Genomic DNA, 57,160 nt, shown 5'->3' on the forward strand with positions numbered 1-57,160 from the left:
AGCTGCGCTTCCGGGCTGGTGTCAACGGTCATCGGTCGAGCTCTCCTTCATCAGCTTCCTCAGCGGGGAAAGGAAGGCAAACGTCTGGGCGTCCGTCCAGATCCGGGGGAACCGTAGCGCCGGTGATCACCGGCCGGCCATGAAGAAACGTTGCCGTTGCCTCGTTCTGATGATCTTGTCCCGAATGAGGTTTGTTTGGCGGAGCGCCGATATTCAGCCGGGGCCGCGCGGCCTTGAGGCGTTCGCCGGCTGGGACACCCGTCGCCTGCGCCACCCCGCCGCCGGCCCCCGGTGACCGGCCCGGTTCGGCCCGGTTCGGCCCGGTTCGGCCCGGTAGCCTGCGGACCTGCGTCTGGTGTCGCGTACGAATGCGCGTCCCGCGACCTCTCCAGCCTTCATGGAATCAACCGAGATGTGCTTGACCGATCAATCTTCGGCACGTAACTTCGACCGCACCAACTCGAGAGCCACTGGAAGGAGGCGAAGCCGGATGTCGACCATCTCCGTATCGCTTCGCCTCGCACACCAGACCGCCTGGGCTCCGGGTCGGGTAGCACACGGCTGCTGAATAGCCCCTTTCCCGGCGTGCCCGATCGCGGCCCCGGAGATTTTCCAGCACTCTTTTCATCCCTCTGTCACCACTTGCGGCGCCTCCTTGCGTGCCGATCTGCCGCGCTCCGGGTTGTCGAGCCGCGGCCACTGAACGAGAAAGCTCCTGCCATGGCAACTACGACAGTCCGATCGACCTCGCTCCGAAACGAGGACGTGCCGTGGTAGCGGCGCGGATCACGGTCAACGGGAAAGAAGCACCGATCTCACCGGCCGCAGCCCACACCACGGTGCTGGACTTCCTGCGCGACCGCGGCCTCACCGGCACCAAGGAGGGCTGCGCCGAGGGCGAATGCGGCGCCTGTTCGGTGCTCGTGGCCCGGCCGGGGGTGAACAAGCCCACCGACTGGGTGGCGGTCAACGCCTGCCTGGTTCCGGCCCTGGCGCTCGATGGTCAGGAGGTCGTCACCTCCGAGGGCCTCGCCACCGTCGACGCAGCCGGCGTACCCACCGCACTGCACCCCGTACAGGAGGAGATGGCCGTCCGCGGCGGCTCCCAATGCGGTTACTGCACACCGGGGTTCATCTGCAGCATGGCCTCCGAGTACTACCGGCCCGACCGCTGCGCCCACGCGGACCCGACCGCGGACCCGGCCGGCCACACCGACTCCGAGCACGGCCCGAACGGTTTCGACCTGCACGCGCTGAGCGGAAACCTGTGCCGCTGCACCGGCTACCGCCCGATCCGCGATGCCGCCTTCGCCGTCGGTTCGCCCGCCGAGGACGACGTCCTGGCGCAGCGCCGCGAGCAGGCCCCGCCCGAGGCCGCGGCCACCGAATACACCCAGGACGACAGCGCGTTCCTGCGGCCGGCCACCCTCGCGGAGACGGTGCGGCTGCTGCGCGAGCGGCCCGAGGCGGTGGTGGTCGCCGGCAGCACCGACTGGGGCGTGGAGGTGAACATCCGTTCCCGCCGGGCCGCTTGTGTGGTCGCGGTCGACCGGCTGCCCGAACTGCGGGAGCTGCGCGTCGAATCCGGTCACATCGAGATCGGAGCGGCGCAGACGCTCACTGAGATCGAACGCCGGCTCGACGGCAGCGTCCCGCTCCTGGCGGAACTGTTCCCGCAGTTCGCGTCCCGGCTCATCCGCAACAGCGCGACCCTCGGCGGCAACCTGGGTACCGGCTCCCCCATCGGTGACAGCCCGCCGGTGCTGCTCGCGCTGGAGGCCTCGCTGCTGCTGGCCGGCGCCGACGGCGAGCGCGAAGTCCCCCTGGCCGAGTACTTCACCGGGTACCGGCAGAGCGTGCGCCGTCCCGGCGAGCTCATCCGCGCGGTGCGCATCCCGCTGCCGCTGTCGCCCGTCACGGCATTCCACAAGATCGCCAAGCGGCGCTTCGACGACATCTCCAGCGTCGCGGTCGCCTTCGCCCTCGACATCGAGGACGGGATCGTCCGCAAGGCGCGCATCGGCCTGGGCGGCGTGGCCGCCACCCCGATCCGCGCGCTCGCCACCGAGGCCGCCCTGGAGGGCAACGCCTGGACGGCGCGGACCGTCGAGGCCGCGGCCCGGATCCTGCGGGCCGAGGGCACCCCGATGGACGATCACCGCGCCAGCGCCCTCTACCGCTCCGCGATGCTCGGCCAGAGCCTGAACAAGCTGTACGCGCAAACCACCGAGGCGGTGTCGTCATGAGCCAGTTGTCCCAGCGTCCCGAAAAGCCCGTCGTCGGGGTTTCGATGCCGCACGAGAGCGCGAACCTGCACGTCACCGGTGCCGCGCTCTACACCGACGACCTGGTCCACCGCACCAAGGACGTCCTGCACGCCTACCCGGTCCAGGTCATGAAGGCCCACGGCAGGATCACGGCGCTGCGCACCGAACCGGCGCTCGCCGTGCCCGGTGTGGTCCGCGTACTGACCGGCGCCGACGTGCCCGGCGTCAACGACGCCGGAATGAAGCACGACGAACCGCTGTTCCCGGACTCCGTCATGTTCCACGGCCACGCGGTCGCCTGGGTGCTGGCCGAGACCGTGGAGGCGGCCCGGCTCGGTGCGGCGGCCGTCGAGGTGGAACTCGACGAGGAACCCTCCGTGATCACCCTGCGGGAAGCGATCGAGACCGGAAGCTTCCACGGCGCCCGGCCCCTGATGCGAGCCGGTGACGTGGACGCCGGCTTCGAGGACTCCGCGCACGTGTTCACCGGGGAGTTCCAGTTCTCCGACCAGGAGCACTTCTATCTGGAAACGCACGCGGCGCTCGCTCTCCTCGACGAGAACGGGCAGATGTTCATCCAGAGCAGCACCCAGCACCCCTCGGAGACCCAGGAGATCGTCGCCCACGTACTCGGCCTGCACAGCCACGAGGTGACCGTGCAGTGCCTGCGGATGGGTGGCGGCTTCGGCGGCAAGGAGATGCAGCCGCACGGGTTCGCGGCCATCGCCGCGCTCGGCGCCAAGCTCACCGGCCGGCCGGTCCGGGTACGGCTCAACCGGACGCAGGACCTGACCATGTCGGGCAAGCGCCACGGGTTCCACGCCGCGTGGAAGATCGGCTTCGACGCCGAGGGCCGCATCCAGGCCCTGGACGCCACCTTGACCGCCGACGGCGGCTGGAGCCTGGACCTGTCCGAGCCCGTGGTCGCCCGCGCGCTGTGCCACATCGACAACACCTACTGGATTCCCAACGCGCGCATCGCCGGCCGCATCGCCAAGACCAACAAGGTCTCCAACACGGCCTTCCGCGGTTTCGGCGGACCCCAGGGCATGCTGGTGATCGAGGACATCATGGGCCGGTGCGCGCCGCTGCTCGGCCTGGATCCGATGGAGCTGCGCGAGCGCAACTTCTACCGGCAGGGACAGTCGACGCCTTACGGGCAGCCCGTCCCCCACCCCGAGCGGATCTCCGTCATCTGGCAGCAGGTCCGGGACGACGCGTCCCTGGCGGAGCGCAAGCGCGAGATCGCGGCCTTCAACGCCGCGCACCCGAACACCAAGCGGGCGCTCGCGATGACCGGGATCAAGTTCGGCATCTCCTTCAACCTCACCGCCTTCAACCAGGCCGGCGCCCTGGTGCTGGTCTACAAGGACGGCTCCGTCCTGATCAACCACGGCGGCACGGAGATGGGCCAGGGCCTGCACACCAAGATGCTGCAGGTGGCCGCGACCACGCTGGGCATCCCGCTGCACAAGGTCCGGCTGGCCCCGACGCGCACCGACAAGGTGCCCAACACCTCGGCGACCGCCGCCAGTGCGGGAGCGGACCTCAACGGCGCGGCGGTCAAGAACGCCTGCGAGCAGATCCGCGAGCGGCTGCTCCAGGTGGCCGGCACGCAGCTGGGTACGAACGCCTCGGACGTGCGCATCGTCGAAGGCGTCGCGCGCGCCCTCGGCAACGACCGGGAACTGGCCTGGGACGACCTGGTGCGCACCGCGTACTTCCAGCGGGTCCAGCTCTCCGCGGCCGGTTTCTACCGGACCGAGGGCCTGCACTGGGACGCGAAGGCGTTCCACGGCTCGCCGTTCAAGTACTTCTCCTACGGGGCGGCCGCGACCGAGGTGGAAGTGGACGGCTTCACCGGCGCGTACCGGATCCGGCGGGTGGACATCGTCCACGATGTCGGCGACAGCCTCTCCCCGATGATCGACATCGGTCAGGTCGAGGGCGGTTTCGTCCAGGGCGCGGGCTGGCTGACGCTGGAGGACATGCGCTGGGACTCCGGCGACGGTCCGAACCGCGGCCGCCTGCTGACCCAGGCCGCGAGCACCTACAAGCTGCCGAGCTTCTCGGAGATGCCCGAGGAGTTCAACGTCAGGCTGATGGAGAACGCCACCGAGGAGGGCGCGGTCTACGGATCCAAGGCGGTCGGTGAGCCCCCGCTGATGCTGGCCTTCTCGGTCCGCGAGGCCCTGCGGCAGGCGGCCGCGGAGTTCGGGCCCGCCGGGATCAGCGTGGAGCTGGCCTCGCCGGCCACGCCCGAGGCGGTGTACTGGGCGATCGAAGGAGCCCGCCAGGGCGGTGCGCTCCGCGACGGGCAGGCGGCCGACGGCGGCCGGGTCCTCGCCGATGCAAGCGCTTCGAGCAATGTCTGACATGAGCTGGGTCGCCGCGGTCGCGCGGTTGCGGGCACGCCGGGAAGCCGGTGTGCTCGTGACCGTCGCGGCCGTGCGCGGCCACGCGCCCCGGCGGGCCGGTGCCAAGCTCGTGGTGGGGCGGACCGGGACCTGGGGTTCGATCGGCGGCGGCAACATCGAGGCCGTTGCCATCGACCGGGCGCGCGAGCTGACCGGCGCGGCCGATCCGGAGCCGGAGCTGATGGAGTTCGCCCTGAACGACAAGGTCACCAGCCGGCACGGCGTGCAGTGCTGCGGCGGAGCCGTCACCGTGCTGCTCGAACCGCTGCCGGTGGTCCAGGCGGTGGCCGTCTTCGGCGTCGGGCACGTCGGGCTGGAACTGGCGCGCATCCTGGCCCGCCAGGACCTCGACCTGCACCTCGTCGACAGCCGTCCCGACATGCTCACCGATGAACGGCTGGGTGTGCTTGGCGACGCGGTGGCGCAGGTCCACGTGCACCACACCCCGCTGCTTCCGGAGACGGTGCTCGGGGAGCTGCCGCCCGGCACCCACGTCCTGATCATGACGCACGATCACGCCGAGGACGCCGCGCTGTGCGACGCCGCCCTGCGCACCCCCGGTCTCGGCTCGATCGGTCTGATCGGCTCGTCCGCGAAGTGGGCGCGGTTCCGGCAGCGCCTGGCCACCGAGGGCGGTCACGACGCCGGCACCATCGACCGGATCACGACCCCGATCGGGCTGACCGAGATCACGGGCAAGGAACCCGCCACGATCGCGGTGAGCGTCGCGGCGGACCTGCTCCGCGCGTTCGAGCGGGACCGCCATTGGGCGGTCCCGGTCCCCGCCCCCGTCCCCGTCCCCGTCCCGGACCCCGTCCCCGTCCCGGACACGATTGCCGAGGTGGCGTACCCCACGGCCGCCGGCGGCGCCTGAGGCCCTCGCGGGACCACGCGCCGGCGGCGGCCGGGGCCCGGCCGCGCCGGGCCGGGCGGTCGCGCGCTCAGTTCGCGGCGGCCCGCGCCGGGCGCCTGAGCAGGTAGCCGAGCGCGGTCAGGACCAGCACCCCCATGCAGCCGATGAACACCAGTCCCGCACCCTCCAGCCCGAGGGGGCCTTCGAGTACGCCCACACCGATCACGGGCAGCGAGATGCCCGTGTAGGCCACCAGGAACAGGGTGGAGATCACGGCTGCCCGCTGGTCCGCGGGCGAGGCCCCGGCCACGGCGGACAGTGCCCCGCGGAAGGCCAGCCCCTGCCCGAGTCCGCCGACGAGGGCGCTCAGCACCACCAGCGCCAGCAGGTCCCACCACAGCGCGCCCGCGAGCAGCGCCAGTCCGGCGAGGAGCGCGGCGCACCCGAGCGGCAGCGAGCGCTCCACGCCGACGCGGCCGACCGCCAGCTGCCCGGCGGTCGAGGCGAAGAAGGCCAGCGCCACCACGAGCCCGCTCAAGGCCTTGTTGTGCACGTCCAGGGACTGCGCGAGGAACGCCGGGCTGACGGACGTGAACACCCCGAACAGGGCGAACCCGACGAACGCGGCGATCGCGGCCGGCCCGAACACCGCCCGCACCTGCGGGGGCAGAGCGGGCCGCTGCGGCCGTACGGTGCTCAGCGGCCGCCGCTCACGGACCGTCTCCGGAAGCCGCAGCAAGGCCACGGCCGCGCCCGCCACGAGTGCGAGGTGCACCACGAACGGCAGGTACAGCGGCCAGGAGGCATACTGCGCGAGGACTCCGGCGAGCAGCGGACCGCAGCCCAGTCCGCCCATGTTGGCGGCCGTCGCGACGAACGTGGCCCGCGAGGCGCCGCCGGGCGGTGCCAGCTCCATCACGTACGCCGTGGCGGCCCCGGTGAACAGTCCGGCGGACAGGCCCGACAGCAGCCGTCCCGCGTACAGCCAGGGCATCGAGTCCGCGCACAGGAAGCAGACGGCGCTCGCCGCGGCGAACGCCAGCCCCGCCAGCAGGACCGGCCGCCGGCCCACGGCGTCCGAGGCATTGCCCGCCAGTAGCAGTACGCCGATGACCCCGAAGGCGTACACGGCGTACACCACGGTCACCATCAGCGCCGAGAAGCCGAACTTCTCCTGGTAGAGCCCGTAGAGGGGGGTCGGCAGGGTGGTGCCGGCCATGCACACGGCGAACACCGCCCCGCTCAGCAGACACCGGCGCCACCCCTGTCGATCAAGGTCCATGCCGCCGACCGTAACCCGTGAGCCCGGAATGCGCGTCAGTACACCAACTTGTAGGTCACGTCCTTGGGAACCGGGTCCGGTGCGGTGTCGGTGTAGAGGAGCCGGATCGTGGTGAACCGCCGGAGATCGGGGTGCTCGGGCCAGGCCTGCGGATCGCTCAGGATCACCGTGACCGGGTAGGCGTGGAAGCGGCCGGCCGCGCAGTACGGGCGGCAGTCGTTCACCATGTCGATGCCGGTGGCCGTGGCGCTGGCCGGTCCCCAGGTGTCCCACTGGAGCCCGACGAGCCGGTTGTTCCCGTCGCCGCAGGCCAGGAGGTACTCCTTGGGGCGCATCTGGGCCTGCGCGAAGCAGTCGACGACCACGACCGGATCCTGTGAGACCAGGGTCCGGGCCGAGGAGGCTGCGCCGGTGTGGGCGGAAGCCGGGAGCACGGCGGCCGGGAGCAGGGCGGCCGTCATCGCCGCCACCGCGCACAGCAGGGTGGCGGTCCGCGCCTTGCGCCGGGATGCGGGTGCGGGGCGGCCAGGTGCGGGGCGGCCGGCTGCGGATACGTTCACGGGAGACCTTCCTCGCCACTCTGCGCGCCACCGGCACCACCGGGCACCGGATATTCCCAGCTTCCCCCATGGGGGTGCAGCTCGCACCCGCGGGAACCGTGCGGGTGCGAGCGCCGGATCACTTGCGCAGCAGGGCGCAGACGAAGTCCTCCTGGACCTCCCGGACCTGTTCGAGCAGGTCGGGGTTGATGCTCAGGGACGTCTGCGTGGTGATCGAGAAGGTCAGCGAGCGCCGGCCGTCCGCCGTGGCCGCCACGAGCTGCGTGTAGCCGGCCGTGTTCCCGGTGTGGCCGTACACCGTTCCGCAGCGCGTGGTGTAGCGGAAGATCGCCAGACCCGCCGCGGTGCGGCCGGGGCCGGGAGGCTGGGACAGGGCGCCGGGGATGAACGTGAACTGCTGGCGCCGGGTGCGCTCCGAGACGAGGGCGCCGCCCGCGTAGCCCCGGATGAAGGCGGTCAGGTCCTTCGGCGTCGAGACGATGCCTCCGGCCGCCCAGGCCCCCGAGGCGCCCACGGCTTCGCTGACGTCGACGGGCCCCTCCTGCGGATCGATCTGGTAGCCGTGGAGGTAGGGCTCGGGCAGCCGGTATCCCTGGGGCAGGCTCGTGGACCGCAAGCCCAGCGGCTCGTAGACGAGCTCGCGCAGCAGCGTCTCGTACCGGCGTCCGGTGGCGGCCTCGGCCATGAGGGCGACGGCGATGTTGTCGGAGTTGGAGTACTCGTAGCGGCTGCCCGGCCGGAAGGCGAGGTCCTGGTCCGCGACGAAATCCAGCAGGCGGCGGGAGTCGAAGCGGTGACGGGGGTCCTGGGAGATGATGTCGATGAACCCCTGCGAGTTCGAGTAGTCCGGCAACCCACTGGTGTGGTTCAACAGTTGACGGAGCGTCACCTCATGCCACGCCGCGGGCTGTGCGGGCAGCACCTTTCCGATCGTGTCGTCGAGGTGCAGCCGGCCGCGGTCGACGAGCCCGAGGGCCACCGCTCCGGTGAACGCCTTGGCGACGCTGGCGATCCTCATGTGGTCCGTCGCCCGCGGCGGCCGTCCGCTTTCCACGTCGGCCACGCCGGCCCGGTAGACCTCCGTACGGTCGCCGTCGCGCAGGACGGCGATGACCCCGGGGGGCCCGTCGGGCCGCTCGACCAGCTCGCGCAGCTCCTGGTGGAGGGCGCCTGCGGGGGGCGGATTGCGGTCCGCTCCGGCCTGGGCGGGCTGCACGGAGACGGCGAGCAGGGCGCCGCACGCGGCGGTGGCGGCGGCCAGGCGCAGCGACGGACGGAGCCGGCCGGAGTGGCCGTGCGGGCGTCGGGACACGGAGGTACCTCCCGGGGAAGACGGACGCGGTCACCCACGATGGCAGGGGCCTCCCCGGCCCTGGCGCCGACGCGGCCGCCGGCCGGCGGGCCGTGGCCCGTCCGGCCCTGGCGGGCGGCACCGGCATCGACCCCGTCGCCTGCCTCCGCGGCACGGCGCCGGGCGGTGACCGCGCCGGGCCGTAAACGCTGGGGGCCGAGAGGGTGACGGCTCGTTCGGCACCGGGGGACGCGGCCTACCAGACGGGAATGGGCGCGGGCGCCTCCGTGCCGAGGTCCGGGGTGTCGCGGAGTTCGACGGTGGTCCCGGGCCGGTGGAGTTCGAGGATCACCAGGACGTTCTCGCCCGCGCGCCACAGGGGGCCCGGCGCGTACAGCGTCTTCTGCGGGCCGCGCTCCCAGAACCTGCCCAGGGCGAAGCCGTTCAGCCAGACCATGCCCTTGGTCCACCCCGGGAGGGCGATGAACGCGTCGGCCGCGGAGTCCAGTTCGACGGTGGCCCGGTGGAAGGACGGGCCGTCCGGGAGCGTGCCGTGGCCGAACTCGAGTCCGGACAGGTCGTCGAGGGGCAGCGGCCTGGTCTCCCAGCCGAACTGGTACTGGTTGTCCAGCCTGACTCCGTCGCGGATGCCCTTGCGATCGGCCAGCAGGGGCCCGTAGTTGATCCGTCCCTGGTTCTCCACCAGGATGTCCAGCTCCGCTCCCCCGTCGGGCACCGCGACGGTCAGGGCCGCGAGCGGCTCGTCCCGCTCCAGCAGTCCGATCTCCCGTCCGTCCAGGAAGACTTGGGCCCGGTCGGCCAGCCCGTCGATGCGCAGCGCCGCCTCGGGCAGGGGTCCCCGTAGGCGGGTCCGGTAGTGGATCAGGCCCAGGGACTGGCCGGCTTCCTCCATGGTCAGCGGCTCGACGTGGTGCACGGGCTTGGAGAGCGCGTCCAGGGAGTCGGCCAGCGAGACGCGTGCGTCCACGGAGAGCACCCGGGGAACCACGCGTGGGGGCAGAGCGGGGGGTTCGTGGGTGACGGGGCCGGTGTGGCGGCCGATGACCTCGCGGAAGAGGTGGAACTTCCGGGTGAGTTCGCCGGCCTCGCCGACGGGGGCGTCGTAGTCGTAGCTGGTCACGTCGGGCTGGTAGGAGGAGCCGTCGTGGTTGGCGCCGTTCCACCAGCCGAAGTTGGTGCCGCCGTGCCCCATGTAGATGTTCACCGAGGCGCCCGCGGCGAGCAGGCTGTCCAGGGTGGCGGCGGCGTCCTCGGCGTCGCGCGTGTGGTGCGGCTCGCCCCAGTGGTCGAACCAGCCGTGCCAGTACTCCACGCAGACCAGCGGCCCTTCCGGCTGGTACGTGCGCAGGGTCGCGAGCGAGCTCTCGGGGCGCGAGCCGAAGGTCCCGGTGGTCAGGACGCCGGGGATGCGCCCGCCGAGCTGGAAGCCGTGGTCGGCGCCGTCGGTGGTGAACAGCAGGCAGTCGATGCCCCGTCGGACCAGGCCGTCGCGGAGGTGTTCCAGATAGCCGGTGTCGTTGCCGAAGCTGCCGTACTCGTTCTCGACGCCCACCGCCACCACGGGCCCGCCCCGGCTGCCGAGCAGGGGGACCAGTACGGGGGCCAGGGTGTCGAACCACGCGTCGACCGCGGCCAGGTACGCGGGGTCGCGGCGGCGGATCCGGATGGTGCGGTCGGCCAGCAGCCAGCCGGGCAGTCCTCCGAAGTCCCATTCGGCGCAGATGTAGGGGCCCGGCCGGACGATGACGTCGAGGCCCAGATCGCCGGCGGTCCGGATGAAGGCCGCCACGTCGTTCGGCCCGTCGAAGGCGAACGAGCCGGGGCTGGGCTCGTGGACGTTCCAGGCCACATAGGTCTCGATGGTGTTCACGCCCATCGCGCGCAGGCGCAGCAGGCGGTCGGCCCAGAGGTCCGGGTGCACCCGGAAGTAGTGGATGGCCGCGGAGACGATCCGGTGCGGGCGGCCGTTCCGCAGGAAGCCGGTCTCGTCCGTGGCCAGCGTCGTGATCGGCGTCGCAGTCGGCGTCGCGATCGGTGTCGCGACCGGCGGGTGGGGTGGCTTCACGTGGGCGCTCTCTTTCGGTGACTTCCGGTGACTTCCGGTGGTGCTCGACTCGTCGGCCGACAGGGCTCCGGCAGAAGGAAAGCCCTGCACCCTGCATAGAAAGCGCTTTCTACGGGCCACGGATCACGCTAGGCCGAAGCAGCCCGGGGGGTCAAGGGAGATCGCATGCGGGAGACGGTCGACGAGCGGCAGCCGCCCACTACCGCTTGGCCCGCCGCGCCTGCCGGGCCCGCCGCGCCCGCCGCGATCCTCACCCGTCGAGGAAGAAGCCGGTCTTGCGCACCGCGAGGGACCGGGCCATCGCCCGCAGGTCACCGTCGGAAACGGTGGGTCCGCCTCCGGTGAGGACCACGATGGCGCCCTGTCGTCGCGCGATGTACCGGACGGAGTCGTACGTCTCCGAGCGCCAGGTGTCGGGGGCCACTTGTTCGCAGCGGCCCGTGCCGCTCTGCGTGCTGCCGGCCTTGACCTCACACGCGTCCGGAGGCGCGAAACCCGGCAGTTGCGGTCCGACGGTCACCCGGATGCCACGCCGCTCCCGGTCGTCGGCGCTGGGTGGGACCGACGACGGGAGGATCAGGTAGCCGAAGGTGCCGCTGAAATCGTCCACCTCCGCGAAGTACAGCCGGTGGCCGTCCAGCTCGGGGGCGATCAACGGGGCCTGGGAGGCTGCGAGTTGCCGCTCCCTGTACTCGGCCACCTGCTGATCGCCGAGCACACCCGTCACCGGCCACAGCAGTACGAGGACTCCGGCGAGCGCCCCCCAGCGCCACAGCGAGCCGACTCCGGGAAGCACGACGGCGGGAAGCACCACGGCGGCCGCGGCCGCGTACACCGCGGCCAGCAGGAGCGGAGCGGCGAGCGAACCCCACAGGCCCGAACCCCCCGCCCGGCAGGACAGGACCTCGGCCGGCACCGCGAGCAGCGCGCCCACTCCGGCCACCCCCCAGGCAGGACGGACCCCGGCCACCCGCAGCCCCACCCACCCGAGCAGGGCCGCGACGACGTGTACGGCCACCATCAGCACGAGGCCGAACCCCAGACACCCCCAGCCCTCGCTCCGGCAGAAGTCCCCCTCGATGGAGATCCATCCGGATGCCCCATCGTGGTACCGCCGCCGTGCTCACGCCATGAGTACGGGTACTCATTCGCCGAACGTCAGAGGAAGTGGCCGCTGGCCAGATACGGAGCCGGTTCGGCCATGCCCCGGAGCGCGAGGTATCCCTCCTGGCCGATGTCGAGCCGCGCGGCCAGACCGACGTCGACCGCCCAGTGGTTGGCGGTGGTGATGCAGTTGACGAGCGTGTCGCCCCGGGAGGCGGCCAGGGCTTCCCACAGTAGGTTCTGCGCGGTCCGCGGCTCGGCGGCGGCGAGGAGCACGGCCCGGTTCTCCTCGTCGTCGACGTACGCGTAGCCCGGCCGGAGCAGGTCCTCGGACACGACGAGCCTGAGGCGGTCGAGCATGTAGGCGTGGTCGGGGCCGTGGCCGGCCCCGCGGATCTCCTCGTCCAGCCGGTCCATCCATTCGAGGTCCTCCGGCCGGCCCTCCCGGAGCCCGCTGATCGCGGGAAGCGCGGACCGGTCGACGGTGCCGACCATGCGCATCTGCGGGTAGAGCAGGAAGCCCGCCTTCCGGTAGCGCCGGGTCGCCCCGGGGTGCACCGAGGAAGAGAACAGCCCGGGGCGGCCGTCGGCGTGCGCCAGCGCGGCATCCATCAGCCGCCGGCCGATGCCCTGGCCCTGACACCGGGTCAGTACGCCGTAGGTGGCGAGGTACCAGACCCGGCCGCGGTTCTGCGACATGGCGAACCCGACGACGCCGCCCCCGTCGACGCCGTCCCCGTCGATGCCGCCCGCACCGACGCCGCCCGCATCGACCGCGACCCAGCAGCCCGCGGGATCGGCCTCCAGGTAGAACCGCATCCGTTCGATCCACTGCTTCGACGCGGTTTCCGAACGGGGACGGATCTCCGGTTCGCCGACCCTTCTGCTGCTCTGGTCCGCCTCGAAGAACAGCACCGCCGAGGCTCGCTCCGCCGACGGGAGGTCTTCCTCTCGCGCCGGTCTCACCTGCACCGATTCCATTCCTGGCTCCTGTCCGGGAAAAGCCGTGCACGGATGGCGGGTTGTGTTCCCCGCGATTGCCCCATGCTGCGGCAATGGACCCGCCGCTGCGTCGGCAGGCTGTGGGTCCACCGATCGGTGGACAAGAAGTTCAGTCGGCCAGACGTCATGCCCGCCACGCCCCGCCGCGCATGATCCAAGCATGAACCGACTACCTGTCAGAATCGCCCGGTGGAGCGCCCGGCACGCAGGGCGAGCGATCGCCTGCTGGTTCGCCTTCGTCGTCCTGTGCCTGGGCACCGGCATCGCCGTCGGCACCCATCGGGCCACCTCCGCGGACTTCCGTGTCGGCGAGGCCGGCCGCGCCGAAACGATCGCCGCCGAAGGAGGGCTGGAGCGCAGGCCCACCGAACAGATACTCATCCGGTCCCGGTCCGGTCCGCTCGACGCGGCGGCGGCCGACGTGGCCGCTCGGGACGTCACCGAGCGAATGGGCCGACTGCCCGGGGTCGACAGTGTCGCCGCCCCCCTCCGCTCCCGAGACGGCGCGGCCCTGATGGTGGCGGTGGTCATGAAGGGCCCCGAGCTGGACGGGAAGAAGAATGTCGTTCCGCTCCTGGAGCAGACCGCTCAGGTGGCAGCCGCCCATCCCGGCCTGATCGTGGAGGAGACGGGCTCCCCGGCCATCAGCAAGGGGGTCAACGATCAGCGGGGCAAGGACCTGGCCCTGTCGGAGCGGCTCACGCTGCCCATCACCCTTGTCACCCTGCTGCTCGTGTTCGGCTCCGTCGTGATGGCGGGCGTCCCGTTGCTGCTCGCGCTCTCCTCGATCGCGGCCGCCCTCGGACTGTCCATGGTCGCCTCCCACGTCCTGCCCGACCCCGGCGTCGGCACCAACATGATTCTGCTCATCGGCCTCGCCGTCGGTGTGGACTACACCCTCTTCTACCTGGAGCGGGAGCGCGAGGAGCGGGCCCGCGCCCAGGGGCGGCTGAGCTCCGAAGCCCTGGTCGAGCTGGCGGCCGCGACCGCGGGACGGGCCATCGTGGTCTCCGGGCTCGCCGTGATCGTGTCCACCGCTTGCCTCTACCTCGCCACCGACGTCATCTTCTCCTCCCTCGCAACCGGAACCATCCTCGTCGTCGCGGTGGCCGTCGCGAGCTCGCTGACCGTACTGCCCGCCCTGCTGGTGAAGATCGGGCACCGCACCGAGCGCCGGGCGGCCCGTACCGCGGAACGCCGCGCCCGGCGCGGCGGCCAGGCCCCTGTCCGGCTGCCCTGGCCGCGCCGCCGTGGCGGCCTTACGGCCCACGCGAGGACCGGACGGCTGTCCGGGGCCCTGCTGAGGCCCGCCCACAAGCGTCCCGTGCTCACCCTGTGCGTGTCCGTGCTCGTCATGCTCGGCCTGGCCGTACCCGCGTTCGGCCTGAAGCTCGTCGATCCGGGCCGGGACACCTTCTCCCGGGACATCCCCGCCATGCAGGTCTACGACCGGCTCAACGCGGCCTTCCCCGAACTGACCACCCAGCACCGCGTCAGCGCCCGATCCACCCCTGAACGCGCCGGTGAGGTCCGCGAGGCCTTGACGGAGCTCGCCCGGCGTACCCGGAACGATCCGCTCTTCCACCAGACCGCAACCGCCGAGCCGAAGATCCTGACCTCGGCCGACGGGCGGATCAGCGTGCTGGAGCTGGCCGTTCCCTTCGCCGCCACCTCGGAAGAGGGTGTCGCGTCACTGACCAGGCTCCGCCAGGAACACCTGCCCGCGACGGCCGGCGCGCTGGCGGGAGTCGAGACGTCCGTCTCGGGAGACGTGGCCCGCGGCCGTGACTATGTGGATCACGAGAACGGCAAACTTCCCCTGGTCCTCGGGTTCCTGCTGCTGGTGACCTTCCTGATGACCCTCTGGGCCTTCCGGTCGGTGGTCATCGCCCTGATCGGGGTGCTTCTCAACCTGCTGTCGGCGGGGGCCGCCCTCGGCGCTCTCGTCGCCACCTTCCAGGGGACGTGGGCGGAAGGCCTGCTGGGCTTCGACTCCCTCGGTGCGATCGCTTCCAGGGTCCCGTTGTTCCTCTTCGTCATCCTCTTCGGACTCTCCATGGACTACCAGGTGTTCGTCGTCAGCCGGATCAAGGAAGCGATGGACAACGGGATGACCGCCCGCGAGGCGGTGCTCGACGGGATCAGCCGATCCGCCAAGGTGGTGACCAGCGCGGCCATCGTGATGGTGACGGTGTTCGGGGCCTTCGTGGCCCTGCACCTCACCGAGATGAAGCAGATGGGCTTCTGCCTGGCCCTCGCGGTTCTGCTGGACGCCGTGGTGGTCCGGCTCATGGTCCTTCCCGCGCTGCTCCTTCTCCTCGGTGACCGGGCTTGGCGGCCGCTGCGCCGCACGCGTCGCACGCCGGCTGCGAGCGACGGGAAAACCCACCTGCCCGACACCCGCCCGCGGCAGAACGTAGGCTGACGATCATGCTGCAACGGCCCCGGCAAGGCGACCCGTTCTGGGTGTGGATGCTCCACTGGTGGGACGTCCTGTCCTGGGCGGTCATCGGACTCCTGTTCCTCCTCACCGCACTCGCCGATCTCCCTGGTGCGGTGAAGTACGGGTCGCTCGCGCTGCTGGCCCTGCTCGCCTTCAGCTACGCCTTCGTCAGGCGGCTGCCCGGGAATCCCGTCCGCGGCGGCTACGCCCACCTGATCGTGCTGCTCGTCACCCTGGCGGCTCTCTCGTACCTGCGCGACGGATACGGAGTGCTCTACACCCTGGCCCTGCCGCAGTTCGTCATCTTCGTCGAGAACCTCCGGGCGGCGATCGTCCTCAGCGGCCTGGGTGCCGCGGCGATCACCCTCGGTGGCACCCTGCGGCAAGGCTGGGGCGCCGAGAACCTCACCACGAACACCATCTCCTCCCTCTCCGTCTACGCGGTGAGCGTCCTGATCGCGCTGCTCACCCCGAGGGCCCTCGCGGCCCGCGACGAACGGGCCCAACTGCGAGCGGAGTTGGACAGCGCCCAGCTCGACCTGGCCGCGGCCCACCGGGTCCAGGGCGCGGCGCAGGAACGCGAACGCCTCGCCCGGGAGATTCACGACACCCTGGCCCAGGGGTTCGCCTCCATCATCGTGCTGGCGGAGGCGGCCCGCTCCGGCCTGGAGAGCGATCCGGCCCGCAGCGCACAGCAGTTGCTCTCCATCGAGCAGACCGCGCGGGAGAACTTCGCCGAGGCCCGGGTCCTGGTCGGGGCCGCCCCGCAGAGCGGCCTCACACCGGGATCCGTCGCGGTGACCCTGCGCCGCACCCTGGACCGCTTCTCGCAGGACACCGGGCTCCACGTCATCTCCGACCTGGCGGAGGTCGAATGCGACCAGCCGACCCGGATCGCGCTGCTGCGCTGCACCCAGGAGTCCCTGGCCAATGTCCGCAAGCACGCGGCCGCTTCCACGGTGGACGTCGTCCTCGCGCAACGCCCGTACGGGGTGGAGCTGGAGATAACCGACGACGGCCAGGGCTTCGCCGTCGAGGACGCCCGCGGGTTCGGCCTCGGCGGCATGAGGAAGCGCCTCGCCGAACTCGGCGGGGACCTCACCGTCACCAGCTCTGTCGGCGACGGCACCCGCATCCTGGCCCTGATCCCCACGAATGATGAGGCATGACATGACGACCCCAGAACCGTCCTTGCGCGTCGTGGTGGTGGACGACCACACGGTCATGCGCGCCGGAGTCGTTGCCCTGCTGGCCTCGGAACCGACCGTCGACATCGTCGGCGAAGCCGGGGACGGCCGTGCCGCCGTGGAACTGGTCGAGCGCCTGCGGCCGGACGTCGCACTGATCGACCTGCGGATGCCCGTGCTGGACGGGGCGAGCGCCACGGCCGAGATCGTCGCCGGCCCGGCCGCTACCCGGGTACTGATCCTGACGACGTACGACACCGACGAGGAGATCGAGCGCGCGGTCGAGGCCGGGGCGATCGGTTACCTGCTCAAGGACACCACCCGCGAGCAGCTCGTCGAGGCCATCCACTCCGCGTCCCGGGGCGAGACCGTCCTGGCCCCCCGGGTCGCGGAGCGGCTGGTGGCCCGGATGCGCCGGCCCGCCGTCGTGCCGTTGACCGCCCGCGAGGTGGACGTGCTCAACGCGGTGGCGGACGGGCTGTCCAATGTGGAGATCGGCCGGCGGCTGGTCATCGCCGAGGCCACGGTCAAAACCCACCTGCTACGGGTCTTCGCCAAGCTGGACGTCAGCGACCGGACCCACGCGGTGGTCGTGGCCATGGAGCGAGGACTACTGGTCCGCCGCTGACGTCCCTCAACGAGAACGCGGTGGAACTGCGCCTTGACCTGCTTGCCCTCGGCCTCGGCGGGGCGGACCCAGTGAAACGGCCTTGCCCTTACGGTCGGCCGGGATGAGCGAGGTGGTCCGGGTGGTGAGCAGCCAGCTTCCGTCCACCTTGCGGAACGCGTCTTCGTAGTGACCCACTTGAGTCGGTGGCCGGGGTGGCACCAGCCCCCGGAGTAGCCGTCGACTCGGTAAGCCTGCCCGAGCGTCCGCAGAGCCACGGCCGGGGTAGTTCCGGATGGCGTAACGTCTCTGGCCCTCGTTCCGCGCATCGACCAGCATGGGGTCAGCGGGACCGGCGGACGAGATGGGCACGCATGCGCGCCACTGAGGGCAACCAGGATTATCCGTTCGCTGTCACGAACACGGCCGCGGCGCTGCTGGACGCTGCCGGGACGGTCGTCGCCTGGACGCCGGCGGCCGAGGCCCTCCTGGAGCTCCGGTCCGCAGACGTGTGCGGCCGGCCGGCACGGGAACTGCTGGCGGACGCGAGCGGCTGGGAAGCGGTTCTGGCTCAGGGGAGAGAGGGAGGGCAGGCGGGGTGGGAGGGCCGGGCCACGCTGCGGCACGGCTCAGGAGGCGAGCTGGAGATCGGCTTCCGTGTCGTTCCGCTGAACGACGGCGCGCGGGGGAACCCGGCCCGCTGTCTCGTACTCGGCGCACCCCTGGAGCTCGTCGCCCGATGGCGGCAGGACCACGCCTTCACGCACGAACTGTTCCTCCAGGGCCGAGTGGGGCTGGCCGTCTTCGATACGGACCTGCGCCTGCTTCGGACGAACACGCACCTGTTGCCGTACACAGGGGTGCCCCCCGAATTGAACGGCCTGCGCCTCGCCGACTTCCTGCGGGGCGAGGACGCGCGGATCATCGACGACCGGCTGCGGGAGGTGCTGCACGGCGGGAGCCCCCTGATCGGTTTCAACGCGACCGCGCGCACCTTGGAGGACGCGAGGGGCGGCCGGGTCGTGACCATCCAGGCGTTCCGGCTGCAGGAACCCGACGGACGTCCGATGGGAGTGGCGGCGGTGTTCACCGACGTCACCGACCACGAGCGGTCGCGCGGGCGCCTGGACCTGCTGTACCGCGCGACGGGAGCGCTGGGCGGTTCGCTGTCCGTCCTGCGCACCGTCGAGGACCTGGTCAAGATCCTGGCGCCCGCGTTCGGCGATTGTGCCGCGGTGGATCTCGCGGAGACCGTTCTGACCGGCGGTGAGCCGGCCACCGACGGGCTGCATCCCGCGCTGCCCCTGATCCGGATGGCCGTCGCCGGAGCGGAAGCGGACGTGCTGCGCACGGGTACGGCCCGCTTCGGCGCTCCTCTCGCGGCGAGCGGCCCCGGCCCGGCCCCGCCCGCGGCGCGTGAATGCCGGGGAGAGCTGGTCACCGGCCTCGGGACCCGGTCACCGGGGCCCGGAAGCGACGCTGCCCCGGAGTGGGCGACCGCCGTCCCGGGTGCGCATTCGGCGATGACGGCGCCGCTGTGCGCACGGGGCGTCGGGTTCGGGAGGCTCACGCTCTGGCGCACGGGGGACGCTCCCCCGCTGGACGAGGACGACCTGGCACTGCTGGAGGAGATCGCCGCGCGCGCGGCCGTCGCCGTGGACAACGCGCGGCGGTACACCAAGGAGCGCCGCACCGCCGTGGGCCTGCAGCGCAGCCTTCTGCCGCCGGAAACCTCGGAAACGCCCGCACTGGAAGCCGCCGGCCTCTACCTGCCGGCCGACGCGGACAGCGGAGTGGGCGGCGACTGGTTCGACGTCATCCCCCTGTCGTCGGCCCGTGTCGCCCTGGTGGTCGGGGACGTCGCCGGTCACGGGCTGCACGCCACGGCCATGATGGGGCGTCTGCGCAGCGCCGTACGCGCGATGGCGGACCTGGAGCTGGAACCCGAGGAACTGCTGGCGCACGTCGATGACATGGTCCTGCAGGTCGTCGCCGAGGCGGAGAGCGGCGATGCGCAAGACGGCGACGCGGGCGCGCTGCTGCCCAGCGGGCCGGCCGGTGCCACCTGCCTGTACGCCGTATACGACCCGGTCACCCGAAGGTGCGTCATGGCCAGCGCCGGACATCCGCCTCCGGCCGTGGTCAGCCCGGACGGAACCGTGGAGTACGTCGATCTGAGCCCCGGCCCGCCCCTGGGGGTCGGTGGCTGGCCCTTCGAGCCGGTCGAACGCGATCTGCCTCCCGGGAGCGTCCTCGCCCTGTACTCCGACGGCCTGATCGAACGCGGAGAGGGGGACATCGACCAGGGAATGAGCGACCTGGCGGACCGCCTGCTGCACGCGGACGTGCTCGGCCGGCCGCTGCGTCAGGCCCGGCACGACATCGTGGAAGGGCTGCCGGCGGGACGGCTGAGGGACGACGTCACCCTCCTGCTGGCCCGTACCCGGGTGGTGGACGACGGCTCCGTCGCCACCTGGCTGCTCGACGCCGACCCGGCGATCGTCGGCGGCGCGCGCCATCTCGTCCTGGACCAGCTGACCGCCTGGGACCTCGACGAGCTCGCCTTCAGCACAGAGCTGATCGTCAGCGAGCTGGTCACCAACTCCATCCGCCACGCCGGCGGCCCGGTCCGGCTCCGGCTGATCCGGGCGGACACCCTGACGTGCGAGGTCTCGGACTCCAGCAACACGCAGCCGAGGATGCGGCGTGCGAGGAGCCACGAGGAAGGCGGCCGCGGCCTGTACATCGTCGCCCAGCTCTCGCACCGCTGGGGCAGCCGCTACACGGCGGGAGGCAAGACCGTCTGGTCCGAACAGGCCCTGCCCCCCGCCTGACGGGCCGGTCGGCACCGCCCTGGTGTACACGTATCCGACCGCACCGAGGGGCTGTTGGCCCTCGCACCCCGGGTCGGCGGTCAGCAGCGAGTGGTTGGCCACCTTGCACTGAGCGGTGGTGATCGCGGCAGCGAGAGCGGCACGCTCCCCGAGCGGGGGGCGCTGGAGCGTGCCGCTCTCGGTGCCCGAAGGCCGACCTTAGGAGCAGCCCCCGGCGCCGTCATTCACTTCGGCGGCCAACCCGTTGACCCTCCGGACCGGCCCCCGGCGTCGTCCCGCGGACGGTTCCCGCGGGGGCGGTGCTGACGCGGACCGTTCCCACGGGGGCGGTGTTGACGCGGGCGGTGCGCCCGCATTGACTGACCGATGTGTCAGCCATCGTGCCGCCCTCCGTCACCGCGTGCTACGCCCTCGCCGTCCTGAGCGCCACGGCGGAGGGCACCGGCGGGTCGGCCTCATGGGCCGCCTTGCCCACGGACCGGCTGGAGTTCGGCGAGATGCGTGCCCTGTGGGACGAAGTGCTCGGCGCCGTGGGCGCCGGGCCGCACACCGGGCTCCTCGTGGGCGACCGCATCAGGCCCGAGGGGCTGCACATCCTGGGCCACCTCGTCCTCACCTGCGCCAGCCTCGCGGACGCCGCGCAGGCGGCCGAGCGCTACCACCCCTGGTGAGCCAGGCGGGCACGGTGACCCTGCACCGCCGCGACGGCGTCGGGCGGCCGTACGCCGAGGTCCTCGGCTGTCCCGTCGCCTTCGACGCCCCGGAGACGGCGATCACGGTCGCCGACGAGGACCTCGACCGGCGCCGCCCCCTCTACGACCCGGCGCTCAACGCCCTGCACCGGTCCTACGCCGACCGGCTCCTGCACCAGCTGTCCGCGGCCGTGACCGTCGCCGGGCGCGTACGGCAGTGGCTGGAGCACGCCGCGCTCGAGGACGCGGGCCCCGAGGGCCCCGCCAAGGAGCTCAGCCTCAGCGTCCGGACCCTGCGCAGGGCCCTGCACGCGGAGGGCACGTCGTGGCGGGCGCTCCTCGACACCGCCCGCCACGGCCGGGCCGGGCGGCTGCTGGAGACCACGGACCTGCCGCTGGACCGGATCGCGCCGCTCGTCGGCCTGAGCGGTGCGACGGCCCTGGTCCGTGCCTTCACCCGGTGGAAGGGCATGCCTCCGGGGGCGTACCGCAGCCGGCACCGGCCCGCGTCCGCGGATCGCGACGCGGCCGGCCGCGGGTGAGGAGGGTCACCGCCCCCCGGTGAACCGGCGCCCTCGCTCACAGCATGACGTGCTTGGCCTGCGTGTAGTCCAGGAGGCCGGCTAGGGAGAGGTCGCTGCCGTAGCCCGAGTGTTTGACTCCGCCGTGCGGCATCTCGGAGACGGTGGTGCCTTGGGTGTTCACCCAGACGATGCCGGTGTGCAGGGCGCGGGTGGCACGCATCGCGCGGTCGTGGTCGGTGGTCCACACGCTCGCGGCCAGGCCGAAGCGCACTCCGTTGGCGAGGTGCAGGGCCTCGGCCTCGTCCGCGAAGGACTGGACGGTCACGACGGGTCCGAAGATCTCCTCCTGCACGATCTCGTCGTCCTGGCGGACGCCGGCGACCAGGGTGGGCTCGTGGAAGAAGCCGGGGCGCGGGAGCCGACTGCCTCCGGTGACGATCCGCGCGTGGGGTGGCAGACGGTCCAGCAGTCCCTGTACGGAGGCGAGTTGGGCGGTGTTGTTGAGGGGGCGAAGTCGGCGCCGGCGCGGAGCCCGGCGGCCTCGGCGGCGAAGGCCGCGAGGAACGCGTCGTGGATCCGGCGGTGGACCAGGAGCCGGGTGGGCGCGGTGCAGTCCTGGCCGGCGTTGTAGTAGGCGACCGCGGCGAGGGCGGCGGCGGTGGCCTTCACGTCCGCGTCCTCGTGGACGATGACGGGTGCGTTGCCGCCGAGTTCCAGATGGACCCGCTTGAGGCCGGCTGCGGCGGCCGCCGCGATCTCCCGTCCGGCCCGGACGCTGCCGGTGACGGCGATCAGGGCGACCGCCGGATGGGCGGTGAGGGCGCGGCCGGTGTCGCGGTCTCCGCAGACGACGTTGAGCCCGCCCGGCGGCAGGTGTTCCGCGGCGATCCGGGCCAGGAGCACGGACGAGGACGGGGTGGTGTCGGCGGGCTTGAGCACGGTGGTGTTTCCGGCGGCGATGGCCGGAGCGATCTTCCATGCGGCCATCATCAGCGGGTAGTTCCAGGGGGTGATCTGGGCGCAGACGCCGACCGGTTCGCGGCGCAGCAGGGAGGTGCGGCCCTCGGTGTACTCGGCCGCGGCGGCGCCCGGGAGGTTCCGCGCGGCTCCGGCGAAGTAGCGGACGGCGTCGGCGATCGCGGGCAGCTCGTCGTTCCTGAACTGCTCGGCGGGCTTGCCGGTGTCCCCGGTCTCGGCGGCCGTGAAGGCCTCCGCATGTGCCTCGATGGCGTCGGCGACGGCGAGGAGGGCGCGCTGGCGGACTGCCGGCGTGGTGAGGGACCACTGTCCGTACGCGGCCGCCGCCGCGAGGCAGGCCGCGTCCGTGTCGGCGGGGCCCGAGCGCGGGGCGTGGCGGTGCACGCGGCCGGTGGCGGGGTCGGTGAGGGCCATGGTCTCGCCCGAGGCGGCGGGCCGGTCCACTCCCCCGATGTGGTTGTGCAGGAGCCCGATATCGGGGTCCACGGGCCCGATGTGGTGGTGCAGGGCATCAGCCACGGCGCAGGGCCTCCTCGGCGGCGGCGCGTCCGGTGCGGACGGCGCCTTCCATGTAGCCGGCCACCCACTGGTCGGACCCGCAGACGTAGAAGGGGGGTTCGTGAGTGCCGTGCCGGGGGCCGACGGCCATGACGTCGCCAGGAGTCCACTGGGTGACGTACCCCTGGGTCCACGGGTCGGTGCCCCACATGCGGATGAACGTGGCGAGCGGCTGGTACGCCTCGTCGCCGTAGAGGCGCGCTACGTCGGCCAGTAGTTCGGCGGTGCGCAGCGGGGCGGGCGTACCGAGGAGGACGCCGTAGCGTTCGGGCGGGACGAGGGCGGAGAGGATTCCTTCGCTCTGCGGCCAGGTGCTGCCGAGGACCCCTTCGCTTTCGGAGAGGCGGCTGAGGCCCTGGTCGCGCCAGAAGGGTCTGGCGTACGCGGCGGTGAACTTGGCGGCGAGGGCGTGGCGTTGGCGGTGCAGGGAGGAGAGGCGTTCATCGCAGACCCCGGTGACGGCGACCGCGCGGAGCGGGCCGGCCGGGAGGGCGCTGACCACGGCGGCGGCGGTGAGGGTTTCGCCGCCGGCCAGGCGTACGGAGCTGCGGCCGGGCCGTCGTATCGCGACCGCCTCGACGGGTGAGCCCGTACGGATCCGGCCGCCGAGGGCCTCGGCCATGCGCAGGGCCACGGTCGCCGAGCCCTCGGCCACGCGCAGGCCCTCCCACGCCTCGTACTCGTAGTGGCCGGTGCCGGGTACGGCGGCGTGTTTGCGGAGGGACGCGAGCAGGGAGGTCCGTTCGCAGGAGCCGTCGGCGAGGGCGAGTTGGCCGATCTCCCAGAGGCGTACGACGGCCTGTGTGGCGCCCTGGGCGCGGAGCCAGTCGCCGACGGACAGCCGGTCGAGGGGTGCGGCCTCGGGGTGGGACCAGGGGTCGGCCGGGTCGACGGTCGCGGCGAGCGCCGTGAACGCGGCGGTGACCTTGGCGTGGCAGGCGTCGTCGCCTGGGCCGAACCAGTGGGGCGGGTCCGTGGCGGAGACCCCTTCGGGGGTGGCGCGGGTGAGGGCGCCGGGCTCGGCGACGTAGCTGGGGACCAGGGTGAGGCCCAGTTCCGCGGCCAGGGTGGTGTAGGCGGTGTGGGCCCGGCCCGCCACCTCCCCGCCGAGCTGGACCAGCCGGCCGTCGGGGAGGGTGGTCTGTTCGACGCGTCCGCCGACGCGGTCGCGGGCCTCGACGACGAGGACGTCGGCCCCGCCCGCGGCCAGGTCGCGCGCGGCGGCGAGACCTGCCAGTCCGGCGCCGAGCACGATGACGTCGTGGTTCATGGGGTGTGCTTCCTTCGGTCGGTGCCGGATGGCAGCGGGGTGCCGGGAGGATCGGTCAGTCGAGGACCAGGCAGTGTTCGGGGTTCCAGCCGATCTCGACGCGTTCGCCGCCGCTCCAGCGGTCCTCCATGCGGGAGCGGACGGTGTTCTGCTCCAGGACGGACACCGTGACGCCGGGGGCCAGTTCGATGAGGTAGGTGGTGGTCGGGCCGGAGTAGACGGTCTCCCGGACGACTCCGCCGACCTGGGCCATGCCCGGTTCGAAGCCGGAGAGCCAGATCTTCTCGGGCCGGATCGAGAGGCTGACGCGGCTGCCGTCGGGGACGCCGGAGCGGGTGCCGACGGGCAGGGCGGGGCCCTGGTCGAGGAGGACGCGGCCGGAGCGGTAGGTCCCCGGGACCAGGTTGGATGTGCCCATGAAGGAGGCCGTGAAGCTGCTCGTGGGGCGTTCGTACACGTCTTCCGGCGTGCCGCACTGCTCGATGCGGCCCTCGTTCATGACGGCGAGGCGGTCCAACATGGTCAGGGCCTCGTCCTGGTCGTGGGTGACGAAGACGAAGGTGATGCCGACCTCGCGCTGGATCTGTTTGAGCTCGACCTGCATCCGGCGGCGCAGTTTCAAGTCGAGGGCGGCCAGCGGCTCGTCCAGGAGCAGGACTTGCGACCGGTTGACCAGGGCGCGGGCGAGGGCGACGCGCTGGCGCTGGCCGCCGGAGAGCGTGGGCGGTTTGCGGCCGGCCAGGTCCCCGAGCTGGACGAGGTCCAGCATGTCGCCGACCCGTCGGCGGATCTCGGCGCGGGGTACGCCACTGCGCTTGAGGCCGAAGGCCACGTTGTCGGCGAGCGAGAGGTGGTCGAAGAGGGCGTAGCTCTGGAAGACGGTGTTGACGTTGCGCTTGTTGGGCGGCAGGCCCGTGACGTCCTCGCCGTCGAGCAGGACGCTGCCCTCCGTGGGGTCGGTGAAGCCCCCGGTCATGCGCAGCAGGGTGGTCTTTCCGCAGCCGGAGGGGCCGAGGAGGGAGAAGAACTCGCCCGGGGCGATGTCGAGGGTGACGTCGTGGACGGCGTAGGTGTCCGTGGTGCGGTACTGCTTGGCGACCCCGTCGAGCCGGACGGCGGGGTGCGGGTTCGGGTGGTGCATCGGTGTCACTTCCCCGGGAGCAGGTCGAGGCCGCCTCGGCGGCCGAAGAGGCGCGGGATGGCGAGTGCGAACGCGATGAGCGCGATGGAGCCGACGAGCATCAGGGTGCCGACGGCGTTGATGGTGGGCTGGACGCCGAACCTGATGGCCGAATAGATGCGGACGGAGAGCGGCTGCGGGTCGACGCCCGTGGTGAAGTAGGCGAGGACGAAGTCGTCGAAGACCAGGGCGAAGATCAGTACCCCGGACGCGAGGATGCCGGGGAGCAGCGCGGGCAGGGTCACCAGGCGCAGGGCCTGTCCGCGGGTGGCTCCGAGGTCCATCGCCGCCTCCTCGACCTCCGGGTTGAGGGCGGCGATGCGGGAGCGCAGGATGACCGTGACGTAGGAGATGGAGAAGGTGATCTCGGCGAGCATCACGGTGGTGGTGGACAGGGTGATGCCGAGGCCCTTGAAGAGCATCATCGCGGCGACGCCGGTGACGATCTCCGGGGTGATCAGCGGTACGAGCATGACCAGGCCGGCGAAGGAGCCGAGGCGCCCGCGGCCGCGGACCAGGCCCAGGGCGAGGGCCACTCCGAGGACGAGCGAGACGGCCATCGCGACCAGGGACACCCGAAGGCTCATGCCGAGCGAGCCGATCAGTACGTCGTCGCGGAGGAACGCGTCGTACCAGCGCGGGCTCACCCCGTCGAAGACGGTGAGGGACTTCTGCGCGTTGAAGGAGAACAGGACGACGACGCCGACGGGGAGGTAGAGCAGCGCGAAGAAGACCGCGGTGACGGCGATGGCGAACCGGGGCCGGCGGTCGGCTCCGCGGCGGCGGCGCGGGGTCATCGGACCGCCTCCGCCTCGTCCTTGCGGGTGCGCCTGAGGTAGCCGAGCATCCCGAGCAGCAGGACCCCCATCAGCAGGATGGTCAGGGCCGAGCCGAGGGGCCAGTTCTGGCCCTGGAAGAACTTGTCCTGGATCAGGTTGCCGATCACGATCTGGTCGGGGCCTCCCATGAGCTGGGCGCTGACGAAGTCGCCCATGGCGGGCAGGAAGACGAGGACGCAGCCGGCTGCCGCGCCCTGGCGGGTGGCGGGCACGGTGACGAAGAGGAAGGTCCTCAAGGGGCCGCCGTAGAGGTCCCGTCCGGCCTCGATGAGCGAGGTGTCCATGCGCTCCATGGCCGCGTAGAGCGGGATGATCATGAAGACGACGAAGCCGTAGACGAGTCCGGCGATGACGACCCCCGGGGCGGTCTGGAGGATCTTGGTGTCGCCGTCGGGCGAGGCCGGTGGCGCGCAGGGCCTTGAGCAGCGGCCCGTCGTCGGAGAGCACCACGGACCAGCCGTACATCCGTACCAGGTAGTTGGCGAAGAACGGGACCACGATCGCGGCGATCAGCAGGTGCTTGAAGCAGCCGCCGCACAGGGCGATGGCGTAGGCACCGAGGTCGGCACGCTGGTGCTCGCCCTGTGCGACGGCCTCGGCAACCGTCTGATGCTGGAGGACCCCCGGATCGACCTCGCCACGGCCCAGTCGACGATCTGGCGGGCGATCGCGCCGGCCCTCGGGATCGCCCCCGTCTTCCCCGAGGTCGCGCCGGGGAGCGCCCCGGGAGTCGCCCCGGCGCTCTGACGGCGGGGGCCGCGCCGGGGGCGGGGGCCGCCCCGGGCCTTCACCGGGCGCGCGGCCATCCCGTACGCCTCCGGGAGGCGCGCGGCCCGCGCCCGGACGGCAGGGGTGCTGCCAGGCCGAAGACCACGGTGATCCGGGCGCCGCCGCGGGGTCCGCGGGCGATGCGCACCGAGCCGCCGGTGACGGACCCGGCCCTGCGGGCGATGTCGAGGCCGAGCCCCGAGGAGCCGGTGCTGCTTCCGCGGGAGAGGGCCTGGTCCGGTTCGGGGATGCCCGGACCGGCGTCCTCCACGACGAGCTCCACGGCCTGCGCGGTGCGGGCGACGCGCACGGCGAAGGGGGTACCGGGCGGGGTGTGCCGGAAGACGTTGCCGATGAGCGCGTCCACCACGGCGGCGACGTCGTCTTCGGGGAGGCCGACGACCGCGGGCTCCTGGGTGAGGTCGAGGGAACAGGGGCGGTTCTGCTGCTCCGCCAGCACCGACCAGAAGGCGGTCCGGCTGCGCACGACGTCCGCCGCCTCGCAGCGGGGTCCGGCCGGTCCCGGGCGCGCGGCCCGGTGCGGCGTGCCCGCTTCCGGGCCGAGCATGCCCTGCCCCATCGGGCCCACGGCGAGCGGGGTGCGGGCCGCGGTGATGATGGCCCGGAGTTCCGTTTCCAGTGCGCACACGGCGGCCTCGACCCTGGCCGACTCCGGTGAGCCGGCCATGCGTTCCGTTGCCAGGTGCAGGGCCGTCAGCGGGGTGCGCAGCCGGTGGGACAGGTCGGCGACCAGCTCGCGTTCGACGGCGAGCAGCTCGGTCATCCGGTGGGCCATGGTGTTGAAGGCGATGCCCGCCTCGCGCAGTTCCCTGGGGCCCATGGGGTCCACGCGAGCGTCCAGATTGCCTTGGCCCAGGGCCTGGGAGGCGTGGGCGAGCCTCTTGGAGGACCTGACGACCTTCGCGCCGAGGCGGTCGGCGACCAGGACGCAGCCGCCGACGAGTCCGACGGCGAGGAGGAGCATGACCGCCCAGGAGGCCGTGACCCCGCGGGTCAGCTCCTGTTCGGGGACGAAGTTCTCGATGACGGCGACCTGGTCGCCGGGCAGTACCACCGGCTGCAGGCAGATCCAGCCGCCGGGAATCCGCTCGGAGATGGACTCGCGGCCCTGCTGGGCGCGTTCGAGCAGCGCCCCGGGGGCCCGGGACGTGCCGAGGGCGGGCTCGTCCGGCAGGTGGACGACCACGTACTCGGCCGCGTCCAGACTGGCGGCGGATTCCCGCAGCGCGGACGGATCCGTCGTCAGTGTCAGTACGGGGGCCAGGGCGGCGGCCCGCTGCTCGGCGGCGGTGACGCTCTGCTCCTTGACGAGCGACATCACCAGGGCGGCCAGCGGTATGAGGAAGGAGAGGGCGACCATGGACGTGACGGCGAGCGCCACTCCGGCCAGGGAGCGTCTCACCGCGGCGCCACCAGCTTGATGCCGACGCCGCGGACGGTCAGCAGGTAGCGCGGGGCGGCCGCGCGTTCGCCGAGCTTGCGGCGCAGCGACGACAGGTGCACGTCGACGGTCTGGTCGTCCACGTACGGCTCGCGCCAGACCTCGGTCAGCAGCCGCCGTTTGGAGACGACCTGCCCGGTGTGGTGGGCGAGGAAGGCCAGGAGATCGAACTCGCGGCGGGTGAGCCGCAGCTCGCGGCCGGACAGGTGCGCGGTGCGCGCCCCGGGGTCCACCGCCAGCTCGCCCACGGTGGTGGGGCGCAGCGGTTCGGCCGCCGCTGACGGCATCGGACCCCGGCCGCCGTGCGCGGCACGGGCGGACGGCAGGTGGCTGGTGCGCCGCAGGACGGCGGACAGGCGTGCGATGAGCTGTCCCCCGGAGAAGGGTTTGACCAGGTAGTCGTCGGCGCCCGCGTTGAGGAGCCGGATGATTTCCGCTTCGTCGTCGCGGGCGGTGGCCACCAGGACGGGAACGGAGGAGATGCCCCGGATCATGCGCAGGGCGTCTCCTCCGTCCAGATCGGGCAGCCCCAGGTCGAGGACCACCGCGTCGACGGGCGACTGGGTGACCTCGCGCAGGGCGCCGAACCCGTCGCCGGCGCTGCGTACGGCATACCCGTGCTCCGCCAGGACTTCGATCAGTGACTGGCGGATGCTGGGGTCGTCTTCGACGACCAGGACGCTCGGCATGGGCACACCTTAGGTGAACGCTCGTTCCTATCGGTCGCCGAAGGCCGGACCCTCGTCGGTGACGCGCAGGTGGACGGGGCGGTCGGAGACCGGAATGGTGCAGCCTTCCTCGGAGCTGCAGCTCGCGTACCCGAACAGGACGGTCGCGTCCCCGTTGCCGTCCAGGCGGACGGGCAGTGTGGTGGTGACGGGCCCGTCCGGGTAGACGGGGAGCGGGGCGTCGACGCCGGGCACGCTGATCGTCCGTACCTCCGCCGCCGCCGTCAGCTTCCCGTCCGCCCGCAGGACTCCGGCGACGTCCATCGACGTCGGCCGGCCCACGCCATCGATTCCGGTGGCGGGCAGGTCGGTGCTGTAGAGGTGGAACCCCTTCTCCTCGGGGGTGAACACCGCGGTCAGGGTGGCCCGCGGCGGCTGCCAGTCCGAGACCGAGAGCGTGACGGTGACCCCGTTCTCGGTGAAGCTCGTCGTGGGCGCGGAGCCGGTCGTCGCGGGCTGCTCACCGCAGGCCGTGAGCGCGGCCAGGCAGAGCAGGGCGGCCGCGAGGCGGGCCTTGCGGAAGTGGTGCGCGTACGGGGACACGTTCATGGCTGTGCTTTCGTCAGGGGAGGGAGGCGAGGGAGGCGAGGGAGGGGAAGGCCTGCGGCTCAGACGGCCGTGGTGTACGCCGCGCTCCACAACTGGAGCCGGTACACGAGGTCGTTCCACACGCCGGTGGCCAGCAGGACGCCGACGAGGACGAGCATGCCGCCGCCGGTCCGCAGGACCCACCGGTAGTGCCGTTTGACCAGGCCGAAGGCGCCCAGGGCCCGGCGGAAGGCCAGGGCGGCCAGGATGAAGGGCAGGCCGAGCCCGAGGCAGTAGGCCGCCATCAGCAGGGCCCCGCGGGCCGCGCTCGCCTCGCTCCAGGCTAGCGCCTGTACGGCAGCCAGCGTCGGGCCGATGCACGGGGTCCAGCCGACCGCGAACACCGCCCCCAGCAGCGGCGCGCCCGCCAGACCGAGCACGGGCCGCCGGTGGCTGCGGAACTCCCGCTGTGTGAAACCCGGCAGGAATCCCATGAAGGACAGCCCCATCAGCACGGTGAAGACGCCGAGCACCCGGGTGACCGCCTCCTGGTGGGCCAGCAGGGTGCGGCCGGCGTACCCGAACAGGGCGCCTCCGGAGACCAGGACGGCCGTGAAGCCCAGGACGAACAGCAGCGCGCCGGCCGCCATGCGGCCGCGCTGCCCGCCGCGGGCGTCCGCCAGGTCGGATACCGACAGGCTGGTCACGTAGCTGAGGTAGCCCGGCACGAGCGGCAGTACGCACGGTGAGAGGAAGGAGACGAGTCCCGCGAAGAACGCCACGGGGGCGGCGACGGCCGGCGTCCCGTGGAGGAGGGAGGGGGCCGCGTCCGCGGGGGCAAGTGCCGCCAAGCCGGCGACCGTGGCCACGCCGGTGAGCGCCGTCATGCCGGTGAGCGCCTTCATGCCCGTGAGCGCCGTCATGCCCGTGAGCGCCGTCATGACGTCTCCTGCGCGACGCGGGTGAGCAGGGGGCTCAGTTCCTCCTCGGTGACCGCTCCCCCGATGCTGACGGCGATCCGGCCGCGGCGGTCGATCACCAGCGTCGAGGGGATGGTCTGCGGGTTGAGGAGCGCGGGCGGAAAGCGGAGCAGGAGCTCGCCGGTGGGGTCGTGGAGGCTGGGGAAGCCCAGGCCGTGCGCGCGTACGAAGGACCGCGCCGTCGCGCGGTCACGGTCGCGGGTGTTGATCCCGAGGAACCGGACGCCCTGCGCCCGGGTCTGCCCGCTGAGCCGCTCGAGGTCGTCGGCCTCCGCGCGGCAGGGCCCGCACCACGATCCCCAGACGTTGAGGACGACCACCTGGCCCCGGAACTCGGCGAGGCCGACCGGCTTCCCGTCCAGGTCTGCGCCCTCCAGCGCGGGCGCCTGCGGCCGGACGGCGGAGTCCACGACCGCGGCCGCGGACATGGTCCTGACCGTGGCGCTCCCCGGGCCGGGCGGCTCCCCACCGTCACCACCGCCACCGCCGTCCTCGCCGCCGCTGGAGGCGGCGCCCGCAGCGGCGTAGAGGCACCCGGCGAGCGCCACCGCGAGGCCGGCGCCGACCAGGGCGGTGGTGCGTGGGACCGCGCGTCTCATGACGCCCACTTACGGAGGAAGGCGCCGATGCCGTCCGAGGTCAGGGCGGGATTGCCGGTGACGTGCGTGTCGGTGCGCACCGTGCCGGACGGCGAGACCACGACCAGGACGGGCATCTTGTACGTCCCGCCCGAGGGGCTGTACGTGCGCAGGAGGGCGGAGTTGGCGGAGCTGTTGCCACCGATGTCCACCTTGACCAGGTGGTACGAGGCTCCGAGGACCGCTGCCGTCTGCGGCTGGGCGAACACCTTGTCGGCGGCCTTGCAGTTGCCGCACCAGTTGGCGCCGAAGTCGAGCAGCACCATCCGCCCGTCGGCCTTGGCCGCGCGCAGCGCCGCGTCGATCAGCTTCCGCGCGTCGGCCGAACTGTCGTAGCCGGGGCCGGGGATCCGGGCCGCCGGGGCAGGTGCGGCGGAGGTGCGGGACGGCTTGGGGGCGGGCTCGGCGGGCTGGGCGCGCGAGGGGGTGGGCGAGGCGCCGGCCGGAGCCCTGACCGAGGCGGAGGCCGATGCCGATGGCGGCGGCGTGACGGACGCCGACCGGGACGCCTCGGCGGACGCGGACGCGGACTCCGTCCCGGCCGGGAGGGCCTGCGACGGCTGTCCGGCCGTCGCCGGCGCGGCGGCGCCGGTGGCGCCGGTGGGCTGGCTGGACGGGCCGCACGCTGCGGTCAGCCCGGCGGCGATCACGGCCGCCGCCACCAGGGGCACCCGCACGCCCAGGGCCGCGGCGGAGCGCGGGCGCGTCGTGCGGCGGGCTGCACGGACGGGTCGGAGTATGCGAGAAGTCATGGCGAAGACACCCCAAGGCACGGTTCGGAGTACGGGAAGCGCGAGACGCTTTCCGGATCGGTGGAGCCGATGGCGCGACGGCTCGATGATGCGCCGGGGCAGTCCTGCCCGGGCGCCGAAGGCCACTCGGCTGACGCGAGCATAGGACCGCGGGGGGCCGCCGGAACCGGGTGAGCGTGATCTTGAGGTTCCCCTAAGGAACAGCTCACCTTCCGCTTCGCTGCAGCTCGGGGGATGAGCGTGCACAAGGGCGTGAAACCCGTAAAGGGGACGAGAGGGTCGAGGGGGACGAGGGGGACGAGGGGCGCGGACCGGTCAGAAGGACGTCTCGCGCACGCTGGCCCTCGCCGACGGGTTGATCGTCGCCGTGATGACCGAGCGGTGGTCCGCGCTGGTGAACGTGACGGTCAGGGTGTCGTCCGCGGTCTGCGAGGTGCCGGCCTTGTAGCCCCGGCTGGGCACCGCGGAGATCAGGCAGACGCCGCGGCTGCCGTAGCGCACGGTGACCTTGCCGCCCTCCGAGGGGACGGTGTGCAGGCCCGGTCCGCCCTCCTCGCAGTCGACGCGCGGTGAGGGTGCTGTCGTCCGAGGCGTTCCCGTTGGGGCCTTCATGGAAGGGGGCGTCGAAGCCGGGGGTGAGGGCCGCCCGGTCGCGGTGGGCGAAACACGGGGGGTGGCGCTCGGGACGTGCGGGCTCGGGGACTGGCTCTGCACCGCCTGCCAGGCCGGCGGCGTGTCGACGACCATGGGGGCGGACCGCGCGACGGGAGGCGTGTGCCTGGTCGAACCGACCACGAACTGGACCGTGGCGAGCACGGCGGTCACGCTGGCGGCGGTGCAGGACAGCCATATGAGCAAGTAGCGCGGAATTCGGGGCACGGCCCCATAGTGACCGACCCGTCGGCCCGCCCGTCACCGCCTCCCCCGTAAGAACGCGGCCCGCCGGCCGGACCCCGGCCGAACCCCCCGCCGACCCCGATCCGGCCGGGAACGCCGACGTCCTCCTGGCCCGCTGACGGGCCAGGAGGACGTGTGCCGGGCCCCGTGGGGGCGGGCCCGGAGGAGGTGGGGGCGGGGGTTGCTACTTCGGCGTGCCGAAGTTCTGCGTCCACCAGGGGCCGCCGTCGCCCTTGTGGAAGCCTATGCCGATCTCCCGGAACCCGCAGTTGAGGATGTTGGCCTTGTGGCCGGGGCTGTTCATCCATGCGCGCATGACCGCGGCCGCGTCCGCCTGGCCGCGGGCTATGTTCTCGCCCAGGCGGGACCAGCCGTATCCGGCGGCTTCCACGCGGCTGGTCATGGTGGAACCGTCGGGCCCGGTGTGGGACATGACGCCGCTGCGGGCCATGGTGTCGCTGTACCCCCGCGCCGCGGCGCTCAGCTTGGCGTTCGCGGTCAGTGCACCGCAACCGGCCGCGGCCCGCTCCTTGTTGACCAAGGACAGGACCGCGGACTCCACGCCGGACGCACCGGAGGAACCGCCCGAACCACCGGAACCACCGGAACCACCGGAACCGCCACCGCTGGTCGCGGCGGGCGTACGGGTGGGGGGCTTGGGCTTGACGGCCGGGGCCGGGGCCGCGGGCGCCGGGCGGCTCGCCGCCGCCGACTTCGTGGGTGCGGCGGATCCGGTGGCGCCGGCGGTGGGCGTCGCGGACGGCATCGCACCCGTCGCTGACGCGGCGGCGGCGGAGAGCGTGGGAGCGGCGGGAGAGGCAGCAGAGGGGGTTGCCGTCGCCTGCTCACCACCGGAACCCGCCGCTCCGGACTTCGCCCCGGCAACCCGTGCGCCGTCGTCGGAGTCGGCCACCGCGACCCCGACCGCCACCACCGCGGCCGCCGTGCTGAGGGACAGCACGATGCGCGTGCGCACCGTCTTCTTCCGTCGCGCCTCGACGCGGGACGGAGCTCCGGGGGTTCGGCTGCGGCTCATGCCTGTGGCACCTCTCGGCGAAAAGGAAGGACGGGCCCCCGAGCGTAAGGCGACGACCAGCGGAAACAGCGCCCCGGAGGTGTTCTTCAAGGTCCCTTAAGGAAGCCCGCAGATTCGGCACAGGAACGCAGTTGGACCCAGCCGCCCGGGCCGCGCCCTGGTCAGCACTCCAGCCAGATCGGATTGGTGAAGGCGGCGGGTGCGCCGGGCAGCGGTGGCGCCTGCGCCGGGTGACGGACCTCTGCGCGAACGTACGCGGATCGCGCGGGCGTCGTGCGCCACTCCAGGCAGGTTGCCCCGGGCGCCGTGAAGACCGGCCCCTGGTCCGTGACCAGCCGCAGGTCACAGCCCTCGGCCCCGGTCACCGACAGCCGTACGAGGACCTCCGCGACCGGGTCGGCGGACCGCAAGCGCTCCCCGATGCCCGCGTGGGCTCCCCGGGGGCCGACAGCGGTGAAGTCGACGGAGACGGCGGAGGATTCCGCGGCGTAGGCACGGCCGGCGCGCAGGCCCGCCAGGATCGCCGTACGCGAAAGATCGTCGGCCAGGACCACCGTCTGGGGCCCGCCGATGCGGTCCGGGTCACGGTGGTAGTCGCTGTGCGCCAGCGCCGGCAGCCAGCGGTCGCCCTGGGCACCGCGCAGGGTGGCGTCCCAGGAGGCGAGGGAGACCTCGTCGTCGGGCGTCCAGGCGCCGTTCCACACTTCCACGGCGTCGGCCTCGCCGAAGCCGAACTTCCAGGCGCAACCGATGCAGGTGGCGTGCGGGTGAGCGGGTACGACGAGTCCGCCGGCCTGCCGGACGGCGCGGGCGAAGCGCTCGAAGCGGCCGTCGCGGGAGCGGTAGCGCCAGTCGACGAACGTACCCGGATCGGTGCCGACGGCAAGGACGTGGCCGGTGCGGGTGGTGATCTCCTCTCCGGTGAGGACGAGCAGGCCCTGGTCGGCGGCGCCCGCCCAAGCGCCGTGGGAGCTGTGGGTGTTGTGTTCGGAGGTGTTGACGAAGTCCAGGCCCGCGGCCCGGGCCAGGCCGGTGATCTCGGCCGGGGTGCGGCGGCCGTCGGAGTGCACGGAGTGCACGTGGCAGTCCCCGCGGTACCAGGCGCGGCCGCGGCCGGGGATCCGCTCGGGCGGGTAGGCCACGGGTGCGGGGGCCGCCGGTTCGCCGTACGTGAGGGCGACGTCGATCTCGTACGGCAGGCCCTGGGGGGCCACGGTGTAGGGGCCGAGCACGATGTGCCAGCGGCCGGGCTCCAGCGGGCCGGGCAGATAGCCGGGGGTGGTCTCGTCGGCGCGGAGGAAGAACTCGCTGCGGGCGCCGCCGGACCAGCCGCGGAAGCCGCGGCCGCCGAGCGCGGTGCCGCGCTGGTCGAACAAGCCTATGTCGAGGGCGTTGCCCGGGGTACCGGGCGGGGTCGGCGGCTTGTCGTAGCGGTAGGAGACGTGCAACTCACGTATGCCCAAGGGGACATCCATGGGGACGTATACGAAGTCCGGGGCGCCGGGCGGGATCGTGCCACGCAAAGTCGTGGTGGTGGTGTGGGTGGTGGTGGTCGGCTCCGTGTCCGCGGCCGTTCCCGCGGCCGTTCCCGCGGCCGTTCCCGCGGCCGTTCCCGCGGCCGTTCCCGCAGCCGCGGCGGAGGGGGTGGCGGCGACGGTGGTGGCCGCCGCGGTTGCCTGTGCCAGCAGTGCTCGTCTACTGAGGGCCATGGTCCCGAGCGTCGCCGGTCAAGGTGAATCCGGCGTGAACGGCGCCGCGTTCGGGCCGAGCGTCGCACGCCCCACCCCGAACGAGCCACCCCCACAAGGACCTTCGGACACATATGTGGATGGACATCGCATGGATGGATCGAGCCCAGGGTCTTGCGCGAACCCCTGTTCCGTTTCTACTCTCCCGGCCAATGGTTAGGAACTATTCCTAACCATTGGCCGGTGCTCCGCATCGACCGCTCCCCCCACTCGCGCAGCACTCACCCCGAGGACGCCCGATGTCACGAGCACATCAGCAACGTTCCGCGCACAGAGACCGTCGCCGCCCCCGCTGGCACCGCCCGCTGGCGGGCTTCGCCGCCGTCGCCGCCGCCATGGCGGGCCTCACCGGCCTCAGCGCCCCGGCCGCGACGGCCACCGATACCGTGGCCGCGGCCACAGCCCCGGCCGCCGTCGGCGCCGCCCTGCCCCGTGCGGCCGAGGCCGCCCCGGTGCTGGTATCGACCGGAAAGCCCGCGACCGCGTCCTCGGTCGAGGCGAGCGGCTTCGAGCCCGCCAAGGCCGTGGACGCCAACGCCGCGACCCGGTGGGCCAGCCTGGAGGGCGTGGACCCGCAGTGGCTCCGCATCGACCTCGGAGCGGCCCACACCATCAGCCGGGTGAAGCTCAACTGGGAGGCCGCGTACGGGAAGACGTACAAGATCCAGACCTCCGCCGACGGCACGAACTGGACGGACGTCTACTCCACCAGCACCGGCAACGGCGCCACCGACGACCTGACCGTCACCGGAACCGGGCGCCACGTCCGCATGCACGGCACCGCGCGGGGCACCGCGTACGGCTACTCCCTCTGGGAGTTCGAGGTCTACGGCTCCCCGGTCTCCGGCGGCTCCGACACCACCCCGCCCAGCGTCCCGGGCAGCCTGCGCTCGACGGCCACCACCGCGAACAGCGTCTCGCTCGCCTGGAACGCCGCCACCGACAACGTCGGCGTCACCGGTTACGACGTGTACCGGGGCACCACGCGCGTGACAACGGCCACCGGAACCTCGTACACGGACACCGGCCTCACGGCCTCCACCAGCTACGGCTACACGGTCAAGGCACGGGACGCGGCGGGCAACACCTCCGCCGCGAGCAACACGCTCAGCGTCACCACCCAGCCCGCGAGCGGCTCCGGTCCGGCGGTTCCGTTCGGCAGCCACACCCGCCCCTACGCCCCCGGCACGCTGAAGCCGACGGGCGCCCAGGGCACCCTCGACCAGAAGACCATCGACTACTACACCAACTGGAAGTCCGCGTTCGTCCGCCAGAACTGCGGCAACGGCTGGTACCAGGTCATCTCCCCCGACGCCGACCACCCGTACGTGGCCGAGGCGCAGGGGTACGGCATGGTGATCGCCGCGACGATGGCCGGCGCCGACCCGGACGCGAAGAAGATCTTCGACGGTCTGACCAAGTGGATGATCGACCACCCTTCGGCGATCAACCCGGACCTGCTCGCCGCGGAGCAGGACACCGCCTGCCGAAGCGTCAACGGCGGTGACGGCGCGACCGACGGCGACATGGACGTCGCGTACGGGCTGCTGCTCGCCGACAAGCAATGGGGCAGCACGGGCACGTACAACTACAAGGCACTCGCGGTGAAGCACATCAACGCGATCAAGAAGGACGAGCTCAACCCGTCCACCAACCTGCTGAAGCTGGGCGACTGGAGCAGCTCCGGCGACCAGTACTACTACATCTCCCGCACCTCGGACTGGATGGTCGACCACTTCCGGGCCTTCCGGACCGCGACCGGCGACGCGGCCTGGGACACCGTCCGCACGGCGCACCAGAACCAGATCACCAGCCTGCAGGCCTCCTACGCGCCGAACACCGGACTGCTGCCCGACTTCGTCGTCAACACCAACACCACCCCCAAGCCCGCCCCCGGGCAGGTTCTCGAGGACCCGAACGACGGCGCCTACTGGTGGAACGCCTGCCGGACCCCCTGGCGCATCGCGGACGATGCGGTGACCAGCGGAGACGCCAAGTCCCTCGCGTCGGCCCGCAAGCTCAACAGCTGGATCAAGACCAAGACGGGCGGCGACCCGAACAAGATCGCCATCGGCTACAAGCTCGACGGCACGCAGATCTCCTCCGGGAGCGAGGCGGCGTACTTCGCCCCGTTCGCACTGGCGGCCATGACCGACCCGGGCAGTCAGGCCTGGCTGGACGCGCTGTGGAACAAGATGCTGGCCGCCCCGATCGACACCAGCAGCTACTTCTCGGCGAGCATCCAGCTCCAGGTCATGATCACCGCCTCCGGCAACCACTGGGTCCCGTAACCCGAGAAGGAGTTGCCATGCGAAGGATCCGAAGAAGAGGAACGGTCCCGCTGCTCCTGTCGGGCCTCCTGTCCGCCTCCCTGATCACCCTCCCCCAGGCACGGGCCGCCGACGGCCTGGTCTCGGCCGGAAAGCCCACGACGGCCTCGTCCCTGGAGACGAGCGCCTTCCCGGCCTCGCTCGCGGTGGACGGCGACACCGGCACCCGGTGGGCCAGCGCGGAGGGCGTGGACCCGCAGTGGGTCCGCATCGACCTCGGAGCCGCCCACGCCATCAGCCGGGTGAAGCTCAACTGGGAAGCCGCGTACGGGAAGACGTACAAGATCCAGACCTCGAACGACGGGACGAACTGGACCGACGCCTACTCCACCAGCACCGGCAACGGCGCCACCGACGACCTGACCGTCACCGGAACCGGCCGCTACGTCCGCATGCACGCCACCGCCCGCGGCACCGCCTACGGCTACTCCCTCTGGGAGTTCGAGGTCTACGGCTCCCCGGCGGGTCCGGGCGGGCCGGTCGTGGACGTGTCGACCGCAGCCCAGTTGCAGAGCGCGCTGGCGGCGGCGCAGCCCGGGCAGACGATCCGGCTCGCGGCCGGGGAGTACCGGGGCGCCTTCGCAACCCGGCGGGCGGGTACGGCCGCCGCGCCGGTCACGCTCACCGGCCCGGCGGGCGCGGTCCTGGTGAACGACGGCCCCTCCGGCACCGCACCGGCCTGCCCGGCCCCCGGTGGCGGCTGGGACCCGGGGTACGGACTGTGGCTGTACGACGCCCCGTACTGGAACCTGACCGGTTTCAGCGTCAAGGACTCCAAGAAGGGAGTCGTCCTCGACAACTCCCACCACGTCACCCTCGACGGTCTCTCGGTCCACCACGTCGAGGACGAGGCGGTGCACTTCCGGCGCTCGTCCTCCGACGGCGTGATCAAGAACTCCACGATCACGCACACCGGCCTGGTCCAGCCCGGCTACGGGGAGGCCGTCTACATCGGCTCGGCCGGCTCCAACTGGGGCTGCCACGGCAACCAGGGCGGAGTGGACCGCTCGGACCGGGTCCAGGTGCTGAACAACCGGATCGGCCCGAACGTGGCCGCGGAACACGTCGACATCAAGGAGGGCACCACGCGCGGGGTGATCCGCGGCAACAGGTTCGACGGGACCGGGATCTCGGGGCAGAACTCGGCGGACTCCTGGGTCGACGCCAAGGGCGTCGGGTACCTCATCGAGAACAACACGGGGACCTTCGCCCCGCCCGGCACCTTCGCCAACGGCTACGAGACGCACAACCCGTCGACGACCCCTTCGTTCGCCAACGGCTGCGGCAACGTCTGGCGCGGCAACACGTCGGACCTCGGCGGTGTCGGCGCCTACGCCATCAAGATCAGCTCGGTGTCGAAGTGCTCCGCCGACCCGAACGTCGTGCACTCCGGCAATACCGTCACCCGCGCGGGCACGGGCCTGACGAACGTTCCCGTCACTCCCTGACGTCCTGACCGGCCCGGCCCCGTCGGGCCGGGCCGGTCAGGACCACCGGACGTCATCTGATGCCGTGGCGCCGGAGCGTCGCGGCGAGGGCGGTGGCGTGCGCCACCACGGCCCGCGCCACGCGCTCCGTCTCCTCCTCGGTGGCGGCGTCCACCGGCATCGAGCAGCTGATCGCGTCCGAGGCCGGGATCCGGTAGTGCACGGGCGCCGACAGGCAGGCGACCCCGGGGGTGCCCTGCTCCCGCTCCAGCGCCCAGCCGCGATCCCGTACGCGCGCCAGCTCCTCGTGCAGCGCGGCGCGCTCGGTGACCGTGTTCGGGGTGAACGCCTCCAGTCTCGCGGGCAGTACGCCGTCCACCTCCTCGGTGGTGAGGTCGGCGAGGAGCGCCTGCCCGAGCGCGGTCAGGTGGGCGGGCAGCCGGCGTCCGACGCGGGAGACGGCGCGGGCGCTGCCGCGCGCCTCGCGACTGGCGAGGTAGAGCACGTACGCGTCGTCGAGGCGGGCGAAGTGCACGGTGTAGCCGGTCTCTTCGCGGAGGTCCTCCATCACGGCGTGCGCGTACGGCAGGGCCGGATCGCGGTCGAGGTAGGCGGTGCCGGAGAGCAGTGCGTGCGGGCCGACGCCGAAGGCGGATCCGGTCTCGTCCGCCTCGACCCACTTGAGCTCGCGCAGGGTGCGGACGAGGGCGTGCAGGCTGCTGCGCGGATAGCCCAGGCGTTCCTGGAGCTCGGTGACCGTGAGCTTGTCCTCGGAGGAGGCAAGTGCCTCCAGGATGCGCACCGTTCGCTCGGCGGATTTGACGGTGGCGACATCCGTCGCGGGTCCGGGCATGTGAACCCTCCAAATTCTGCACGGCTGTTGACCGGCATGGTAGCGGACGCTAACTTCCCCTTGCAGAGCAACCAGATCCTCAGATCCTGTCCACATATCTAGACGGGAATCATCATCCGATGCATCGCAGAGCCGCATCCACCACCCTGGCCACCACCCTGGCCGCTCTGGCCGCCCTACTCGCCCTCACCACCCTCACCGCCTGCGGCGGGGACTCCCGCGCCAACGCCTCCGGCGGTGGAGACGACAAGGCGCCGCTGGAGGTCTGGGTCCGCAAGCCGCCCGGTTCCCCGACCGAGAAGACCCACCAGGACCTGGCCGCCGCCTTCACCAAGGCCACCGGCATCGACGCCAAAGTCACCGCCCTGTTCGACGACTTCGAGACCAAGCTCCAGCAGGCCGCCGCGCAGAAGAAGCTCCCGGACCTGATCGTCAACGACACCGCTCAGCTGGGCACCCTGGTCAAACAGGGCCTGGTCCGCGAGGTGCGGCAGTCGGAGATCCAGGGCGGCGAGCAGCTGGTGCCCAGCTCCTGGGAGGCGGCCAGGGCCGCCGACGGCAAGTACTACGGCGTGCCGTTCTCCGCCCAGACCTTCGCGCTCTTCGTCCGCAAGGACTGGCGGGAGAAGCTCGGCATCGCGCCGCCCGCCGACTGGGACCAACTCGACGCGCTGGCCGCCGCCTTCACCACCGGGGACCCGGACGCCAACGGCAAGGCCGACACCTACGGCTACGTCATCCCCGGCACCACCAAGCGCGGCTACCTGGACTGGTACTTCTCCAGCTTCCTGTGGTCCGCAGGCGGCGACTACTTCACCGGCGCGGGCAAGGACCTGAAGCCGGCCGTCGACGGTCCGGGCGCCCTGCTGGCCGCCCAGCGGCTCAAGAACCAGTTCTGCGCAGACAAGAGCGTCGTCCCGGGCGCGGTCACCACCGAAACCACCCAGGCCCACCCGCTGTTCGAGACCGGCAAGGGCGGCATCTACCTCACCGGCCCCTACAACATGGCCCGTTTCGACAAGGCGCTCGGCAAGGACGCGTACGAGATCCTGCCGCTGCCCGCCGGACCGGGCGGCAGGAGCTCCGTGCTCGCCGAGGGCGAGAACACGTATCTGATGGCGGGCTCGAAGAACCCCAAGGGGCAGGTGAAGTACGCCGAGTTCCTCATCGGCGCCGAAGGACAGACCGCCGGCATGGCCGGGGACACCGCGGGCAACGTGGTCCGGCTCCCCGTCAACCCGTCCGTCCGGCTGTCGGACGTACGGCAGGACACGCGCTGGCAGGTCTTCGACGAGGTGTACCGCGAGTCCGGCCGCTACTCCCCCGCCGTGAAGGACTGGACGCCCTTCCGCCAGGCGTCCGCCGAGGCCCTCAACGGCATGGTGGCCGACTGCGGTTCGAACCCCGAGGCCGTTCTCGGCAAGCTCGCCGGCGCCTTCTCCGCGGAGCTCGAGAAGCAGGGAGCGGGATCCTGATGCGGCGGCCGGGGCGGCCGGGCAGCCGTGTCGCAGCGGCGACTCCCTGGCTGTTCCTCGCCCCGGCGCTGCTGCTGTTCGCGCTCTTCAAGTTCCTGCCGATGTGGCGGGCGGTCGAGATGAGCTTCCACGAGGTGCGCCCCTACCTGGGCGACCGGTGGGTGGGCGGGGCCAATTACACCCAGGTGGTCACGGACGAGGCCTTCCTCGACGCCATCGGGCACACGGTCGTGCTGGCGATCGGGCAGACCGGTGGCTCCGTACTGCTCGGACTGGCGCTCGCACTGCTCCTGGAGGGCACGGCCCGCCGGCTGTGGATCATCCGGACGGCCGTGTTCCTGCCGACGGTGACGGCGATGGCAGTGGTCGCCGAGGTATGGCGGATCCTCTACCACCCGGCAGCCGACGGCGCGGTCAACACCCTGCTCGGGTGGCTGGGGGTGGGGCCCTCGCAGTTCCTCAACAGCCCGGACAGCGCGCTGTGGTCGGTCATGGCGGTCGGCGTGTGGCGCGGAGCCCCCTACGACATGATGATCTTCCTCGCGGCGCTGGCCGGTGTCGACCGGACCCTCTACGAGGCCGCGGCCGCGGACGGCGCCGGGGTGCTGCGCAGGCTGTGGCACGTCACCCTGCCCGCCCTGCGCCCGGCCTTCACCATCCTGTTCACCCTCGCGGCGATCCGCTCCCTGCGGGTCTTCACCGAAATCTTCCTGCTCACCAACGGCGGACCCGACGGCTCCACCGAGGTACTCATGACGCTGATCTACAAGCTCGGCCTGGAGCGGAACGAACTGGGCGTCGCGGCCGCCGGGTCGATGGTGCTGCTCGCGGCCTCGGTCACGCTGACGCTCGCCGTCCGGCTGGCCCGCGCCGGGACCGGGAAGGAGGCGACCCGGTGAGCCGTCTCGACACCGCGCTCGGCCTGGAGGAGCGGCGCGGCCGGCCGCGGTCATCGGCAAGCTGGTGCTGTACGCGCTGCTCGTGATGGTCTTCGCCGGGCCCCTGCTCGCGCTGCTGGCCAGCGCCTTCAACCACACCACCGACCCGACCTCGCTGACCCTGCTGCCGAACCGGCCGACACTGGAGAACTTCCGGGCGGCCTTCGAGCGCGACGTACTGCTGTACCTGCTCAACTCCTTCCTGGTGGTGGGCGGCGGACTGCTGCTCCAGATCGGGGTCAGCATCTCCGCCGCGTACGCCCTGGCCCGCAAACGCTTCCCCGGGCTGCGGCTGGTCCTGCTGCTGATCCTCTCCACGATGATGCTGCCCGAGGAGATCCTCGCGATCCCGCTGTCCCTGGTCCTCTCCGACCTGTCCCTCACCGGGAGCCTCTGGGGAATGATCGTCCCGGTCGGGGCCTGGGCCTTCTCGATCCTGGTCACCGCGGAGTTCATGAAGGAGATCCCGGTCGAGCTGGAGGAAGCCGCCCGCCTCGACGGGGCCGGCGACCTCCGGGTCTTCTGGTCGGTGATCCTGCCGCTGTGCCGCCCGGCGCTCGGGGTGATCGGCATCTTCGGCTTCACCATGATCTGGGACCAGTACATGCTTGTTCCTGCATAACGACGGTGTTGCTTTCTGCTCGTCGGGGCTGGTGACCAGCCGATTTGCGCTTTGCAGTGTGCCGGGTTGCGTTGATAGTCATCGGTCATGCATCAAGTGATCTACTCACCGGCAGAGTGGGAGTCCTGGGGACTCGCGTTCAGGCCAGCTATCCCTGAGGGCATGCCCCTGCTGTTCGACGACGACCTGCTCTTCGAGGACAGCAACGGCAGACGACCCGCTGTCGTTATCAACCGATGGGCCTGTGAGCTTCCGACCAACGGTGTTCCGGCGCCGAAGTCGTGGCCGTACTACGTCCGCACGATCCGGGAGTGGCTGGAGTTCATATCCGAACGCGGAGTCTCCTTGTTCGACACCCGCACGCGCCTGAAGGCCGTGCTTGGGAGCTACTCGGTGTACCGGGCCCGCGGGCCGATCAAGCATCGCTTCGCGGCGTCTACCTGGAATCAGAACATCGGCATCCTGGCCGGGTTCTACAAGTGGGCCGTTGGCGAGGGGCTGGCCGAAGCTGAGCCGTTCACGTACCGGCAGGGGGTGTCGACCTTCGCCGGCCACATGAGGAAGGGGTTGGTCAACCAGGCGCGCCGTCGGCAGGCCAAGCCACACGTGACGATCAAGTACCTCGACGAAGGCTTCTCTGATCTGTTCTTGAAAGGGCTGGCCGGTCTTGATCCGGATGGGGAGCGTGACCTTGCCTACCGCGGCCGGGAGCTGACACGTAGCGCCGCTGTGGGCCGCATGGTCCTCTCGAGCGGTCTGCGCAGCCAGGAGTTCACCTATTTGCTCGTCAGCGAGGTGCCGGCGCTTCCGTCACGACGCAGCGCGGTGCCGGTGTCGTTTCCCGTCCCTGAAGGGGTGACCAAGGGGAGCAAGTTCCGAGAGACGTGGATCGACTACGACGCTCTGGCCGAGCTGTGGTCCTACATCGAACTCGATCGGGTAGCGGCGACCATGGGTTCCTCGTGGCGTCCGCCGGCCCGGTGGGGGGAACCGCTGATCGTGTCGGAGGCCGGCCATCTCGGCGGGCGGGTGAACGGCCGCAGGGTGCGATGGGCAGCTCTCGGTCCCGCTGAGCGGCGGCGCCTCGTGGCCCCGAACGGGGGCTCGATGCTCCTGTCGGTCTGGGGGACGGGCGCCCCGTTCACCGCCTGGTCTACCGTTTTCGCGCGTACTGCGGACCGGATCCGTGAGCGGTACGAGCCGAGATTCCCGCACGTTGCGCCGCATCGGCTCCGGCATTCCATGGCCATGCAGACCATGGCACGGCTGGTGCGCGGCTACTACGAGCAGGCTGCCCGTCAGGTACGGGACACCGGTGACGATGCGGCCCTGGCGCACTACCTGCGCACCACGGAACCGTTGCTCATCCTGCGTGACCTGTTGGGCCATGAGAGCTCCGTGACCACGGAAGCCTATCTGCACCGTCTCGACGTGCTGCGGCTGTTCGAGTCCCTGTACCAGCGCGTCGGCGAAGAGTACGGACTGCTCGACGACGAGGCCAGCTCGCAGTTGGCGGCCGAGTTCGCCAGCGAATTGGAGCTGGTCTGATGCCGGCGACCGTCACCCTCGAACCTCTCGGACTGCACTGCATTTTCAGTGACGGCTCGGAGATCCATCGGCCCATAGGCGCGCGAAAGGCGATCCGAAACCCGCTGTTGGTACGGACTCTTCTGGAAGGGGCCACGGACCTGGTTCATCCCCACGGACGAGTGAACAGCGCCGACTCCGTCAGCATGCATTTCACGGCAATCCGGCAGCTCGACACCTGGCTGGCCGACGCCGGATTCACCGGTTCGGCATCCGCCCTGACCCGCTCGGCCCTGGCCCAGTACTGGATGAGTGGGGTGCGGGGCTCTCTGGAGAGTGCCCAGAAGGCGATGCTTCGGTGCGCTGACGACCAGCAACACCTGCTGGCGCCTGATGTCCGCGCGCTGGTCGATGGCCGCCTGTTCAACACGAACAAGCGCCACGATCCTCACCAGCCGTACACGGAGACAGAGTGGGCACGGCTGATCCGCACCTGCCGCGATGAGGTCGATTCGGCATACCGCGCGTTCCGCTCGGCCCGTGACCAGGCCGCCGCGCCCAACGGACACCGTGAGTCTCTTCGCACCCGGCCCGTTCATCACTGGCTGGTCCTCCACCACGGCCCCGAGCCCCTGGTGAAGGAGATAGGCGGAGACCAGTGGCCCTTCCGCGCGCGCTACGGCATGGGCCTGCGCGCCGTGCTCGATCCCCTGATACCACCGCTGGACGTGATCATCGCCTACCGGCTGCTGTTCGGTGCCTACACCGGAGTGGTGCCGGACGGGATCGCGGACCTGGGCGTCGGTGACCTCGACTGGGCCGGCGACGCGGAGATCCTCCTGAGCTACGTCAAGGGCCGCACCGCCGCGGAGAGCCTGACCCTGTCGCGGCAGGCTACCCGGCTGCTGGAGCAGTGGCTGGATCACTCGTCGGTGGCGCGCGGCTTCGCTCCCGATGGCCTGCGGGACGAACTGTGGGTGCGGTTCACTCCCGGCGGTACAAGGAAGGGAGAGCGCTGGATGTCGACGTCTCCCACGCAGCTCTCGATCTCGGAGTGGATCAAGAGACGGCAGGCCACAGATGAGCAGGGGCTGCCGCTGCAGATGACCGGCGACGACGGGAAGCCCCTGCGCCTGCATCTACACCGCATCCGCACAACGCACCACGCGCTCAGGGACCGATCCCACTGGCGCGGTAGCCGGCGCGCCACGCTGGATCCGAACCGGTCGCCCGCTGTCGAAGGCGATCACTATCTGACGAACACCACACCAGCGCAGACCGTCGAAGTCGAGGACATCATCGCCCAGGCGCAGGGTGATCTGGTGCGGCGGGCCCAGCCACCGGTGGTGCTGGCCACCGGCGAGGTCACCGAGCTGGTCCGCGACTACCCCCAGCATGTCGCCCGGCTCGGCCTGGACGACACCGCGCTGGCCCAGTTGCTGTCCGGCGAGCGGGACGTGTTCACGGCGGCGTGCGGGGACCAGCTCTCGGGCCTGCACGGCCCGAAGGGCCAGCCCTGCCCCGCCCGGCCCTGGGTGTGCCTACTGTGTCCGCTCGCTCTGTTCACCCCACGCCACCTGCCGAACCTGATGAGGCTGCGGGGCTTCTTCTCACGCCAGTGGCAGCAGATGACCACGAATGAGTTCATGCCCGTCTTCGGCCCCTACGCCCACCGCCTCGACGTCATCCTCGCCCCAGGCATCCACTTCACCGAACGCGCCCTCCAGGCCGCCGCGGCCGAGACCCCCGATACCGACGACGAGCTCCCCCTGCGCCCCGAGGAGCGCACCGCATGACCAAGATCCCGGCCGCATTCACCGGCGCCGCCCACTTCGCCGTCTCCGTCCTCGCAGGCGAGGACGTCTGCGCCGCCGCCGGCCTCCCCGTCAAGCCGGGTGCTCCGCGCCCGACATTTGACGAACATGTCTGGGAGTTCACCGGCATCATCGGGCTGCCTCGCTATCTGGCACGCAGCTCGCAGATCCTGTTCTTCACCGAGATCCTCAACCCTCTGTGGTGGAACGTGGCGAAGGAGTTCGTCTTCGCCCGCCTCGCGCCCGAGCACCCGTCGGTGCGGGAGCTGCCGCACGCGTACCGGACTCCCGTACTGATCGCGACAGTCCACGGGCGCCTCACGAAGCTGACGGAGTGGCTTAACTGGTTGACCGAGCAGGGCGTCGAGAGCCTGAGCGAGGTCACCCAGCAGCACTGCGACGCCTACCTGGAGCTGCGTAAGAAGGTCCGCGACAAGCACGGAGTCGTCATCCGGGACAGCAGTACCGGATACCGCATGGGCATGGTTGCGGTGATCCAGGAGCTCGCCTACTACACGGAGCTGTTCTCCACCGATGCCTACGCGCCTGGCTTCCGTCCCTGGGGGCAGCGCACGGCATACGCGGTGGCCGGAGTCGTCAAGCAGTCGGGGAACAAAACGCCGGCGCTGCGTGATGAGGTGTTCCAGCCGCTCGTCGCCGCGGCCCTGTACGTGGTGGAGGTCCTCGGCCCGCATGTCATTGAGCTCCACGAGCAGTTGCAGGCCATGTTCTCCGACCGGCCGGGTCGCCACAGTGGGCGGCACTGGAACGTGGAGGTTCCCCGCGCTATCGCCCGTCATGTCGAGGAGGGCGAACCCTTCGATATCGCGCTGGACCACGTGATCACCCAGCGCCTTGCTGACGGTTGGTCCCCACAGGACCCGCTGCTTCGTGTCAACCTGATCACCCTCGCCCATGAGACCGGTCGCCATGCCTTTCAACTGAAGTGGCTGTCTGCCCTGCGCTCCCAGATCGAGGACGCGGTGGCCACCGTCGGTCTGGAGAAGAGGTGGGCACGCCGGGCGGCGCCAGTGGCTCGCGCCGATGGCCGCGGAGAGGCGCCGTGGGCCTTGCCCCTGAACACCTACGAGGCCCGCGGGCACATTTCCAGGGCGCTCACGGCGTGCGTGATCGCGCTGGGCGTCCTCACCGGGATGCGATTCAGCGAGCTGACCGAGCTGCCCCTGGACTGCCGGCTCCCGCCCGAGGAGAGCGGCGAGGGCCGCGTCCGCTACCGATTGAAGAGCAAGATCGTCAAAGGGCGGGGGCTGGGCGGTCAGTGGGACGAGTGGGTGACCATCAAAGAGGCATACAACACCGCTGGCGTCGCCGCCGCGCTCGCCGATCCAGCTCGCCAGAGCGGCCACCTATTCAAGAAGTTCACGTTCGGCACCCCTTACGATGCGTTCCTGTCATGGGTGAACGGCCCGGAGGGGCGGCGGCTCGGACTCGCGCCGATCCCGGAGGAACCCGTCAACCTGCGGATGCTCCGGCGGACTCTCGCGGTGGAGATGGCACACCGGCCCGGGGGCCTGCTCGCGGCGAAGATCCACCTCAAGCACATCTCCGTGGTCACCACGGAGGGCTACGCGAACCGGCCCGGCGGAGCCCAGTCCGTCCTGCTGGCCGAGTTCGGGCGCGAAGAGCGCGAGCACAAAATGAGTGTCACCCTCGCCGCCTACCAGGACTACAAGAACGGTATACGACCGGCCGGACCCGGGGCGAAGGACCTCACCGACTTCTTCGAGTCCGTCGACGGCACCGTCGGTCAGCCGGGGGCGCCGAACGTCAAGCGGAGCGAACAGGAGGTGATGAACCTGCTCGCCAAGCGGGCCGGCATGCTGCACCTTGGGCAGGCGAACCACTGCTGGTTCCTCGACCCGTCCAAGGCACTATGCCTCAAGCTCGCGGGCCGCAGCGCCAGCGACGCGACGGCACCCCTGATCGGGTTGTGTGACTCCGCCCGCTGCCCGCAGGCCACGCACCACGCCGACCACCGTCCGGTGTGGGCCGCGAGCGCCCAGAACAAGAAGGTCTTCATCGCCACCATCGGCCGGGCGCAGAACACCGAGAAGGCACGTCTTGCCGCCGACCTCACACGCGACGAGCGGGTGCTGTCCGAGATCGATGCCGCCGCCGGAACGGGAGCATGACATGGCCCGCATCACCGATGAGACCCGCCAGAGCAACGAAGCAGCGATCCGCGCCGTCATGGAGCGGCTCCTGGCGGGCGACGTGCCCGAAGGCAGGAAGTGCGACATCAAGACCCTGGCCATCTTGTCCGGGGTATCCCGCACCGGCTTCTACCCAAAGAAGACCCGGGACGACTCTCCGCGGCCTGGCCCGTACCAGCACCTCGCCGAGGAGTTCGAACGGCGACTTGCCTCTCTGCGGGAGGTCGGCGAGATCGTCGACCCACGGGCCGCGCAGATCGAACGGCTCAAGGCCCAGGTCGCCGATCTCAAGGATCGGGTCACCAAACGGGACGACACCCTGGCGGAGCTCAACGCGTTCAAGACGATCGCCCTCTCGCGACTCGCGGCCCAGCACGCCGAGATCACGCGGCTGAGGGAACAGGCGGCCGCCCTCGGTAACGTCCGCCGCCTTCCTGCTGCCCGCGGAGACCTCAGGTGAAATTCAGAGCTCGCAGATCAGCAGCTCGCCGCCCGGCCGATGGCGGACACCTCCCGGTAGAGCCGCATCGAGCTGGTGCAGCCCGTCTGGAAGCGGTGCGGGCACCCGGCGTTGAACCCCAGTGCCGACCTCCGCTGCCTGCCCCGGTGCCACTGAAGGCTGAACAGGTCGCTCAGGGCCGAGTTTCCTGCCGAGTCCTGGAGCAGGGCCTGCTTGGTCGAGGGGGCAAGGTCTTGCGGGACCTGGTAGCTGGACTGTCCCCACCCGACCGGGGTGTTCGAGAACAACTCCCGATCCGGTCGTCCGTCGATACGCAGAGTCCGAGTCAGTGACGACCGGGTGGGGTCAGCCTTGCCAGGACCAGTGCTGGCCCAGGGCTGGTCTGTGGTGAACGTTCGTCAGGTCTGGTAGCGGTTCCGCCATCGGGTGCCGGCATCGGAGGTGCCGAGCTGGACCAGCTTCAGGGACCGAGAAGGTTGTGTTGAAACCGGGCGCGAGCTGTCCCAGGCGGCCACGAGCTGGGGCTGGGGCCACCAGATGTCCCTGCGGCTCGGCAGCTGAACGACTTGGGTCCCGGCTCCATGGAGGAAGTCGATGACGGCGTCTGCTGCTCGGTCGTTGAGCGAGAAGACCCACGATCCGGGGACCAGCACTGTCTCGATGTGGCCCTGTGCTGCGCGCGCGAGGAGCAGTCGAAGCTGGGGCTGTACGGTCCGGGAGGAGACGCCGTTGTCCAGGAATACCGCGGGGGCGGGGAGGACGAGTCGGTCGGCGTGTGCCTTGAGTGCGTGCAGGTGCGGCGCCATGTGCGCGCTGTCGTAGGGGTAGCAGCGAAGGTAGACCGCAGTACCCCCGCATGTCCGGTCTTCTTTCACGGTGGTCGGCTTGGCGGTGCGGGTGTGGGTCGGGAGCGTGTGTCCTTGAGGGGGCACGGGGCGGTTTGTGATTCCTCCTGTACGCGAGTTCGCAGTTGCTGTGGCAGCGGTTTCGGCCGTGATCCATCGGAGGGGGATCTGACTGTTCATTGGACTGAACCATTCGTCGGATTCCTGGAGTCCTGTCAGTGACCTGCCTGACGTCATGAGGGTTGCGGCGGCAAGCGATGGCGTGTGTGAAACGGCGCGATCGTCGGTACCTACCCTGGGTTTCCATCGGCGCCGGTGACCGCTGTGCCGGCTAGTTCCAGGGAAGCCGGGACCTGTGGGACCAGTAGGTCTGAGGGGTCTCGGCCATGCCCGAGAGCTGGGTGAGCTGGTCGGGACTGAGACTCAGCTCGGTTGCCAGCAGGTTGGCGGTGAGGTGGTGGGTCGTGGCGGCCCCGGAGAGGACGATGCGGGCCCAGGGCTGGTGGAGTGCCGCGGCCAGGGCGACGGCGTCGCACGGAGCGTTCGTCGCCTCCGTGAGCGATGCGAGGACCGGATGGACGGGCCGCGGCTGGGCCAGGCGGCCGTTGGCAAGGGCCTCCTTGACGATGACGGTCAGACCGGCTTCGTGAGCTTCGGCCAGGGCCGGCCCGGCGGAGGTCTCCAGTAGGTTCCAGGTCGCCTGCACGCTGCGGAAGAGCGGTCGGCCGTCGACGGTGAGATCCAGGGCGGCGCGGATGGCGTCGCGCTGGCCGGGGCCGCTCGTCGTCAGGCCCACGGTGACGCCCGCGGTCGCGAGCGCGGCGAGCCGGCGATGCAGGGCCGTATCGGTGAGGGCCGGGCTGTCGGGGGTGACCGAGTGGACCTGGTAGAGGTCCAGGCGGCTACCGAGCCACGACCGGGTCTCGGCGACCTGCCGGTCGTAGGAGCGGACGCTGTGGTCCTTGACCTCGGGGACCGGGGCGTGGGTGTTCCACGATCCGGTGTAGGCGTAGCCCCACTTGCTGGCCACGAGCAGGCTCCGCGAGGGCCTGCGGCTGGCGAGCCAGTTGGAGAGGAACTCCTCGGCGTGGCCGTAGGAGCGGGCGGTGTCGACGTAGCGGATCCCGCGGGCGTGGGCCAGGTCGAGGAGCTCGTACGTGCGCCGGCGCATCGTGGCGAAGGTGCGTGCGGCCGGCAGGTCGCGTTCGCGTCCGAGGGTGATGTAGCCGGGCCGGCCGACTGCGGCCAGGCCCAGCCCCATCCGTTCGACCGGCGACTGGGGGCGTGCGGGAGGTACGGGCATGACCGGCGGCTCTTCCGGTGGGGTGGCGGGCTGGGCGTGGTGCTATTCGGCGTTGGCGAGGATGTCGGCCAGCGCGGTGACGGCCTCGTGCGCGTCGGGGCCCTCGGCGCGCACGGTCACGGTGCTTCCAGCGGTGGCGCCGAGGCCCATCACGGCGAGGACGCCGGTCGGGTTGACCGTCCTGTCGCCGTAATCGAGTCGTACGGAGCTGGCGAAGCCCGCGGCCGCCCGGGCGAGCTTGCCCGCGGGGCGGGCGTGCAGGTTGGCGGGCAGGACGACGGCGATCTCGTGGTTCGTCGGGGCAGTGGTCTCAGAACTTGACTGCATGGCGAGCCTCCTTGGCTGCATTGGAAACCGTCTCCAGGTCGCCCCCGGACGCGGCGGTGACCACGGCCGCGACGGCTCCCTCGACGAAGGGCGCGTCGACGATAAGTACGTCGGTGCGGGGGTGGTCTTCCAGGACGGTCTTGGTGGTGAGGACGGAACTGCCGAGGTCGGGGAGTACGACGACGCCCGCTCCGCGGTCCGCTTCCTGGATCGCGGCGAGGACCAGGTCGTAGCTGGTGCCGATCCGGCCATCCTCGGTGCCTCCGGCGGTGGCGATGGGGACGTCATCCGAGCCGAGCTGCCCGAGCAGTAGGCGAAGGCCCGCCGCGAGCTCGGCGCTGTGTGAGACGAGTACGATGCCGACAGGTGTGGTGCTCATGAACAATGACACTAATTCTCGAAACGCGATTCAGCAATGCTGAACGAGGAGTAACTTATGGTTCAGGCGGTACAGCGGGCGGCCCGCATCTTGCGGGAGCTCGCGACCACGGGGCCCCGGCTGGGTGTGACCGAGCTGGCCGACCGCCTGGGCGTCTCCAAGCCCACCGTCCACGGCCTGCTCCGCACGCTGGAGGCCGAAGGGATGGTGGTCCAGGACAAGGACTCCTCCAAGTACCAGCTCGGCCCGGCCCTCGTCCGGCTGGGCAATGCCTATCTGGACACCCAGGAGCTGCGCACCCGCTCGCTGACCTGGGCGGACCAGCTCGCCATCCGAACCGGTGAAGCGGTGTGGGTGGCCGTGCTCACCGACGACCACGTCCTGGTGGTGCACCACGCCTTCCGTCCGGAAGGTGCCGTGCAGATCCTCGAGGTGGGCGCCACCATCCCGTGGAGCACCTGCGCCCTGGGCAAGGCCATCGTGGCCTGGGTGCCGCCGGCCGTGCGCGAGCACCTGCTCGCCGGGGAGCTCGCCGTGCTCACCGGTGCGAGCGTCGGCGACCAGCAGCAGCTTGCGGACCAGTTGGACGAGGTCCACAGGACGGGCTACGCGCTGGAGGACCAGGAGTCCGCCATCGGGGACGCGGGCATCGCCTCCCCGGTCTTCGACCGCTCGGGCGAGGTCGTGGGCGCCATCGGGATCGTGGGTCCCGTCGAGCGGCTGCTGGCGGAACCGGCGCGCGAGGAACTGGCGGTCGCGGTCCGCGAGACCGCCCGCAACCTCTCCCGGGACCTGGGTGCGCCCAGGGGGACTGCCCGGCGCGCGAGCGCCTGACCTTTTGGCGCTCCGGTTCGCACCGCGTACCCGCTCGACGCTCCTTACCCCGCCCGCAACCGACCGAGACCCGTCCAGGAAGCCCTCGCACGCCTTGTTCCAGGCGTCGGGCCGCCCTGGGCGGGTTTTTCTCTTGCCCGGTGCGGAGAGTGGTCCCGGGCCTCTTGACAGGCCCGAAACGTGGGCTTAACTTCCGAACAACGTTCATCAATGATGAACGTCGATTCCCGGAAGCTCCTTCCGGTTCCCCCTGAGCCGGCCGCCAGGCTGGTGACCCCGACCTCCCCCCAGCCTGGCGGCCACCTCCCCTTGATTCCCGCTCCGCGCGGAGGAGGTGAGACGCCCAACGCGCCGTTCGGCGCTGGGCGCCATCATGGAAGAGAACACTTACCCCCAAAAGCTTCTCGCCGAAATGCTGGGCACCGCGATGCTGGTGTTCATCGGCGTCGGCTCGGTTCCCGCGACTCTCATCATCGGCGGTGAGGCTCCCTTCACCATGGCCGACCTCGGAATGATCTCGCTGGCGTTTGCCACGGTCGTCATCGCCCTGGTCTACGCGATCGGCCACATCTCAGGCTGTCAGATCAATCCGGCGATCACCCTGGCACTGGCCGTCACCAAGAAGATGCCCTGGCGGAACGTCCCCGGCTACATCGCCGCCCAGGTGGCCGGCGCGGTACTGGGATCCCTGGCGATCGTCGGTGTGCTGGGCCGTGAGGCCGTGGACGTCGGCCTGGGCATTGCCTCCTTCGGCGCCCAGACGAGTACCGGGCAGGGCTTCTTCGCCGAAGCAGTCGGCACGTTCATCCTGGCCTTCGTGGTGTTCGGCGCCATCGACAGACGGTCGGCCGGCGGTTTCGCCGGTCTTGCCATCGGTCTGGCCGTGTTCGCCATCATCATTCCGATCGCGCCCGCCACGGCTGCCGCGATCAACCCTGCCCGTGTCATCGGGCCCATGGTCACGGGCCAGGTGTTCGGGGCACAGATCCACTGGGACCAGCTGCCCGTCTACGTGATCGCCGAGATCGCCGGTGCGGTCGCGGCCGGGTTCCTCTACGCCTTCCTGAACACCCACCGTTCCAAGACCGCACCGGCCGAGGTGCCGGCCCAGCCGGCCCCGGCCGCTGAAGGAGTCCTGTCATGAAGAAGCTCATCAATGCTCCCGAGGCGGTGCTGGCCGAGGCCCTGGCCGGCATGGCCGCCGCCCATCCTTCACTGGAGGTCGACGCGGAGAACAAGGTGATCCGCCGCGCGGGCGGGATGCGGCTCGGCAAGGTCGCGCTCCTCTCCGGCGGCGGCTCCGGGCACGAACCGCTCCACGGCGGCTTCGTCGGATTCGGAATGCTGGACGCGGCCTGCCCGGGGGAGGTGTTCACCTCGCCCGTCCCCGGTCAGATGCTGAACGCCGCCCAGGCCGTGGACGGTGGTGCGGGCGTGCTCTTCATCGTGAAGAACTACACCGGAGACGTCCTCAACTTCCAGATGGCCGCCGAACTGGCCACCGAGGAAGGCGTCCTGGTCGAGACCGTCCTGGTCGACGACGACGTGGCCGTCAAGGACTCCACCTGGACGGCGGGACGCCGCGGGACCGGCGCCACCGTCTTCGTCGAGAAGATCGCCGGGGCTCTTGCCGAGCAGGGAGCCGACCTCGCTTCCGTCGCGGAGACGGCCCGGCACGTGAACGCCTCATCCCGCTCGTTCGCCGTCGCCCTGACCGCCTGCAGCACCCCCGCCTCCGGCAAGCCCGGCTTCGACCTGCCCGAGGACGAGATCGAGGTTGGGGTCGGCATCCACGGCGAGCCCGGACGCAGCAGGGAGAAGATCCGGCCGGCCAGCGAGATCGTGGCGACCGCCCTGGCCGCAATCCTCGACGACATGCCGCTAGCGGACGGGGACGGGACCATCGTCATGGTCAACGGCCTGGGCGCCACACCCCTGCTGGAGCTGTACGTCGTCTTCAACGACGTCGCCGCCGCCCTCCGCGCAAAGGGCATCGTCATCGCCCGCAGCCTGGTCGGAAACTACATCACCAGTCTCGACATGGCCGGTGTTTCCATCACGGTGTGCAAGTCCGATCCCGCCATGCTGGCCCTGTGGGACGCACCCGTCAGTACCCCCGCCCTGCGCTGGGGCATCTAGAACCGGGCGGGTCCGACCACGTGAGGGGTTCGGACCCGCCCCCCATCAGCCCGCAAAGAAACGCCCCCCTACCTCGACCGGCGCGCCCCCGAGAACGGAGAATTCCGTGGACATCGACCTTGCCCGCACCTGGGTGCAGGCGATCGCCTCCGCTGTGGAGAAGCAGCAGGACCATCTGACCCAGCTCGACTCGGCCATCGGTGATGCCGACCACGGCGTCAACATGCAGCGCGGGTTCTCCGCCGCCACCAAAGCCCTGGCCGATTTCGAGCCGGGCACGGTGGGTGACGTGCTGGTCAAGACCGGCACCACCCTCATCTCCAGCGTCGGAGGCGCCTCCGGCCCGCTCTACGGCAGCGCGTTCCGCGCCATCGGCAAAGCCCTCGACACGCCGACCGTCGAGGCGGAAGCGTTCGCGGGAGCCCTTGAGGCCGGCCTGGACAGCGTACGGAAACTCGGTGCGGCGGCGCCCGGGGACAAGACCATGATCGACGCCTACACACCCGCGCTGGCCGCGTTCCGGCAGACGGTCCAAGCCGGCGGTGACTTCGCCGCGGCCGCCCTCGCGGCTGCTGCTGCCGCCGAGGAAGGCATGCAGGCCACCACGCCCATGCAGGCCCGCAAGGGACGCGCCTCCTACCTCGGCGCCCGCAGCATCGGCCACCAGGACCCCGGTGCCACCTCCACCGCGCTGATCTTCCGCGCCCTGGCCGAAACGGTAACGCCCTGATGATACGCCGCAGTTACTCCGGCCACCCCGCCTCCGGCGGCACCGCTCTGGGCGTCCTGCACCGTACGGACCGCCCGCTCGCCACCGTGGTGCTGCCGCGCCGCAGCGCCGGCGACCCCGTCCAGGAGGTGACCGGCGCCTTCGACGCCGTCGCCGGCCAGCTGATCGCACTGTCCACCACCCTGCGCGAGCAGGGCAAGGACGAGCAGGCCGACATCATGGAGGTCAACGGCTACATCGCACTCGACGAGGACCTGCGGGGGCAGGCGGTCGAGCGGACCCGTCAGGGGCTGCCCTCCTCCGTGGCCGTCCGCCAGGCCATCGACACCTACGCCGCGGTCATCGGCTCGCTCGACGATCCCACGCTCGCGGAACGTGCGGCCGACGTGCGCCAGGTCGGCCGCCGGGTCCTGGCCCACCTGCACGGCGACACCGGCCCCCTGCCGGACCAGCCGCTCGTTCTGGCCGCCCACGAGATAGGCGCGGCGGACCTGCTCGAACCCGGACAGACCGTGATCGCCGCCGTCTCCGTCACGGGCGGCCCCAACTCGCACGCCGCGATCATCGCCCGCTCACTGGGGATCCCCCTCCTCCTGGCCGTCGACCCGAGGTTCCTGGAGCTGCCCGACGGCCAGGAGGTGCTGCTGGACACCGAGGGCGCCGCGGCGGTCACCCACCCCGACGAGCAAGAACGCGCGGCAGCACTGGCAGCCATGGACGCGGCACGGAGCCTGCGGGCAACGCTCGCCAAGGAGCGGCACCTGCCCGCCGAGACGCTCGACGGACAGAGAGTCACCCTGCGCGCCAACGTGGCCACGCCCACCGAGACGCGCAGGGCGCTGGAGGCCAACGCCGAAGGTGTGGGCCTCCTCCGCACCGAACTGCCGTTCCTCAACGCCCGTACCTGGCCGACCCGAAGTCAGCACGCCGCCGCGATCGGTCCGGTGCTGCGCGCACTCGAGGGGCAAGTGGTCGTCGCGCGCACGCTGGACTTCGCGGACGACAAGCTGCCCCCCTTCCTGGCCGACGGCAACGGGGAGCAGCGGCTGGGGCGGGGCCTTCCGTACATGCTCGCCGAGCCGGAGGCCTTTGCCGATCAGTTCCGCAGCCTGCTGGCCTCGGGCAGCGGTACCGATCTGCGCATCATGATCCCGATGGTCGCCGACGTCCACGAGTTCCGCGCCTGCCGACGGCTGCTCGCCGCGGCCGCCGACGAGCTGGGGGTGTTCGCGCCGCCCCTGGGCGTCATGGTCGAGCTCCCGGAAGCGGTCGCCGCGGTCGATGACCTTGCCCGCGAGGCCTCGTTCCTCTCCATCGGCAGCAACGACCTCACCAGTCAGATCCTCGGCATGGACCGTCGCGACCCGGCCGCCACCCCGGCCCTCGCCGCCCACCCCGCCGTGCTCCGCGCCATCGCGCAGGTCGTCACGGCGGCACGACGCCATCATCGCCACGTCTCGGTGTGTGGTGAC

The 57,160-nt window shown here is 71.4% G+C and carries 51 protein-coding genes and 1 pseudogene (2 of these 52 cut by a window edge); 25 read left to right on the forward strand and 27 right to left on the reverse strand.

The features are described 5' to 3' along the window. Window positions 1-32, reverse strand: the start of a protein-coding gene (locus MTF69_RS09230; RefSeq protein WP_243332419.1) for a family 2B encapsulin nanocompartment shell protein. 1,381 nt of this gene lie to the left of the window's left edge; 32 of the gene's 1,413 nt are visible here — the first part of the coding sequence; it begins with the start codon at window positions 30-32; its stop codon lies off the left edge, out of view. A gap of 738 nt (window positions 33-770) precedes the next feature. Here MTF69_RS09230 and MTF69_RS09235 point away from each other — a divergent pair. Genes MTF69_RS09235 through xdhC form a run of 3 tightly spaced genes read left to right on the forward strand, consistent with a single transcriptional unit; the run spans window position 771 to window position 5,558 of the window. Next, window positions 771-2,246 carry a xanthine dehydrogenase small subunit gene (locus tag MTF69_RS09235; protein WP_243332420.1) on the forward strand — a complete coding sequence of 492 codons (1,476 nt, stop codon included), beginning with the start codon at window positions 771-773 and terminating at the stop codon, window positions 2,244-2,246. Further along, window positions 2,243-4,642 (forward strand): xanthine dehydrogenase molybdopterin binding subunit, encoded by a 2,400-nt coding sequence (gene xdhB, locus MTF69_RS09240; RefSeq protein WP_243332424.1) that lies wholly within the window; start codon window positions 2,243-2,245, stop codon window positions 4,640-4,642. Before MTF69_RS09235 ends, xdhB begins: the two co-directional genes overlap by 4 nt. A gap of 1 nt (window position 4,643) precedes the next feature. Further along, window positions 4,644-5,558, forward strand: a complete 915-nt coding sequence (gene xdhC, locus MTF69_RS09245; protein WP_243332658.1) for a xanthine dehydrogenase accessory protein XdhC — start codon at window positions 4,644-4,646, stop codon at window positions 5,556-5,558. A gap of 67 nt (window positions 5,559-5,625) precedes the next feature. Here xdhC and MTF69_RS09250 read toward each other — a convergent pair whose 3' ends face one another. From MTF69_RS09250 to MTF69_RS09275, 6 genes are all read right to left on the reverse strand, one after another. Continuing rightward, the gene (locus MTF69_RS09250; protein ID WP_243332426.1) at window positions 5,626-6,819 is read right to left on the reverse strand and encodes an MFS transporter; all 1,194 of its coding nucleotides are present in this window, start codon (window positions 6,817-6,819) and stop codon (window positions 5,626-5,628) included. A gap of 35 nt (window positions 6,820-6,854) precedes the next feature. Then, the gene (locus tag MTF69_RS09255; RefSeq protein WP_243332428.1) at window positions 6,855-7,379 is read right to left on the reverse strand and encodes a hypothetical protein; all 525 of its coding nucleotides are present in this window, start codon (window positions 7,377-7,379) and stop codon (window positions 6,855-6,857) included. 118 nt (window positions 7,380-7,497) lie between these two features. Continuing rightward, window positions 7,498-8,691 (reverse strand): serine hydrolase, encoded by a 1,194-nt coding sequence (locus MTF69_RS09260; protein ID WP_243332430.1) that lies wholly within the window; start codon window positions 8,689-8,691, stop codon window positions 7,498-7,500. 235 nt (window positions 8,692-8,926) lie between these two features. After that, window positions 8,927-10,756 carry a beta-galactosidase gene (locus MTF69_RS09265; protein ID WP_308401381.1) on the reverse strand — a complete coding sequence of 610 codons (1,830 nt, stop codon included), beginning with the start codon at window positions 10,754-10,756 and terminating at the stop codon, window positions 8,927-8,929. 250 nt (window positions 10,757-11,006) lie between these two features. Continuing rightward, on the reverse strand, window positions 11,007-11,777 hold the full coding sequence (locus MTF69_RS09270) for a hypothetical protein (RefSeq protein WP_243332432.1): 771 nt from the start codon (window positions 11,775-11,777) through the stop codon (window positions 11,007-11,009). A gap of 137 nt (window positions 11,778-11,914) precedes the next feature. Continuing rightward, entirely contained in the window at window positions 11,915-12,826 is a 912-nt protein-coding gene (locus MTF69_RS09275; protein WP_243332434.1) for a GNAT family N-acetyltransferase, read from the reverse strand. 196 nt (window positions 12,827-13,022) lie between these two features. Between MTF69_RS09275 and MTF69_RS09280 the strand changes: the two genes are divergently transcribed. The 6 genes from MTF69_RS09280 (at window position 13,023) to MTF69_RS09310 (ending at window position 21,167) form a co-directional block, all read left to right on the forward strand. Further along, window positions 13,023-15,287 (forward strand): MMPL family transporter, encoded by a 2,265-nt coding sequence (locus MTF69_RS09280; RefSeq protein ID WP_243332437.1) that lies wholly within the window; start codon window positions 13,023-13,025, stop codon window positions 15,285-15,287. 5 nt (window positions 15,288-15,292) lie between these two features. Continuing rightward, the gene (locus MTF69_RS09285; protein WP_243332439.1) at window positions 15,293-16,474 is read left to right on the forward strand and encodes a sensor histidine kinase; all 1,182 of its coding nucleotides are present in this window, start codon (window positions 15,293-15,295) and stop codon (window positions 16,472-16,474) included. A 1-nt stretch (window position 16,475) separates the two neighbouring features. Beyond that, window positions 16,476-17,120 (forward strand): response regulator transcription factor, encoded by a 645-nt coding sequence (locus tag MTF69_RS09290; protein WP_243332441.1) that lies wholly within the window; start codon window positions 16,476-16,478, stop codon window positions 17,118-17,120. A gap of 353 nt (window positions 17,121-17,473) precedes the next feature. Beyond that, window positions 17,474-19,933 carry a SpoIIE family protein phosphatase gene (locus MTF69_RS09300; RefSeq protein ID WP_243332443.1) on the forward strand — a complete coding sequence of 820 codons (2,460 nt, stop codon included), beginning with the start codon at window positions 17,474-17,476 and terminating at the stop codon, window positions 19,931-19,933. A gap of 368 nt (window positions 19,934-20,301) precedes the next feature. Further along, complete coding sequence (locus tag MTF69_RS09305) at window positions 20,302-20,604, forward strand: AraC family transcriptional regulator ligand-binding domain-containing protein (RefSeq protein ID WP_243332444.1); 303 nt, start codon at window positions 20,302-20,304, stop codon at window positions 20,602-20,604. 14 nt (window positions 20,605-20,618) lie between these two features. Continuing rightward, window positions 20,619-21,167, forward strand: a complete 549-nt coding sequence (locus tag MTF69_RS09310) for a helix-turn-helix domain-containing protein (protein WP_243332446.1) — start codon at window positions 20,619-20,621, stop codon at window positions 21,165-21,167. A gap of 37 nt (window positions 21,168-21,204) precedes the next feature. Here the strand turns inward: MTF69_RS09310 and MTF69_RS09315 are convergent. From MTF69_RS09315 to MTF69_RS09335, 5 genes and pseudogenes are all read right to left on the reverse strand, one after another. Next, window positions 21,205-22,613: pseudogene (locus tag MTF69_RS09315) on the reverse strand (aldehyde dehydrogenase family protein). 25 nt (window positions 22,614-22,638) lie between these two features. After that, window positions 22,639-23,955, reverse strand: coding sequence for an NAD(P)/FAD-dependent oxidoreductase (locus MTF69_RS09320; protein WP_243332448.1), 1,317 nt, complete (start codon window positions 23,953-23,955; stop codon window positions 22,639-22,641). A 55-nt stretch (window positions 23,956-24,010) separates the two neighbouring features. Further along, on the reverse strand, window positions 24,011-25,096 hold the full coding sequence (locus tag MTF69_RS09325) for an ABC transporter ATP-binding protein (protein WP_243332451.1): 1,086 nt from the start codon (window positions 25,094-25,096) through the stop codon (window positions 24,011-24,013). Window positions 25,097-25,101: 5 nt separating this feature from the next. Continuing rightward, entirely contained in the window at window positions 25,102-25,932 is an 831-nt protein-coding gene (locus MTF69_RS09330; protein ID WP_243332453.1) for an ABC transporter permease, read from the reverse strand. Further along, window positions 25,929-26,291, reverse strand: coding sequence for an ABC transporter permease (locus tag MTF69_RS09335; RefSeq protein ID WP_374322538.1), 363 nt, complete (start codon window positions 26,289-26,291; stop codon window positions 25,929-25,931). The genes MTF69_RS09330 and MTF69_RS09335 overlap by 4 nt, the downstream gene beginning before the upstream one ends. A 199-nt stretch (window positions 26,292-26,490) precedes the next feature. Here MTF69_RS09335 and MTF69_RS09340 point away from each other — a divergent pair, with 199 nt between their 5' ends. Further along, window positions 26,491-26,721 carry a hypothetical protein gene (locus MTF69_RS09340; RefSeq protein WP_243332455.1) on the forward strand — a complete coding sequence of 77 codons (231 nt, stop codon included), beginning with the start codon at window positions 26,491-26,493 and terminating at the stop codon, window positions 26,719-26,721. Between the two features lie 40 nt (window positions 26,722-26,761). Here MTF69_RS09340 and MTF69_RS09345 read toward each other — a convergent pair whose 3' ends face one another. The 7 genes from MTF69_RS09345 to MTF69_RS09375 all read right to left on the reverse strand — a co-directional run bounded on the left by MTF69_RS09345 (window position 26,762) and on the right by MTF69_RS09375 (window position 32,442). Next, a complete protein-coding gene (locus MTF69_RS09345) occupies window positions 26,762-28,165 on the reverse strand; it encodes a HAMP domain-containing sensor histidine kinase (protein ID WP_243332456.1) in 1,404 nt (467 codons plus the stop codon). Then, window positions 28,162-28,893 (reverse strand): response regulator transcription factor, encoded by a 732-nt coding sequence (locus MTF69_RS09350; RefSeq protein WP_243332459.1) that lies wholly within the window; start codon window positions 28,891-28,893, stop codon window positions 28,162-28,164. Before MTF69_RS09350 ends, MTF69_RS09345 begins: the two co-directional genes overlap by 4 nt. Window positions 28,894-28,920: 27 nt before the next feature. Next, window positions 28,921-29,481: a hypothetical protein gene (locus MTF69_RS09355; protein WP_243332462.1), complete on the reverse strand. Its 561-nt coding sequence runs from the start codon at window positions 29,479-29,481 to the stop codon at window positions 28,921-28,923. A gap of 59 nt (window positions 29,482-29,540) precedes the next feature. Then, a complete protein-coding gene (locus MTF69_RS09360; RefSeq protein WP_374322586.1) occupies window positions 29,541-30,347 on the reverse strand; it encodes a cytochrome c biogenesis CcdA family protein in 807 nt (268 codons plus the stop codon). A gap of 50 nt (window positions 30,348-30,397) precedes the next feature. Further along, a complete protein-coding gene (locus MTF69_RS09365) occupies window positions 30,398-31,039 on the reverse strand; it encodes a TlpA disulfide reductase family protein (protein WP_243332463.1) in 642 nt (213 codons plus the stop codon). Then, the gene (locus MTF69_RS09370; protein ID WP_243332465.1) at window positions 31,036-31,830 is read right to left on the reverse strand and encodes a thioredoxin family protein; all 795 of its coding nucleotides are present in this window, start codon (window positions 31,828-31,830) and stop codon (window positions 31,036-31,038) included. Before MTF69_RS09370 ends, MTF69_RS09365 begins: the two co-directional genes overlap by 4 nt. Before the next feature lie 315 nt (window positions 31,831-32,145). Further along, window positions 32,146-32,442 (reverse strand): hypothetical protein, encoded by a 297-nt coding sequence (locus MTF69_RS09375; RefSeq protein ID WP_243332467.1) that lies wholly within the window; start codon window positions 32,440-32,442, stop codon window positions 32,146-32,148. Window positions 32,443-32,503: 61 nt separating this feature from the next. On the opposite strand from MTF69_RS09375, the gene MTF69_RS09380 reads away from it, so the two are divergent. Next, the gene (locus MTF69_RS09380; protein WP_243332469.1) at window positions 32,504-32,692 is read left to right on the forward strand and encodes a hypothetical protein; all 189 of its coding nucleotides are present in this window, start codon (window positions 32,504-32,506) and stop codon (window positions 32,690-32,692) included. Between the two features lie 219 nt (window positions 32,693-32,911). Here the strand turns inward: MTF69_RS09380 and MTF69_RS09385 are convergent, their stop codons facing one another. After that, complete coding sequence (locus MTF69_RS09385; RefSeq protein ID WP_243332471.1) at window positions 32,912-33,763, reverse strand: CAP domain-containing protein; 852 nt, start codon at window positions 33,761-33,763, stop codon at window positions 32,912-32,914. Window positions 33,764-33,924: 161 nt separating this feature from the next. Then, complete coding sequence (locus MTF69_RS09390; RefSeq protein WP_243332472.1) at window positions 33,925-35,472, reverse strand: CehA/McbA family metallohydrolase; 1,548 nt, start codon at window positions 35,470-35,472, stop codon at window positions 33,925-33,927. Window positions 35,473-35,750: 278 nt separating this feature from the next. Between MTF69_RS09390 and MTF69_RS09395 the strand changes: the two genes are divergently transcribed. Together MTF69_RS09395 and MTF69_RS09400 are read left to right on the forward strand one after the other, a co-directional pair. After that, entirely contained in the window at window positions 35,751-37,802 is a 2,052-nt protein-coding gene (locus MTF69_RS09395) for a glycosyl hydrolase family 8 (protein ID WP_243332473.1), read from the forward strand. 17 nt (window positions 37,803-37,819) lie between these two features. Further along, window positions 37,820-39,289 (forward strand): discoidin domain-containing protein, encoded by a 1,470-nt coding sequence (locus tag MTF69_RS09400; protein ID WP_243332474.1) that lies wholly within the window; start codon window positions 37,820-37,822, stop codon window positions 39,287-39,289. A gap of 52 nt (window positions 39,290-39,341) precedes the next feature. Here the strand turns inward: MTF69_RS09400 and MTF69_RS09405 are convergent, their stop codons facing one another. Next, window positions 39,342-40,121 carry an IclR family transcriptional regulator gene (locus MTF69_RS09405; protein WP_243332475.1) on the reverse strand — a complete coding sequence of 260 codons (780 nt, stop codon included), beginning with the start codon at window positions 40,119-40,121 and terminating at the stop codon, window positions 39,342-39,344. Between the two features lie 119 nt (window positions 40,122-40,240). Here MTF69_RS09405 and MTF69_RS09415 point away from each other — a divergent pair, with 119 nt between their 5' ends. From MTF69_RS09415 to MTF69_RS09445, 7 genes are all read left to right on the forward strand, one after another. Next, window positions 40,241-41,596 carry a sugar ABC transporter substrate-binding protein gene (locus MTF69_RS09415; RefSeq protein WP_279345535.1) on the forward strand — a complete coding sequence of 452 codons (1,356 nt, stop codon included), beginning with the start codon at window positions 40,241-40,243 and terminating at the stop codon, window positions 41,594-41,596. Beyond that, a complete protein-coding gene (locus MTF69_RS09420; RefSeq protein WP_243332476.1) occupies window positions 41,596-42,495 on the forward strand; it encodes a carbohydrate ABC transporter permease in 900 nt (299 codons plus the stop codon). The genes MTF69_RS09415 and MTF69_RS09420 overlap by 1 nt, the downstream gene beginning before the upstream one ends. A 64-nt stretch (window positions 42,496-42,559) precedes the next feature. Continuing rightward, a complete protein-coding gene (locus MTF69_RS09425; protein WP_243332477.1) occupies window positions 42,560-43,156 on the forward strand; it encodes a carbohydrate ABC transporter permease in 597 nt (198 codons plus the stop codon). A gap of 162 nt (window positions 43,157-43,318) precedes the next feature. Continuing rightward, window positions 43,319-44,704, forward strand: a complete 1,386-nt coding sequence (locus MTF69_RS09430) for a site-specific integrase (RefSeq protein WP_243332479.1) — start codon at window positions 43,319-43,321, stop codon at window positions 44,702-44,704. Continuing rightward, window positions 44,704-46,479 carry a hypothetical protein gene (locus MTF69_RS09435; protein WP_243332480.1) on the forward strand — a complete coding sequence of 592 codons (1,776 nt, stop codon included), beginning with the start codon at window positions 44,704-44,706 and terminating at the stop codon, window positions 46,477-46,479. The genes MTF69_RS09430 and MTF69_RS09435 overlap by 1 nt, the downstream gene beginning before the upstream one ends. Beyond that, on the forward strand, window positions 46,476-48,650 hold the full coding sequence (locus tag MTF69_RS09440; RefSeq protein WP_243332482.1) for a site-specific integrase: 2,175 nt from the start codon (window positions 46,476-46,478) through the stop codon (window positions 48,648-48,650). Before MTF69_RS09435 ends, MTF69_RS09440 begins: the two co-directional genes overlap by 4 nt. A 1-nt stretch (window position 48,651) precedes the next feature. Continuing rightward, entirely contained in the window at window positions 48,652-49,131 is a 480-nt protein-coding gene (locus tag MTF69_RS09445) for a hypothetical protein (protein WP_243332484.1), read from the forward strand. Between the two features lie 17 nt (window positions 49,132-49,148). Here MTF69_RS09445 and MTF69_RS09450 read toward each other — a convergent pair whose 3' ends face one another. The 5 genes from MTF69_RS09450 to dhaM form a co-directional block, all read right to left on the reverse strand. Next, on the reverse strand, window positions 49,149-49,418 hold the full coding sequence (locus MTF69_RS09450; protein ID WP_243332486.1) for a hypothetical protein: 270 nt from the start codon (window positions 49,416-49,418) through the stop codon (window positions 49,149-49,151). A gap of 111 nt (window positions 49,419-49,529) precedes the next feature. Continuing rightward, entirely contained in the window at window positions 49,530-50,063 is a 534-nt protein-coding gene (locus MTF69_RS09455) for a recombinase family protein (RefSeq protein ID WP_243332488.1), read from the reverse strand. Between the two features lie 244 nt (window positions 50,064-50,307). Beyond that, window positions 50,308-51,279, reverse strand: a complete 972-nt coding sequence (locus MTF69_RS09460; protein ID WP_243332490.1) for an aldo/keto reductase — start codon at window positions 51,277-51,279, stop codon at window positions 50,308-50,310. Window positions 51,280-51,321: 42 nt separating this feature from the next. Beyond that, complete coding sequence (locus tag MTF69_RS09465) at window positions 51,322-51,606, reverse strand: HPr family phosphocarrier protein (protein ID WP_243332492.1); 285 nt, start codon at window positions 51,604-51,606, stop codon at window positions 51,322-51,324. Beyond that, complete coding sequence (gene dhaM / locus MTF69_RS09470; protein ID WP_243332494.1) at window positions 51,590-51,985, reverse strand: dihydroxyacetone kinase phosphoryl donor subunit DhaM; 396 nt, start codon at window positions 51,983-51,985, stop codon at window positions 51,590-51,592. Before dhaM ends, MTF69_RS09465 begins: the two co-directional genes overlap by 17 nt. A 57-nt stretch (window positions 51,986-52,042) precedes the next feature. Here dhaM and MTF69_RS09475 point away from each other — a divergent pair, with 57 nt between their 5' ends. The 5 genes from MTF69_RS09475 to MTF69_RS09495 form a co-directional block, all read left to right on the forward strand. Beyond that, on the forward strand, window positions 52,043-52,819 hold the full coding sequence (locus MTF69_RS09475) for an IclR family transcriptional regulator (RefSeq protein ID WP_243332496.1): 777 nt from the start codon (window positions 52,043-52,045) through the stop codon (window positions 52,817-52,819). A gap of 373 nt (window positions 52,820-53,192) precedes the next feature. Beyond that, window positions 53,193-53,963 carry an MIP/aquaporin family protein gene (locus MTF69_RS09480; RefSeq protein WP_243332498.1) on the forward strand — a complete coding sequence of 257 codons (771 nt, stop codon included), beginning with the start codon at window positions 53,193-53,195 and terminating at the stop codon, window positions 53,961-53,963. Continuing rightward, complete coding sequence (gene dhaK / locus MTF69_RS09485) at window positions 53,960-54,958, forward strand: dihydroxyacetone kinase subunit DhaK (RefSeq protein ID WP_243332499.1); 999 nt, start codon at window positions 53,960-53,962, stop codon at window positions 54,956-54,958. The genes MTF69_RS09480 and dhaK overlap by 4 nt, the downstream gene beginning before the upstream one ends. A 106-nt stretch (window positions 54,959-55,064) precedes the next feature. After that, window positions 55,065-55,688, forward strand: a complete 624-nt coding sequence (gene dhaL, locus MTF69_RS09490; protein ID WP_243332501.1) for a dihydroxyacetone kinase subunit DhaL — start codon at window positions 55,065-55,067, stop codon at window positions 55,686-55,688. Beyond that, on the forward strand, window positions 55,688-57,160 hold the 5' portion of the coding sequence (locus MTF69_RS09495; RefSeq protein WP_243332503.1) for a phosphoenolpyruvate--protein phosphotransferase. 213 nt of this gene lie beyond the right edge of the window; the window shows 1,473 of its 1,686 coding nt (coding positions 1-1,473); it begins with the start codon at window positions 55,688-55,690; its stop codon lies off the right edge, out of view. Before dhaL ends, MTF69_RS09495 begins: the two co-directional genes overlap by 1 nt.

This window comes from Streptomyces sp. AP-93 (assembly GCF_022808175.1).
Classification (GTDB): Bacteria; Actinomycetota; Actinomycetes; order Streptomycetales; family Streptomycetaceae; genus Streptomyces.

Coding starts and splice junctions, on each gene's coding strand:
- xdhB (WP_243332424.1), top strand. CDS start 2,243: ATGAGCCAGTTGTCCCAGCGTCCCGAAAAGCCCGTCGTCGGGGTTTCG.
- xdhC (WP_243332658.1), top strand. CDS start 4,644: ATGAGCTGGGTCGCCGCGGTCGCGCGGTTGCGGGCACGCCGGGAAGCC.
- MTF69_RS09250 (WP_243332426.1), bottom strand. CDS start 6,819: ATGGACCTTGATCGACAGGGGTGGCGCCGGTGTCTGCTGAGCGGGGCG.
- MTF69_RS09270 (WP_243332432.1), bottom strand. CDS start 11,777: ATGGTGGCCGTACACGTCGTCGCGGCCCTGCTCGGGTGGGTGGGGCTG.
- MTF69_RS09280 (WP_243332437.1), top strand. CDS start 13,023: ATGAACCGACTACCTGTCAGAATCGCCCGGTGGAGCGCCCGGCACGCA.
- MTF69_RS09285 (WP_243332439.1), top strand. CDS start 15,293: ATGCTGCAACGGCCCCGGCAAGGCGACCCGTTCTGGGTGTGGATGCTC.
- MTF69_RS09290 (WP_243332441.1), top strand. CDS start 16,476: ATGACGACCCCAGAACCGTCCTTGCGCGTCGTGGTGGTGGACGACCAC.
- MTF69_RS09300 (WP_243332443.1), top strand. CDS start 17,474: ATGCGCGCCACTGAGGGCAACCAGGATTATCCGTTCGCTGTCACGAAC.
- MTF69_RS09320 (WP_243332448.1), bottom strand. CDS start 23,955: ATGAACCACGACGTCATCGTGCTCGGCGCCGGACTGGCAGGTCTCGCC.
- MTF69_RS09325 (WP_243332451.1), bottom strand. CDS start 25,096: ATGCACCACCCGAACCCGCACCCCGCCGTCCGGCTCGACGGGGTCGCC.
- MTF69_RS09330 (WP_243332453.1), bottom strand. CDS start 25,932: ATGACCCCGCGCCGCCGCCGCGGAGCCGACCGCCGGCCCCGGTTCGCC.
- MTF69_RS09335 (WP_374322538.1), bottom strand. CDS start 26,291: ATGATCATCCCGCTCTACGCGGCCATGGAGCGCATGGACACCTCGCTC.
- MTF69_RS09350 (WP_243332459.1), bottom strand. CDS start 28,893: ATGCCGAGCGTCCTGGTCGTCGAAGACGACCCCAGCATCCGCCAGTCA.
- MTF69_RS09355 (WP_243332462.1), bottom strand. CDS start 29,481: ATGAACGTGTCCCCGTACGCGCACCACTTCCGCAAGGCCCGCCTCGCG.
- MTF69_RS09360 (WP_374322586.1), bottom strand. CDS start 30,347: ATGACGGCGCTCACCGGCGTGGCCACGGTCGCCGGCTTGGCGGCACTT.
- MTF69_RS09365 (WP_243332463.1), bottom strand. CDS start 31,039: ATGAGACGCGCGGTCCCACGCACCACCGCCCTGGTCGGCGCCGGCCTC.
- MTF69_RS09370 (WP_243332465.1), bottom strand. CDS start 31,830: ATGACTTCTCGCATACTCCGACCCGTCCGTGCAGCCCGCCGCACGACG.
- MTF69_RS09375 (WP_243332467.1), bottom strand. CDS start 32,442: ATGAAGGCCCCAACGGGAACGCCTCGGACGACAGCACCCTCACCGCGC.
- MTF69_RS09385 (WP_243332471.1), bottom strand. CDS start 33,763: ATGAGCCGCAGCCGAACCCCCGGAGCTCCGTCCCGCGTCGAGGCGCGA.
- MTF69_RS09390 (WP_243332472.1), bottom strand. CDS start 35,472: ATGGCCCTCAGTAGACGAGCACTGCTGGCACAGGCAACCGCGGCGGCC.
- MTF69_RS09395 (WP_243332473.1), top strand. CDS start 35,751: ATGTCACGAGCACATCAGCAACGTTCCGCGCACAGAGACCGTCGCCGC.
- MTF69_RS09400 (WP_243332474.1), top strand. CDS start 37,820: ATGCGAAGGATCCGAAGAAGAGGAACGGTCCCGCTGCTCCTGTCGGGC.
- MTF69_RS09405 (WP_243332475.1), bottom strand. CDS start 40,121: ATGCCCGGACCCGCGACGGATGTCGCCACCGTCAAATCCGCCGAGCGA.
- MTF69_RS09415 (WP_279345535.1), top strand. CDS start 40,241: ATGCATCGCAGAGCCGCATCCACCACCCTGGCCACCACCCTGGCCGCT.
- MTF69_RS09420 (WP_243332476.1), top strand. CDS start 41,596: ATGCGGCGGCCGGGGCGGCCGGGCAGCCGTGTCGCAGCGGCGACTCCC.
- MTF69_RS09430 (WP_243332479.1), top strand. CDS start 43,319: ATGCCCCTGCTGTTCGACGACGACCTGCTCTTCGAGGACAGCAACGGC.
- MTF69_RS09435 (WP_243332480.1), top strand. CDS start 44,704: ATGCCGGCGACCGTCACCCTCGAACCTCTCGGACTGCACTGCATTTTC.
- MTF69_RS09440 (WP_243332482.1), top strand. CDS start 46,476: ATGACCAAGATCCCGGCCGCATTCACCGGCGCCGCCCACTTCGCCGTC.
- MTF69_RS09445 (WP_243332484.1), top strand. CDS start 48,652: ATGGCCCGCATCACCGATGAGACCCGCCAGAGCAACGAAGCAGCGATC.
- MTF69_RS09460 (WP_243332490.1), bottom strand. CDS start 51,279: ATGCCCGTACCTCCCGCACGCCCCCAGTCGCCGGTCGAACGGATGGGG.
- MTF69_RS09465 (WP_243332492.1), bottom strand. CDS start 51,606: ATGCAGTCAAGTTCTGAGACCACTGCCCCGACGAACCACGAGATCGCC.
- dhaM (WP_243332494.1), bottom strand. CDS start 51,985: ATGAGCACCACACCTGTCGGCATCGTACTCGTCTCACACAGCGCCGAG.
- MTF69_RS09475 (WP_243332496.1), top strand. CDS start 52,043: ATGGTTCAGGCGGTACAGCGGGCGGCCCGCATCTTGCGGGAGCTCGCG.
- MTF69_RS09480 (WP_243332498.1), top strand. CDS start 53,193: ATGGAAGAGAACACTTACCCCCAAAAGCTTCTCGCCGAAATGCTGGGC.
- dhaK (WP_243332499.1), top strand. CDS start 53,960: ATGAAGAAGCTCATCAATGCTCCCGAGGCGGTGCTGGCCGAGGCCCTG.